Genomic DNA, 55,718 nt, shown 5'->3' with positions numbered 1-55,718 from the left:
AACCTTTCAAAAGCAAATCCTGAGTTCCGCCCTGCTTATATGGCAACTCGAGAGGTGAAGAAGGTCGGAACAATTGTTGTTACAACAGATAAAGGATTGTGCGGTGGTTTAAACACCAATATCTTGCGTTTAGTTGCGAACCAGGTGCGCGATCTGCAAGAAAAAAATATTGAGATTGCCTATACCGCAATTGGATCAAAAGGACTGCAATTTTTGAACCGCTCGAAAGCAAAGTTAATTTCTCAAACGACCCATATTGGGGATACCCCCCATATGGATGTTTTGATTGGTGCGATCGTTGCTCAATTAGAAGCGTTTGAGCGTGGCGAAATTGATGCTGTTTATTTGGCGTACACCCGTTTTGTGAACGCAATGAAACAAGAGCCAATTTTAGAAAAACTTTTACCTCTGGAGCCAGCGGCATTAACCCCAGAAGAGAAGGTTGGCAATTCTTGGGATTACATATACGAACCTGATGCTGAGTCCATTTTGAATGGCTTACTTAAGCGTTATGTCGAGGCAATGATTTATCAAGCTGTTGCTGAAAATATGGCATCTGAGCAATCTGCACGCATGGTCTCAATGAAGGCCGCATCAGATAACGCAAAGAACGTGATCGGCGAATTGCAATTGGATTACAACAAAACACGACAAGCTGCTATTACCAAAGAGTTGTCGGAGATTGTTGGCGGAGCAGCTGCTGTTTAAGCGGCCAGCGTTTAGGCATACGAAAGAATTCAGGAATTAAAAGCGGAGAAATGCGATGAGTAACGGAAATATTGTGCAGTGTATTGGTCCAGTCGTGGATATTCAGTTTCCACGTGACAAAATGCCAAACATTTATGATGCATTGACATTAGTTGATAGCGGAGAAAAATCTTTCGCTGAAAAAGGCTTGACCTTCGAAGTTCAGCAACAGATCGGCGACGGTGTAGTCCGCGCTATTGCTATGGGAGCCAGTGATGGTTTGCGCCGTGGCATGGAGGTCAAATCAACAGGCAAGCCAATTTCTGTTCCAGTTGGTCCAGCAACATTAGGCCGCATCATGGACGTTTTGGGTCGCCCAATTGATGATGCAGGTCCAATCGCTACTGAAGAGCGTCGTGCTATTCATCAGCCGGCTCCTAAGTTTGATGAACTTTCCCCTTCTGTTGACTTGCTTGAAACCGGCATTAAGGTTATTGACTTAGTTTGCCCGTTTGCTAAAGGCGGTAAGGTTGGCTTGTTCGGTGGTGCGGGTGTTGGCAAGACCGTAAACATGATGGAATTGATTAACAACATCGCTAAGCAGCACTCAGGTTTGTCTGTGTTTGCTGGTGTTGGTGAGCGTACTCGTGAAGGTAATGACTTCTACCACGAGATGAAAGAATCTAACGTTATAGATAAAGTAGCGATGGTATTCGGTCAGATGAATGAGCCCCCTGGAAACCGTTTGCGCGTTGCGTTGACTGGTTTGACTATGGCCGAAGCATTCCGTGATGAAGGCCGTGATATTTTGTTCTTCGTTGACAACATCTACCGTTACACATTGGCGGGTACTGAAGTTTCTGCTTTGCTCGGTCGTATGCCTTCTGCTGTGGGTTATCAACCTACATTGGCCGAAGAGATGGGTAAATTACAAGAGCGTATTACCTCTACTAAGACTGGCTCTGTAACTTCAATTCAGGCTGTTTACGTTCCTGCGGATGACTTAACTGATCCATCTCCAGCAACAACTTTCTTGCATTTGGACTCAACAGTTGTTTTGTCACGCGACATCGCTGCTTTGGGTATTTATCCAGCAGTTGATCCACTTGATTCAACTAGTCGTCAGCTTGACCCACAAGTGGTTGGTCAAGAGCACTATGACGTAGCCCGTGATGTACAGATGACATTGCAACGCTATAAAGAATTGCGCGACATTATTGCAATTTTGGGCATGGACGAACTGTCCCCGGAAGACAAATTGGCCGTATCGCGTGCACGTAAGATTCAACGCTTCTTGTCCCAGCCTTTCCACGTTGCCGAGGTATTTACAGGATCACCTGGTAAATATGTGACATTGAAAGAAACCATCCGCGGCTTCAAGATGATTTGTAGCGGTGAGTTGGATCACTTGCCTGAGCAAGCGTTCTATATGGTGGGTTCAATTGATGAGGCCATCGAGAAGGCTAAGAAGCTTTAATCGAATTCATCTAGGGAAATTATGTCAACCATACGCGTCGATGTAGTCAGTGCTGAGAAATCCATTTTTAGTGGCGAAGCTAAGTTTGTTGCGCTTCCTGGTGAAAGTGGCGAGCTCGGCATTTTGCGCGGTCACACACCTTTAATTACACGCATTCGTCCAGGCTCAGTTCGCATTGAAAAAGCGGACGGCGATGAAGAGTTTGTATTTGTTGCTGGTGGCTATTTAGAGGTTCAGCCAGATCACGTCACGGTTTTAGCAGACACCGCTATTCGTGGCCATGATTTGGATGAGGCTAAAGCAATTGAAGCTAAGAAGCGTGCCGAAGAAGCAATGCAAAACCGTGGAACTGATTTTGATTTGGCTTTGGCCCAGTCTGAGTTTGCAATGGCTGCAGCGCAATTGGCTGCGATTGCTCGTTTCCGTCGTAAAAAGTAAAAGCCGGCCATCTCCTTGCTGTTAAATGATCGGTTTTTAAAAGCCTGCTTGGGCGAAGCGGTTGATCAAACACCGCTTTGGCTCATGCGCCAAGCTGGGCGCTATCTCCCCGAATATAACGCCACCCGCGCTAGGGCCGGAAGCTTCCTCGGGCTTGCAAAAAACCCTGCTTATGCAACCGAAGTAACCTTGCAACCTTTAGATCGTTATCCATTGGATGCAGCAATTCTATTTTCAGATATTTTGACCATTCCAGATGCAATGGGCTTGGGTCTAAAATTTACTGCTGGCGAAGGCCCTAGCTTTGAAAATCCATTGCGCACAGAAGAGGCTGTAAAAAAATTACATGTTGCCGATATGGGGCAATTGCAATATGTTTTTGATGCCGTTACAGAAATACGTAAGGCGCTTATTCAGGATGGCAAGCAACGCGTTCCATTGATTGGTTTCTCGGGTAGTCCTTGGACATTAGCTTGTTACATGATTGATGGGTCGGGCTCTGACGACTTTCGTCATGCTAAAACAATGATGTTTACCCGGCCAGACTTATTGCAACATATTTTAGATATCAATATTGAATCAGTGGCGAGCTATTTGACGGAGCAAGTAAAGGCGGGCGCACAAGCGCTCATGATTTTTGACACTTGGGGCGGCTTACTTCCAGATGGGTGGTATCAAAGAATGTCTTTGGCAGCCATGCAAAAAGTGATTGCACTGTTGCCCCGCGAGTACGAGGGTCAAAAAATCCCCGTCATTATGTTCACTAAGGGCGGAGCAATTTGGCTCAATGATATGGCTCAAGTTGGCGCCGATGTCATTGCGCTCGATTGGACGATGTCCTTAAGTCGTGCTAGAAAGCAGTTATTAGAGATTAATAAGCCTTTGTCCCTACAGGGCAATCTTGACCCTCTTATTTTGTTTTCTGAGCCAAAGCAGATTGCCAAAGCAGCAAGCGCCATACTTGAGGATCTTGCTCAGGCGCCTGCCCTAAAAGCAGGTCTCCATCCGCTTGATGGGCATATCTTCAACTTGGGCCATGGGATATCTCAGTTCACGCCACCCGACAGTGTTAGCGCCTTGGCAGAGTCGGTTATAAACAGTTCTCGCGCGCTTAGATTAAAGCAATAAATCAAAGTAATTGCTAACTTAGTCATAAATCATCGCAAAAGTTATGCACAGTTTTGGGTATAAGACTAAATTCAGTGAGATTGCGAACAAAAGTCATCCTTAACTTCTACAAAAGATTTTAAGATATTGATTTTATTGGTTTTTATACATAATTTTTTAAAGCCGTGCGCTTATTGGGTGTCGGTAAATTAACTTAGAAACTAGAATTATCAGATGATATCCACAGACTTATCCACAGGCCCATAAGAAAATTGACGTAAATCATGACAGCCCCGATAGTTGTCCAAATAGTTGTTGATAAGCCCTTAGTCCAGGGCTTTGACTATCTGTGGGATCTTGCTAAGTTGGGTAGTTTGCCGCAGATTGGGCATATTGTTGAAATTCCATTTGGAAGATCTAAAGAGGTGGGTATCGTTACAAATGTGAGTGCTCACTCTGAATATGAATTTGATAAATTAAAACTAGTTGAAAAAATAGCCCCCCTTCCCCCATTAGATGGCGGACTGTTGAAATTAATGAATTTTGCAAGCCAGTATTACGTACACACGCTTGGTGAAACTATCATGCCTAGCATTCCAAAGATGTGGCGCAAGTCTGAAGACTGGGACAAAATCCCAAAAAAAATACAGAGCGCCGAGAAGAAACGAAATAAAGAAAAAAGTCCGAAACTGGTTGAGGGTTACATCAGCATTGATCAGTTGAATCAGGAGCAAGCAGAAGCACTGCAAGCTTTAATGGGAAACCCAAGCAAAACAGGTAACAACTTCCGCGCAATCTTGTTGCATGGGCAAACTGGCAGCGGTAAGACAGCGGTCTTTTTAAATTGGCTTGCTAGTATTTTGAAGGACGAAGCAGCACAAGTTTTACTGTTGGTACCTGAAATTAATCTAACGCCACAATTAGAACGACGAGTGCGAGCATATTTTCCAGAAGAAAACTTGGCAGTGCTTCACAGTGGGGTGACAGAGAAACAAAGAGGCATTGCGTGGCATGAAGCTATGACAGGTAAGGCGCGAATTATTTTGGGAACACGCTTGGCTGCGTTAACTTCAATACCAAATTTACGTGCAATCGTAGTTGATGAGGAGCACGACCCCTCGTATAAGCAACAAGAGGGTACTAGGTACTCGGCAAGAGATTTGGCCATCTGGCGCGCACACGACCAAAAAATTCCGATTTTGCTTTCATCAGCAACACCCTCATTAGAAACCTGGATTGCAGCTAAGGCTGGTCGTTATGAATACATGCGTCTAGATCAGCGAGCGCAGGGCGCTCTTTTGCCCAAGGTGCACCTAGTCAATTCACGAGACCCTCAGAACCAATTTAGTCCCGGAGACCAAAATAGTCCAAAGACAAAGAGCTTGATTACTAAAACTTTGGCTCATGCGATTAGTAAGAATTTAGAAGAGGGCAAACAAAGTTTGATCTTAATTAATCGCAGGGGCTATGCCCCCGTTCTCAGTTGTAATGCATGTGCTTGGATGTCAGTCTGCACCGAGTGCTCATCACACACAGTAGTGCATAAAGCAGGTGCATTGGGAACAAAGTCGGTATTGAATTGTCATCATTGTGGCCTAGTAAAGCAGATCCCTGCCTTTTGTCCGGATTGCGGCAATGCCGATCTTAAAACTTTGGGACAGGGAACCCAGAAACTGGAGGACGCCATAGGAGAGATGTGGCCAAACGCAAGAGTACTTCGTGTTGACACAGACTCGAGCAGAAAAAGCAAAGGCGCAGAAATACTTTTTCAAGAAATACACGACGGAAAAGTAGATATCGTTGTTGGCACCCAAATGATTGCTAAAGGACACGATTATCAAAATATTGGTTTAGTTGCGGTACTGGACGCTGACAGCAGGCTATATTCACCTGATTTCAGGGCGGCAGAAAGATTATTTGCGCAACTGGTGCAGGTTGCAGGGCGTGCCGGAAGATCTGGTATAGAAGGACAGGCGGGTGGGAATATCTATATTGAAACGCAGCACCCCGAAGCAGCAGTCTATCAATACCTATTGAGGCACGACGTCGACGGATTTTTGTCGCATATCGCACGAGAGCGAGAAGAAGCACAATTACCGCCCTACTCTTATCAAGGCCTAATTCATGCAGAAGGAAAAACTTTGGATAAGGCTATTCAGTTTTTGAGCGGTCTTAAGGGGCGCCTAAAAAATAAAGGGTTGCATAGTAAGGAGTTGCGAATATATGACCCGGTGCCAAAAGCCGTAATGCGGGTGGCGGGATCAGAGCGCGCACAAGTGGTCATTGAGTCTGAGAGCCGCAAGTTGTTACAAGAAGCGCTTGAAGCAATTGATGAGGATTTACGGAGCAATTCTCAGGGGCGTATTAGTAAAACATCACGCATCCGCTGGTTAATCGAGCGCGACCCAATCGCAATCTAATAGATTAGGCGCCCGCAGAAGAGTTGTATTGATCTAAGTCCATGAGCTTTTCTAGTTCAGATGTTAAGTCTGCGTCTGATAGAGGTTTTATTTTGAAGAGCCAAATAGCATAGGGCTTTTCATTGACGAGCTCTGGACTAGCGTCGACCACTTCATTTAATGCCACAACCTCACCACTCACGGGCGCATGTATATCGCTCGCAGCTTTAACTGACTCAATAACAGCAATTGCTTCGCCCTGCTGAACTTGTTGCCCAATCTTGGGCGCCTGGAAGAACATCACATCTCCCAGCGCTTCTTGAGCATGATTGCTAATTCCAACCCAGATGAGGCCGTCAGCTTCACAGTCTGCCCATTCGTGGGTTAGCGCAAATTTAAATGTGTCTTGAGAGTTCATATTTCGTCCTTTGGAGATATTCTATCTGTAGTGCAATAAACTGGGCCGTTATCAATGTAAGCTCTGTGCCCATATGCCAATTAAATTCAGAATCATTCCCGTAACCCCATTTGAGCAAAACTGTTCTATATTAGTTTGTCAAGAAACTGGAGATGCCGCTATTGTGGATCCTGGGGGTGATATAGAAAAGATACTTGATGGAGTAATGCAGCTAGGTGGAACGGTAAAGAAAATTTTACTGACGCATGGGCACCTCGATCATTGTGCTGCAGCGAAGGATTTAGCAGATCAACTCAATGTTCCAATAGAGGGACCGCAAATTGATGAGCGTTTTTGGATTGATCAATTACCAGAGCAAACGTTGCGATTTGGTTTTGGTCACGCAAAAGTATTCGAGCCAACACGCTGGCTAAACGACGGTGATCATGTGCAGGTTGGCAATGTGGACTTAGAGGTTCTGCATTGCCCTGGCCACACTCCGGGCCATGTAGTATTTTTTAATAAGCAAGATCGTTTAGCTTTAGTCGGTGATGTACTCTTCGCGGGATCCATTGGAAGAACAGATTTTCCTCGCGGCAATCAAGCGGATTTAATTGCTGCAATTAAGACAAAATTATGGCCGCTTGGTAATGATGTTCAATTTGTGCCTGGTCATGGACCAATGTCTACTTTTGGTAGAGAGCGTCAAACAAACCCCTATGTTGGTGCTGGCGCTTAAGCTAAATCACCAAGTTACAAAAAACGCAAATTAGGTTTTGGCTGAGCCAGTACGATGTGTGCGGTTGTAAAGACAGCTTGCGCAAATCCAGCGTTGCTTACGATTGCTTGTTGGTATCCAGGTGCCACCTTCTAGGCGCTTTTCGCGACTGCAAGAAGAGCAAAATTTGAGGCTCTGGGAAGTATCTTGGGTAGCAGCTGGAGTCGAGGTAGTCATGGGCAATCCGGGTAAGCCAAATCTATACAGAAGATCTATTTTACCCGTTTTGTCCTGCTGGGGCTGGGCTTAGGACAACTCTGACCGAATCAGCCGTTTTATTGCCATCAAAATCTAGCCAAGCCTTGTTTTCAAAGTCGTAAAGCTTGCACTTGCGGGCCGTATCAAAATACCAGCCCCAAGAGAACTTTTGCACAAAAATACGCTCTGGAAGGATGGTTTCCAGGGTATTTTGGGCCTCCTTAAGGCGATACAGGGGTACGCTCATGTCTACGTGATGGGCAGTATGCTCCATGATGTGGTGCATTAAAGAGCCCCAAATCCAGCTGAAAGTAAGGTGTACGGTGGTTGATACAAAGGGCTGTGCACGCAACCATTCAGATTTCTTGTCATACCAAGAAACTGAGGGGTGTGTGTGGTGAACGTAGACAACAAAGCCAATCATGCCATTCCAAAACAGGAAAGGCACAGCAAAGCCAGTGAGTAGGCCAATGCAGATGGATTGATCTGTTACCAAAGCACCCACAACTAAGCAACCAATCCAAATCAGCGCAAATGCGCTAACTAGCAGGTTGTCTTTAAGGAAGATAGGCCGATCGCCAGGTTTGTTTTTGGCGTTTGGAAAGTACTCGCGCCGCCACCAAATTTCAATCAAATAGTAGAAAACTGGCCCCCAGCCACTGCGGTAAAGACGCTCAAGGCCTCGACGCCAGGATGGCAAAGCATCAAATTCGGCCTTAGATAGCGGAGCCCAGACAAAATCAAAGCCCTTAAGGTTGGTTTGGCCATGGTGGACTACGTTATGACCTACATCCCAAAGGCTATATGGGGTTAGTGATGGTAAGAAGGCAATGCGCCCTAATACTTTATTGAGCTCACGATTCGGGGTAAAGCTCTGGTGGCAGGCATCATGACCAAGAATAAAAATGCGCCCCGTTACAAAGCCAGCAACAAGACCCAATATAACTTTAATCAGAACGCTCTGAATGAAGACGGTGCCAGCAATACAGCCGATCCATAGTGCAGCATCAATTGCTAAAAGTACTAGTGCGCGAGCGGTTTCGCCCTGGGCCATAGGAATGAGCCAGCTGCGAATGATTTTTCGATGGGGGAGCGGCGCATCTGGTGCCAGGGGGTTGGAAATAGATGGCTCGGAGAGGGTGGGATTTAGATGATTGGACACGATAAGAATCAATAATTTAGGTGCAAATGATAGCTGTTTTTATCATTTGGCGCATGATGTAGGTCAAAATCCCCTTTGTTTCTTGTGGTGCGCCCGGCAGGAATCGAACCTGCGACCCTTGGCTTCGGAGGCCAATACTCTATCCACTGAGCTACGGGCGCCAGCAACAAAAACAATCACCTGGCTATTGTAAGTGCCTAGAATGTAAGCTCTCGTTATAATCACCGCAAAGTAACCCCTAAACCCCGTCAAATGATAAAAGTCCTATGAGCAACGAGCACGGCAACCTAATTAAGTCCCCAAAGCAATTGATCATCATGGTCTTTGCAAGCTTTTTTGTACCCTTGATCATTATTTTGTTACTAATGGTGTACGTAAATAGTGGCAAACGCGAAGGCGCTGGAACCGGAGATGTAGCAAAGTCTGCAGAGCAATTGATCAAACCAGTAGCGCAATTAAATTTTAAAGATGCAAGTGCTCCGCGTGAAATTCAAACTGGAGAACAGGTTTACAAAGCCGTTTGCTCCTCTTGCCATGCTACCGGTGCTGCAGGCGCGCCAAAATTTGGTGACGTAAGCGCATGGGCCCCGCGTATTGGTAAGGGCTACGATTCTTTGATGACCTCCGTACTCAAGGGCAAGGGTGCTATGCCAGCTCGTGGCGGCTCTAATCCAGCAGATATTAGTGATTATGAATTGGCTCGCGCAGTTGTGTTTATGGCTAACGCATCCGGCGGTAAATTGCCAGAGCCTAAGGCGCCAGCAGCAAAATAAATTTTTGTCAGCGCAAATAAAAAAGCTGGCTATATGCCAGCTTTTTTATTTCTCGCCACTAGAAACTTTTGCATCTAAGGCAATTTGATAGGCTTCTTTTTTAGAAAGCCCCAAGGCTTGAGCAAGCACGGCAGCGATTTCTTTGCTACCAAGGTATGGGCTTAAGGTGTTGGCCCACAACAAGAGGGATGCATGCTCTGGAGCCTCATCAGCACTGGCTGGGCGCCCTGCAACTAAAATAATAAATTCACCCTTGAGGCTACTGGCGTCTTCAAGCCACTGTGGAATTTCACTGGCCCGCATAGAAATAATTTGCTCAAATTTTTTAGTCAGCTCACGGCCTACTACTAATTGACGATCTGCTTCTAGGGCGTCCGACAAAACTCGGAGAGTTTCCTTGATATGGTGTGGCGATTCAAAAAAGATGCTCGTATTTGCACTGGTGCGAATGTTCAGAACCAGAGCATCACGCTCTTTTGATTTGTTCGGCCAAAAACCTAAAAACTGGAAGCGTCCGTCAGAGTTAAATAAGACAGAACCGCCGATTGAGACGGCCGAAGATACGGCGCTTGCCCCCGGGATAGGCACAACCCGGAAGCCCGCCTTTTGCACCTCATCGACCAGTCTTGCTCCGGGATCTGAAACACCCGGAGTTCCTGCGTCAGAGATATAGGCCCAGCGCTCATTCTGTGCCAGATGCCGGATCACTGTTTGTGCCCCACTCATTTCATTGTGTTCATGCAAGGCGAGGCATTTCTTATGAATACCAAATTGCTGAAGTAAGGCGGCACTATGTCGCGTGTCTTCACAGGCTATGCCATCAACAGCATTGAGTATGTGCAGAGCTCGCATCGTGATGTCACCCAAATTACCAATTGGAGTGGCTACCATGTAGAGGGCCCCAGCAGGCAAATCTTGCTGCTTTAGAAAGTCAAATGAGCTCAGTTCCATGTATAGAAATCTTGCGGAGGATTAGTTAATAAGTAAGAGAATACGTCGCTTTTACTTTCGTTGGCAGCTTGCGGAAAAAGCCTCCGCTTTAGCGCATAATATTGTTATGGATAAAAATACGATTGAACGCCTGCGTAAGCGCGCATCCCAACATTTTTTAGACAGCATTGCAGTCAAGCAAGAGGCTGAGAAAGTGCTTCCAGAGTCGGTTGCAGTGGGTGTGCTGGCAATGGTTGAATGCTTGCGCGCTGGCGGTAAGGTTATGGCTTGTGGTAATGGCGGATCCGCCGCCGATGCACAACACTTTGCAGCCGAATTGATTGGGCGTTTTGAGCGCGAACGTCAGGAGCTTGCTGCAATTGCCTTAACAACAGACACTTCTATCTTGACCGCTGTTGGTAATGATTACAGTTATGACGAGGTATTTAGCAAGCAAGTCCGAGGTCTGGGCAAAAGCGGCGACATACTCTTGGGCATCTCTACATCGGGCAATTCTAAAAATGTAGTAAGGGCCATTGAAGTGGCGAAAAAAATGGGCATCAAAATTATTGCCCTTACCGGAAATGGCGGCGGAAAAATCGCAAGCCTATTGGACAAGAATGATATTCATCTTTGTGCCCCCTCTACTCGTACTGCACGAATTCAAGAAACACATTTAGTGTTGTTGCACAGTTTGTGTGATGGCGTTGATCACATACTGCTTGATTAATGGCACCCTTAAAATAGAAAGCGTTCATGATGCAAATTAAACCCGCAAGTAAATTAGTTGTCATGTTAATTCTCACCTCCTTTTTATCGGCTTGCGGTGTGCTTGCTGTAGGCGGTGTTGCTGCAAGCGCAGCGATTCTTGCAGATCGACGCAGTGCGAGTGTTCAAGCAATCGATAAAGGCATTGAGCTTGAGTCTGTTAACGCGCTAGCTAAAAGATTCGGTGATAACGCCCACATTAATGTCACTTCGTTTAACCAGAAAGTATTGCTCACTGGCGAGGTAAAGGACGCTGACATTAAAGGCGAGGCCGGGGCTTATGTAAAAGCAATGAAGAACGCTCGTAGCGTGTATAACGAGCTGGTAATAGGCCCTAATAGTAGCTATACGGCCCGCGCCAATGACTCTTACCTTGAGTCAAAGATCAAGACCCAAATGATTTTTACGGAGGAATTGCCTTCGAACTCGATGGCAATTGTTGCTGAGGGCAGCAGCGTCTATCTAATGGGAATCTTGACGCAAAAAGAAGCTGACATTGCAAAGAAAGTGGCGAGCAACTCCAGTGGTGTGAAAGAAGTTTTTGTCTATTTTGACATCATCTCCGATGCGGAGAAGGTGCGCTTAGAAAAGCAAGGCAAAGCAGATGAGACTCAACCATCAAGTCCGCCAAAATTTCAGTAAGTATTTGTAATCAACGCAACATATGACTTTGGTTGGGCACGTGAGGGCGGCTTTTATGGCTGCCCTTTTCTTTGCGGGCATGCAGATTGCGCAAGCGACTGACAGTATTGGCGGGGCACTTTCCATTGCGAAACAAAATGCCTGCTTAGGTTGTCACGCAGTCAATAAAAAAATAGTTGGTCCAAGCTTTCGCGATGTTGCTGCTAAATATAAAAGCAATCCTAGTGCAAACATTTTTTTAAAAAACAAAATTCAAAAAGGTGGAGCTGGCTCGTGGGGAGTGGTACCAATGCCTGCTAATGCCAAGTTAAGTGATGCTGAGCTTTCGCTGCTTGTATTTTGGATTTTGCAGGGTGCGCCTGACAATAATTAAGGCGCAGTTGTTGGCTGACCTAACCACCAGCTCCAAGCATGATGAGAGCGCTTCAAATTTTCCTTGAGCGCGTAGTCGAAATCAGCCCACTGCTCGTTTGCCGCTTCTTGAACAATTGTGCTGGAGTTGGCAGGCAATAGCTTCAAATAGGCATCTGCATCACCATAAGCATATTCAACACTCATACCCGCTTTTTGTGCCAAATGCATCATGGCTTTGTTATTTGCCAGGCAATGAACAAACAACGTTTCAATACGAGTATTGCGCGAGTGAACTGCTGCACGCGCTAGTAAAGCGGTTCCAAGCCCTCGTCCCCTGCCCTCCGGTAGTACCGAAACACCAAACTCAGCAGCACGCCCTTTGCTTTTAAAGACAGGAAGGTAAGCAAGGTGAGCTAACCCAACAATATTCAACTCAGTATCAAAGATGCCAAAAATAGCATCCTGATTGAAGTCTAGGCCTTCAACATACCGTTCGATAACCTCATTGGGGGTATGTGTCCCAAAACGCAGGCGGCGATCATCTTCATTTAGTTGTAAAAAGTGATGAAGTATGGTGGACCTATGGCCAGCATGAAGTTCTCGAACTGGAACGAGACCCCCACCAGCATTGGGGCGCTTGGGTGAGTGACTCTTCGCTAGTTTATTGTGCATAGCAATATATTAGCAGGAAATTGATAAAATTACAGGGTTTTCCCTAGGTTTTATCTAAGATATGCACCGTTAGAGAGGCAAAAAAAGAGGGTCTTAGTAAAGAAAAGTATATGAATACTCCAAAACCCTTAAATTTTTAAAAAAAGTTAAATATTTTTTAAATTCATATCTTATTGATTTAGCTGGTTTTATTTTTAAAATCAGAAAAAACAAGTGCTTTTTGAAGAAAAAGACTACGAAAGGTGTTGACGACCCTAAATTTGTGGGATATAGTCTCACCTCTCTGCTGAATGTTTTTTAAGAAATGCAAAACAAGTCAGCCCTCTTTAAAAATTAGTGAACCGATAATTGTGGGTACTAAGTGAAAGCATCAAGTCCTTCGGGACAGATGTAAATAAATAGTACTCATAGACAGTAAAAAGATTTGGTTTTATTACCAAGTCAATTTCTTGAATGAGTGCGACGATCCGCAAGGATCACAGGAATTAAACTGAAGAGTTTGATCCTGGCTCAGATTGAACGCTGGCGGCATGCCTTACACATGCAAGTCGAACGGCAGCACGGGTGCTTGCACCTGGTGGCGAGTGGCGAACGGGTGAGTAATACATCGGAACGTACCTTATCGTGGGGGATAACGCAGCGAAAGCTGTGCTAATACCGCATACGCCCTGAGGGGGAAAGCGGGGGATCGAAAGACCTCGCGCGATTAGAGCGGCCGATGCCTGATTAGCTTGTTGGTGGGGTAAAAGCCCACCAAGGCGACGATCAGTAGCTGGTCTGAGAGGACGATCAGCCACACTGGGACTGAGACACGGCCCAGACTCCTACGGGAGGCAGCAGTGGGGAATTTTGGACAATGGGGGCAACCCTGATCCAGCAATGCCGCGTGAGTGAAGAAGGCCTTCGGGTTGTAAAGCTCTTTTGTCAGGGAAGAAACACCGGCTCTAACACAGTCCGGGAATGACGGTACCTGAAGAATAAGCACCGGCTAACTACGTGCCAGCAGCCGCGGTAATACGTAGGGTGCAAGCGTTAATCGGAATTACTGGGCGTAAAGCGTGCGCAGGCGGTTATACAAGACAGGCGTGAAATCCCCGGGCTTAACCTGGGAATGGCGCCTGTGACTGTATAGCTAGAGTGTGTCAGAGGGGGGTAGAATTCCACGTGTAGCAGTGAAATGCGTAGATATGTGGAGGAATACCAATGGCGAAGGCAGCCCCCTGGGATAACACTGACGCTCATGCACGAAAGCGTGGGGAGCAAACAGGATTAGATACCCTGGTAGTCCACGCCCTAAACGATGCTGACTAGTTGTTCGGGATTTACATCCTGAGTAACGTAGCTAACGCGTGAAGTCAGCCGCCTGGGGAGTACGGTCGCAAGATTAAAACTCAAAGGAATTGACGGGGACCCGCACAAGCGGTGGATGATGTGGATTAATTCGATGCAACGCGAAAAACCTTACCTACCCTTGACATGTGACTAACGAAGTAGAGATACATTAGGTGCTCGTAAGAGAAAGTCAACACAGGTGCTGCATGGCTGTCGTCAGCTCGTGTCGTGAGATGTTGGGTTAAGTCCCGCAACGAGCGCAACCCTTGTCTTTAGTTGCTACGCAAGAGCACTCTAAAGAGACTGCCGGTGACAAACCGGAGGAAGGTGGGGATGACGTCAAGTCCTCATGGCCCTTATGGGTAGGGCTTCACACGTCATACAATGGTGCATACAGAGGGTTGCCAACCCGCGAGGGGGAGCTAATCTCAGAAAATGCATCGTAGTCCGGATCGTAGTCTGCAACTCGACTACGTGAAGCTGGAATCGCTAGTAATCGCGGATCAGAATGTCGCGGTGAATACGTTCCCGGGTCTTGTACACACCGCCCGTCATACCATGGGAGTGGGTTTTGCCAGAAGCCGTTAGCCTAACCGCAAGGGGGGCGACTGCCACGGCAGGGTTCATGACTGGGGTAAAGTCGTAACAAGGTAGCCGTATCGGAAGGTGCGGCTGGATCACCTCCTTTCTAGAGAAAGATGCTGGAGCTTTAGTGCCCACACTTATCGGTTCACAATAAAAGCCACGGGTCTGTAGCTCAGCTGGTTAGAGCACTGTGTTGATAACGCAGGGGTCGTAGGTTCAAGTCCTACCAGACCCACCAAATCAGAAGTGATATGGACTATGTGGAACGTTGGGGGATTAGCTCAGCTGGGAGAGCACCTGCTTTGCAAGCAGGGGGTCGTCGGTTCGATCCCGTCATCCTCCACCAACTATCTAAATGTCAAAACTAAGCGATTATTAGATTGTTTAGTTTTGCCATTTATGGCTGTTCTTTAAAAATTTGAGTAAGCAAAGTGTCTAATGTTTCTTTGAGAGAACATTAGACAATGTAATAAGGGTAAAGATTGAATCATCAATCAGTAATACAAACGAGTTTTACAAAGTTCTTAAAAAGTACTTATAGTTTGGATTACGGCAAACATGTCAGAAGTAGAAGTAAAACCTGTAACGGTTACTAGCAATGGTGCTCGTTATAGGATCAAGTGAATAAGTGCACATGATGGATGCCTTGGCGATTACAGGCGACGAAAGACGTTATAACCTGCGATAAGCCCCGGGGAGCTGGTAAATAAGCTTTGATCCGGGGATTTCTGAATGGGGAAACCCACCACTTTTGTGGTATCCATACCTGAATACATAGGGTATGAGAAGCGAACCTCGTGAACTGAAACATCTAAGTAGCGAGAGGAAAAGACATCAACCGAGATTCCCAAAGTAGTGGCGAGCGAAATGGGAACAGCCTTCTAGTGATAGCTCAGTAATTAACAGAACGGAATGGAAAGTCCGACAATAAAGGGTGATAGTCCCGTATGTGAAAATTATTGGGTGGTACTAGGCTAGAGACAAGTAGGGCGGGACACGTGAAATCCTGTCTGAATATGGGGGGACCATCCTCCAAGGCTAAATACTCGTAATCGACCGATAGTGAACAAGTACCGTGAGGGAAAGGCGAAAAGAACCCCGGGAGGGGAGTGAAATAGATCCTGAAATTGTGTGCATACAAACAGTAGGAGCCTCGTAAGGGGTGACTGCGTACCTTTTGTATAATGGGTCAGCGACTTACATTCAGTAGCAAGCTTAACCGAATAGGGAAGGCGTAGCGAAAGCGAGTCCGAATAGGGCGCTAGTTGCTGGGTGTAGACCCGAAACCAGTTGATCTATCCATGGCCAGGTTGAAGGTGCGGTAACACGTACTGGAGGACCGAACCCACTAACGTTGAAAAGTTAGGGGATGAGCTGTGGATAGGGGTGAAAGGCTAAACAAAACTGGAAATAGCTGGTTCTCTCCGAAAACTATTTAGGTAGTGCCTCGTGTATCACTGTAGGGGGTAGAGCACTGTCATGGTAGTGGGGTCCATTGCGGATTACTGCGCCATAGCAAACTCCGAATACCTACAAGTGCAAGCACGGGAGACAGACATCGGGTGCTAACGTCCGGTGTCAAGAGGGAAACAACCCAGACCGCCAGCTAAGGTCCCTAATATATGCTAAGTGGGAAACGAAGTGGGAAGGCTAAAACAGTCAGGAGGTTGGCTTAGAAGCAGCCATCCTTTAAAGAAAGCGTAATAGCTCACTGATCGAGTCGTCCTGCGCGGAAGATGTAACGGGGCTAAGCATATAACCGAAGCTGCGGATCACAGCAATGTGATGGTAGGAGAGCGTTCTGTAAGCCTGTGAAGGTGTCTTGTAAAGGATGCTGGAGGTATCAGAAGTGCGAATGCTGACATGAGTAGCGATAAAGGGGGTGAAAAGCCCCCTCGCCGTAAGCCCAAGGTTTCCTGTTCAACGTTCATCGGAACAGGGTGAGTCGGCCCCTAAGGCGAGGCAGAGATGCGTAGCTGATGGGAACAAGGTTAATATTCCTTGACCATTGTTAGATGCGATGGGGGGACGGATCGCGGAAAGTTGTCCGGGTGTTGGATGTCCCGGTTCTTGCGTTGGAGATGGCTATTAGGTAAATCCGGTAGCGTAATTCAAGGGCGTGAGACGAGTGAATTTATTCACGAAGCAATTGGAAGTGGTTCCAAGAAAAGCCTCTAAGCTTCAGTCTAACAAGACCGTACCGCAAACCGACACAGGTGGGCGAGATGAGTATTCTAAGGCGCTTGAGAGAACTCAGGAGAAGGAACTCGGCAAATTTGCACCGTAACTTCGGGATAAGGTGCGCCCTGGTAGTTTGACCCTGTACAAGGGGAGGACGAAAGGGTTGCAATAAAAAGGTGGCTGCGACTGTTTAATAAAAACACAGCACTCTGCAAACACGAAAGTGGACGTATAGGGTGTGACGCCTGCCCGGTGCTGGAAGATTAAATGATGGGGTGCAAGCTCTTGATTGAAGTCCCAGTAAACGGCGGCCGTAACTATAACGGTCCTAAGGTAGCGAAATTCCTTGTCGGGTAAGTTCCGACCTGCACGAATGGCGTAACGATGGCCACACTGTCTCCTCCTGAGACTCAGCGAAGTTGAAATGTTTGTGATGATGCAATCTACCCGTGGCTAGACGGAAAGACCCCATGAACCTTTACTGTAGCTTTGCATTGAATTTTGAACCGGTCTGTGTAGGATAGGTGGGAGGCGTTGAAAGCGGGATGCTAGTTTCGCTGGAGCCAACCTTGAAATACCACCCTGGTTTGTTTGAGATTCTAACCTTGGCCCATTATCTGGGTCGGGAACAGTGCATGGTAGGCAGTTTGACTGGGGCGGTCTCCTCCCAAAGTGTAACGGAGGAGTACGAAGGTACGCTTGGTACGGTCGGACATCGTACCTAAAGTGCAATGGCAAAAGCGTGCTTAACTGCGAGACCGACAAGTCGAGCAGGTGCGAAAGCAGGTCATAGTGATCCGGTGGTTCTGTATGGAAGGGCCATCGCTCAACGGATAAAAGGTACTCTGGGGATAACAGGCTGATACCGCCCAAGAGTTCATATCGACGGCGGTGTTTGGCACCTCGATGTCGGCTCATCTCATCCTGGGGCTGTAGCCGGTCCCAAGGGTATGGCTGTTCGCCATTTAAAGAGGTACGTGAGCTGGGTTTAAAACGTCGTGAGACAGTTTGGTCCCTATCTGCCATGGGCGTTGGAGATTTGACGGGGGCTGCTCCTAGTACGAGAGGACCGGAGTGGACGTACCGCTGGTGTACCTGTTGTTTCGCCAGAAGCATCGCAGGGTAGCTATGTACGGAAGAGATAACCGCTGAAAGCATCTAAGCGGGAAACTTGCCTGAAGATGAGATCTCCCGTAGGTTTAACCTACATAAAGGGTCGTTGAAGACCACAACGTTGATAGGTCGGGTGTGGAAGCGCAGTAATGCGTTAAGCTAACCGATACTAATTGCCCGTTAGGCTTGATCCTATAACCAGCACTATTGTGTTGGATGTTTGCCAGATTTAATCTGCATCCTTATTACATGCTTACTCAAATAGAGTTGTTGATAAATCAACAACTCAACCCTCTACGCCCGGTGACCATAGCAAGTTGGAACCACTCCTTCCCATCCCGAACAGGACAGTGAAACGACTTTACGCCGATGATAGTGCGGATTACCCGTGTGAAAGTAGGTAACTGCCGGGCACCAATGCGACGCCCAGACCCTCTTAGGTCTGGGCGTTTTTACTTGTGAAAACGTTTAGAGAGATTGACACAAACTCCATTTGGAGTCAGAATATTGGGTTCGCGGAGGGGTGTCCGAGCGGCTAAAGGAGGCAGACTGTAAATCTGTTGGCTATGCCTACGTAGGTTCGAATCCTACCCCCTCCACCAGATGTGCGGGATTAGTTTAATGGTAAAACAGCAGATTTCCAATCTTCGGTCAAGAGTTCGATTCTCTTATCCCGCTCCAAGATTGCAGTAGTAGATTGGCCCATGTGGCTCAGTGGTAGAGCACTCCCTTGGTAAGGGAGAGGTCGGCAGTTCGATCCTGCCCATGGGCACCAGGCTTTATGCATTAAAAATTGTGTAGTACATGTTTATTACATTTGTGTAACCGAGTTGGTTTATTGAGTTAACTAAAGGCAGACAAAAAATGGCAAAAGAAAAGTTTGAGCGGACAAAACCGCACGTAAACGTAGGCACCATTGGTCACGTTGACCACGGTAAGACCACATTAACAGCAGCGATTGCAACCGTGCTCTCAAAAGCATTTGGTGGCGAAGCAAAAGCATACGATCAGATCGATGCTGCTCCTGAAGAAAAAGCACGTGGTATTACGATTAATACAGCGCACGTTGAGTATGAGACAGCAAATCGTCACTACGCTCACGTTGATTGCCCAGGACATGCTGACTACGTTAAGAACATGATTACTGGTGCTGCCCAAATGGACGGCGCTATCTTGGTGGTGTCTGCTGCTGACGGCCCAATGCCACAAACTCGTGAGCACATCCTCTTGGCGCGCCAAGTAGGCGTTCCATACATCATCGTTTTCTTGAACAAATGCGACATGGTTGATGACGCTGAATTGTTAGAACTCGTTGAAATGGAAGTTCGTGAGCTTCTAACTAAATATGAATTTCCTGGTGATGACACACCAATCATCCATGGTTCTGCTAAGTTAGCCCTTGACGGCGACAAAGGCGAATTGGGTGAGCAAGCCATTATGAAATTGGCTGAAGCTTTAGATACTTTTATTCCTACTCCAGATCGCGCTGTTGACGGTGCCTTCTTGATGCCAGTAGAAGATGTGTTCTCTATCTCTGGTCGCGGTACTGTAGTGACTGGTCGTATCGAGCGCGGTATTGTTAAGGTTGGCGAAGAGATTGAAATCATTGGTATCAAACCAACCCTTAAGACAACTTGTACTGGCGTTGAAATGTTCCGCAAATTGCTCGACCAAGGTCAAGCAGGCGATAACGTTGGTATCTTATTGCGCGGTACAAAACGTGAAGAAGTTGAACGTGGTCAAGTATTGGCTAAGCCAGGCTCAATCACTCCACATACTCACTTTACAGCTCAAGTTTATATCTTGGGTAAAGATGAAGGTGGTCGTCACACTCCATTCTTTAACAACTATCGTCCACAGTTCTACTTCCGTACAACGGACGTAACCGGTTCGATCGAGTTGCCAAAAGATAAAGAAATGGTTATGCCAGGCGATAACGTAGAAATTACCGTCAAACTCATCGCACCAATCGCGATGGATGAAGGTTTGCGTTTTGCGATCCGTGAAGGTGGCCGCACTGTTGGCTCCGGAGTGGTTAGCAAGGTTTTGGCTTAAGTAGTTAGTAATAAAGGGGTGTAGCTCAATTGGCAGAGCGTTGGTCTCCAAAACCAAAGGTTGGGGGTTCGATGCCCTCCGCCCCTGCCACGATTTGAACAGAAAGTAATATGTCTCAACAAACGGTAAGTCACTCTGAAGAAAAGAGCAGCTGGGTCTCAGGACTCGCTGCTTTAATTGTCGTTGCAGCGCTAGTCTTGTACTACACGCTCATTGACCAGTCTTTATTGGTGCGCGTAGCAGTTTTGTTTGGCGGTATTACTGTAGCAGTTTTAATTGTGGCTGTTTCACCCGATGGGCGCCGTTTCATTGCCTATGCAAAAGATTCTTGGTACGAAGTAAAAAAAGTTGTTTGGCCGACTCGAAAAGAGACTACCCAAATGACGATGGTCGTATTTGGTTTTGTTCTGATCATGTCCCTATTTCTGTGGATGGCAGACAAATTAATTGAATGGCTAGTTTTTTCAGTCTTTCTTGGCTGGAAGTGAGTTATAAAAAATGATCGATTCTGAATTAGCCGCAAATCCACAAGCAACTGGCAATATGCGCTGGTATGTTATTCATGCTTATTCCGGCATGGAAAAAAGCGTCAAAAGAGGCCTTGAGGAGCGCATTGGACGTTCCGGCATGGCAGACAAATTTGGTCGAATTTTAGTTCCGTCTGAAGAGGTCGTTGAGATCAAATCAGGTGCTAAGTCAGTATCTGAGCGCCGCTTCTTTCCAGGCTACGTTCTGATTGAAATGGAAATGACGGATGAAAGCTGGCATTTGGTAAAAAATACACCAAAAGTGACTGGATTCGTTGGTGGCGTCAGAAATCGCCCAAGCCCGATTTCTACCGCAGAAGTAGCCAAAATCATGGATCAAATGCAGGCTGGGGTTGATAAACCTAAGCCAAAGACCTTGTTTGAGGTTGGCGAGATTGTGCGCGTTAAAGAGGGGCCATTTATTGATTTCAACGGCAATATTGAAGAAGTCAATTATGAGAAGTCAAGATTGCGCGTTTCTGTTACAATTTTTGGCCGCGGTACCCCAGTTGAGCTGGAGTTCGGCCAAGTAGAAAAGATGTAAAAACAGGGCTTTAGCCGTGTTTTGCAGTAGTTGTAAGTGGTTAGTAATAACCGAGGAGCGGAGCTAGAAAGCCAAAAACTAGCGAAGCGTTTACTCAACAGCGGTCTTTCCTAAAGAGGCAAGACGCGCTTTTAGGAGCAACAAATGGCAAAGAAGATTATTGGCTTTATTAAGCTGCAGATTCCTGCAGGTAAAGCAAATCCATCACCACCCGTAGGTCCTGCATTGGGTCAGCGCGGTCTGAACATTATGGAATTTTGTAAGGCGTTCAATGCTCAAACTCAGAGCATGGAGCCAGGCCTTCCGATTCCAGTCGTGATTACAGCGTTCGCTGATAAGAGCTTCACATTCATCATGAAGACTCCGCCAGCAACCATCATGATTAAGAAGGCTGCCAAGATCGAAAAAGGATCACCACGTCCCCATACCGACAAGGTAGGAAAAATTACTCGTGCTCAAGCGGAAGAAATCGCTAAAGCAAAAATGCCAGATTTGACAGCAGCCGATATGGATGCAGCTGTAAGAACAATCGCTGGTAGCGCCCGCTCTATGGGCATCACAGTGGAAGGTCTCTAATCATGACTAAGTTATCTAAACGCGTAAAAGCAATTCAATCTAAAGTCGATCGCAATAAATTCTATTCACTTGAAGATGCGTTGAACCTCGTTAAGGAGTGTGCAACCGCTAAGTTTGATGAGTCTATCGACGTTGCTGTTCAGTTGGGCATTGATGCAAAGAAATCTGACCAAGTTGTGCGTGGCGCTGTTGTGCTCCCAGCTGGTACAGGTAAACATGTTCGTGTTGCTGTTTTTGCACAGGGCGAGAAGGCTGAACAAGCTAAAGCTGCTGGTGCAGAAATTGTTGGCATGGAAGAGCTTGCTGAACAAATTAAAGGCGGCAAAATCGATTTCGATATTTTGATTGCATCCCCAGACACAATGAAAATTGTTGGTACTTTAGGTCAAGTATTGGGCCCACGTGGTTTGATGCCAAATCCAAAAGTTGGAACGGTAACTCCTGATGTAGCGACTGCAGTTAAAAATGCAAAAGCTGGTCAAGTTCAGTTCCGTGTGGACAAAGCCGGTATTGTGCACGCAAGCATTGGCCGTCGTTCATTCGAGCCAACTGCATTGAAATCTAACTTACTTGCATTGCTTGAGGCTTTGAATAAGGCGAAGCCACCTGCATCAAAAGGTATTTATTTAAAGAAGGTTGCCGTAAGCAGCACCATGGGTGCAGGCGTACGTGTAGACCAAGCATCGTTACAGGCAGCTCAGTAATACGCTTGTAGCAAAAAAGAACTTTGGGTCGACTCTTGCTCTTTGAGTGTGAGTCGAACATCAAAGACCGTTGGTGAATTGGTTGCTTGTAAAGAGTTAATTCTTAATCGTTACGAAAGTAATAGCCAGCGCAGATGGCGACCCTGAAAAGATTTCACAAGACTCACTTGTGACAAATGATCAGACGCTGGTGTGTAACCCCAACTGGAAACAGTTGGTTTTTATGGAGTTAAACCGTGCCTTTGAATGTAGAAGACAAAAAAGCGATTGTTGCTGATGTCGGCGCTCAATTAGCGGGAGCTCAAACAGTCGTGCTTGCTGAATACCGTGGTATTCCAGTTGAGCAGTTGACAAAGCTGCGTGCTAGCGCACGTGACCAAGGTGTATATCTTCGCGTTCTGAAGAACACATTGGCACGCCGTGCTGCACAAGGCACACAGTTTGAGCCTCTTGCTGATTCGATGGTTGGCCCCTTGATCTATGGCATTTCTGCTGATCCGATTGCTTCGGCAAAAGTATTGCAGAACTTTGCTAAGACTCAAGACAAACTAGTCATCACTGCTGGCTTATATAACGGCAAGTTGTTAGACGTGGCGGGTGTTAAATCCCTTGCGTCAATTCCAAGCCGCGACGAGTTGTTATCTCAGTTGTTGGGTGTCATGTTGGCCCCAGTATCTGCAATGGCTCGCGTATTGGGCGCAGTAGCAGCGCAAAAAGCAGCAGGAGCACCAGCTCCAGTTGCAGCACCTGTAGTTGAAGTAGTAGCCGCAGCAGAAGTAGTTGCTGAAGCCACCGCTCCAGAAGCAAGTGCAGAGCCTGCAGCTGTAAGTCCAGAAGCTGGAACCGAAGCAAACGAAACCCCTGCCGCTGAATAAGCGACACATTAACTATTTAAGTATTAGGAGCTAAAAATGGCGATTACTAAAGAAGAAATCATTGATGCAGTAGGTAGCATGTCTGTAATGGATCTTAACGATCTCGTTAAAGCATTCGAAGAGAAGTTTGGCGTTTCAGCTGCAGCTATGGCTGTTGCTGGTCCTGCTGGTGCCGGCGGTGGCGGTGCTGCTGCGGAAGAGCAAACAGAATTTACTGTGAACTTGCTCGAAGCAGGCGCTAACAAAGTTTCAGTAATTAAGGCTGTTCGCGAAATTACTGGCCTTGGTCTCAAAGAAGCAAAAGACTTGGTTGATGGCGCACCGAAGCCAATCAAAGAAGCTGTTGATAAGAAGACAGCTGAAGAAGCCAAGAAGAAGCTTGACGAAGCAGGCGCTAAGTCAGAAATCAAGTAATACGAACCGCGCTAACGCTACTCAAAAAGAAGCGTTAGCACTGTTGGGTTTGACCATTAGTGGTCAAACCCGATTTCATTTCAGATTGAAATCGGGTTTGCCTTCTGATACGACTGCAGAATGCAAGTTTGGTCGGACACTGGATCTAAAGCATCTAGTGTTGTCCGCCAGTGATTGGTAGTGGCCAATCGCCAAATCTTTGTACAGTCGCTGAATTCGGAGATGAAATGAACTACAGCTTCACCGAACGCAAGCGAGTCCGTAAAAGCTTTGCTAAGCGAGTAAACAACCACCAGGTTCCATACCTGATCGCAACGCAGCTGGAATCCTACGCTAAATTTTTACAGGCTGAAAAGCCAGCCATGTCTCGTCTAACAGAGGGACTTCAAGCTGCCTTTACTTCAGCGTTCCCAATTGTGTCTAACAATGGCTATGCACGTATGGAATACGTGTCTTACCAGTTATCACAGCCGCCGTTTGACGTTAAAGAATGTCAACAACGTGGCTACACATACCACTCAGCCTTGCGCGCCAAAGTTCGCTTGATTATTTATGATCGCGAAGCGCCTACAAAGGTTAAAGAGGTAAAAGAGAGCGAAGTCTACATGGGTGAAATTCCACTCATGACAGAAAATGGTTCATTTGTTATCAACGGCACTGAGCGCGTTATTGTTTCTCAGTTGCACCGTTCCCCTGGCGTGTTTTTCGAGCATGACAAGGGTAAGACCCACAGTTCTGGTAAGTTGCTGTTCTCAGCACGCATTATTCCTTACCGTGGTTCATGGCTAGATTTTGAGTTTGACCCAAAAGATATTCTTTATTTCCGCGTTGACCGTCGTCGCAAGATGCCCGTCACCATTTTGCTTAAAGCAATTGGTTTAAACAACGAACAAATTCTTGCAAACTTCTTTAACTTTGATCATTTCTCATTGAGCGCAAATGGCGCAGCAATGGAATTTGTTCCAGAGCGTTTGCGTGGCCAGTTAGCAAGCTTTGATGTGCTTGATAAGAATGGTGTTGTTGTCATTCAAAAAGATAAGCGCATTAATGCAAAACATATTCGTGAGCTCGAAGCTGCTAAAACAAAGAACATCATCGTTCCAGATGACTACTTAGTTGGTCGCGTAGTTGCGCGCAATATCATTGATCCAGACTCGGGTGAAATCTTGGCTTACGCTAATGACGAAATCACTGAGGAGTTATTGGCTACATTGCGCGATGCTGGCATCAAGCAGTTGGAAACTATCTATACCAATGATTTAGATTCTGGCGCATATATTTCACAAACATTGCGCACAGATGAAACTGCCGATCAGATGGCTGCACGTATTGCCATATATCGCATGATGCGTCCTGGCGAGCCTCCAACAGAGGACGCTGTTGAGGCTTTGTTCCAGCGCTTGTTCTACAACGAAGATAGCTATGACTTATCTCGCGTTGGTCGTATGAAGGTCAACAGCCGTCTTGGTCGCGCTGAGATGGAAGGCCTCATGGTCTTGTCAAATGAAGATATTCTTGACACCATTAAGCTGCTTGTTGACTTGCGCAACGGCAAGGGCGAAGTAGATGATATCGATCACTTAGGTAATCGTCGTGTGCGTTGCGTTGGTGAGTTGGCGGAGAATCAATTCCGCGCAGGCTTGTCACGTGTTGAGCGCGCAGTGAAAGAACGTCTCGGCCAAGCCGAAACAGAAAATCTCATGCCGCATGACTTGATTAACAGCAAGCCAATTTCTTCTGCAATTCGTGAGTTCTTCGGTTCTTCACAGCTCTCGCAGTTTATGGACCAAACAAACCCATTGTCAGAGATCACGCACAAGCGTCGCATTTCTGCATTGGGACCTGGTGGCTTGACACGCGAGCGCGCAGGCTTCGAAGTGCGCGACGTGCATCCAACCCACTACGGACGTGTTTGCCCAATCGAAACTCCAGAAGGACCAAACATCGGTCTGATCAATTCACTTGCGCTCTTCGCGCGTTTGAATGAGCATGGCTTCTTAGAAACGCCATATCGCAAAGTTGCTAATAGCAAAGTAAGCGATGAAGTAATGTATCTCTCTGCTATTGAGGAGGCAAAATACATCATTGCTCAGGCGAATGCCACAATCGACAAGAGCGGTAAATTGGCTGATGAGCTGGTTTCAGCGCGTCAGGCTGGCGAAACCTTAATGGTGAGTCCAGAGCGCGTGGATTTCATTGACGTTGCTCCTAGCCAAATCGTTTCTGCTGCTGCCTCACTCGTGCCCTTCTTGGAGCATGATGATGCGAACCGTGCATTGATGGGCGCGAATATGCAGCGTCAAGCAGTGCCTTGCTTGCGTCCGGATAAGCCATTGGTTGGTACTGGCTTAGAGCGCATTGTTGCGGTTGACTCTGGTACGGTTGTTTTGGCAAGTCGTGGCGGTATTGTTGACTACGTTGATGCAAACCGCGTGGTGATTCGTGTAAACGATGATGAAACGGCAGCTGGTGAAGTTGGTGTGGATATTTATAACCTCATCAAGTACACCCGTTCAAACCAAAATACCAATATCAATCAACGTCCAATCGTTCAGGTTGGCGATCGTGTTGCTCGTGGTGACGTGGTTGGTGACGGCGCTTCAACAGATTTAGGTGAATTGGCTTTGGGTCAAAACATGACTGTGGCATTTATGCCATGGAATGGTTATAACTTCGAAGATTCCATCTTGATCTCTGAGAAGGTTGTTGCTGACGATCGTTATACCTCTATTCATATTGAAGAATTATCGGTTGTTGCTCGTGACACTAAGCTTGGTTCAGAAGAAATCACGCGTGATATTTCTAACTTGGCGGAGTCACAACTCTCTCGTTTAGATGAGAGCGGTATTGTGTATATCGGTGCTGAAGTTGAGGCTGGCGACGTATTGGTTGGTAAGGTAACTCCAAAGGGCGAGACTACTCTCACTCCTGAAGAGAAACTCCTCCGTGCGATTTTTGGTGAAAAAGCATCTGATGTAAAAGATACTTCTTTGCGCGTTCCTTCAGGAATGATTGGTACCGTAATTGATGTTCAAGTCTTCACCCGTGAAGGTATTGAGCGCGATGCACGTGCGCAGTCGATTATTCAAGAAGAGTTACAACGCTATCGCTTGGACTTAAATGACCAATTGCGTATTGTTGAAGGCGATGCCTTCATCCGCTTAGAAAAGATGTTGATTGGCAAGGTTGCTAACGGTGGCCCTAAGAAGTTAGCTAAAGGCACCAAGATCGACAAGGATTATCTTGCTGATTTAGAGAAATACCATTGGTTCGACATTCGTACAGCAGATGATGATGTTGCTTCTCAAGTTGAGGCCATTAAGTCTTCAATCGAAGCTAAGCGTAAGCAGTTTGATGAGGCCTTCGAAGAGAAGCGCACCAAGCTTACCCAAGGCGATGATTTGCAGCCTGGTGTAACAAAGATGGTTAAGGTCTACTTAGCTGTTAAGCGTCGCTTGCAGCCTGGTGACAAGATGGCTGGTCGTCACGGTAACAAAGGCGTGGTTTCTAAAATCGCTCCTGCTGAAGATATGCCATTTATGGCTGATGGACGCCCAGTTGATATCGTCCTGAACCCATTAGGCGTTCCTTCCCGTATGAACGTTGGCCAGATCTTAGAAACTCACTTAGGTTGGGCGGCTCAAGGTATCGGTAAGCGTATTGATGAGATGGTTCGTCAACAAGCCAAACAAGCCGAACTTCGTAAGTTTTTGAAGCAGCTGTACAACGAGACAGGTCGTGTCGAAGATATCGACAATTTCACTGATGAGCAAATTACCGTTTTGGCTGAAAATTTACGCCAAGGCTTGCCATTTGCAACCCCAGTGTTTGACGGTGCTACTGAGGCAGAAATCAGCCGCATGCTCGAGTTGGCCTATCCAGAAGAGGTTGCTACTTCTTTGAAGATGACGCCTTCGCGCCAGCAGATGATTTTGTGCGACGGCCGAACGGGCGATCAGTTTGAGCGTCCTGTAACTGTTGGCGTAATGCATGTGTTGAAACTCCATCATTTGGTAGATGACAAGATGCATGCACGCTCAACTGGACCTTACTCGTTAGTAACGCAACAGCCATTGGGCGGTAAAGCTCAGTTCGGTGGTCAGCGCTTTGGTGAGATGGAAGTCTGGGCCCTCGAAGCATACGGTGCTTCATATGTCTTGCAGGAAATGCTGACAGTGAAGTCCGATGACGTCGCAGGCCGTACCAAGGTTTACGAAAATATCGTCAAGGGCGAGCACACGATTGATGCTGGCATGCCCGAATCCTTCAACGTGCTGGTAAAAGAAATCCGCTCGTTGGGTATTGACATTGACATGGAGCGCAACTGATATGAAAGCATTGCTCGATTTATTTAAGCAAACACAGGGCGAAGAGCAGTTTGATGTCATCAAAATTGGTCTCGCATCACCTGAGAAAATTCGCTCATGGTCTTTTGGTGAAGTACGCAAACCAGAAACCATCAACTACCGGACTTTTAAGCCCGAGCGTGATGGTTTGTTCTGCGCCAAGATTTTTGGACCAACTAAAGACTACGAGTGCTTATGCGGCAAGTACAAGCGCTTAAAGTTCCGTGGCGTAATCTGCGAGAAGTGCGGCGTTGAAGTTACTCTTGCTAAGGTACGTCGTGAGCGCATGGGCCACATTGAGCTGGCGGCCCCTGTAGCGCACATCTGGTTCTTGAAGTCCCTACCATCCCGCCTGGGGATGGTTCTCGATATGACATTGCGTGATATCGAGCGCGTTCTCTACTTTGAAGCATATGTAGTGGTTGATCCTGGTATGACTCCTGAAGGCGCAATGAAGCGCGGTCAGATCATGTCTGAAGATGAATACATTGCGAAGACTGAAGAATATGGTGACGGTGCGTTTACTGCCATCATGGGCGCTGAAGGTATTCGTGACCTCTTGCGTTCGATTGACATCGATCGCGAAGTAGAGACTATTCGTGCTGACTTAAAAGCTACTGGTAGCGATGCCAAGATCAAGAAATACGCTAAGCGCTTAAAAGTGCTCGAGGCGTTCCAGACTTCAGGTATTAAGCCTGACTGGATGATCATGGAAGTATTGCCAGTATTGCCACCTGAATTGCGCCCATTGGTGCCGTTGGATGGCGGTCGCTTTGCTACCTCCGATTTGAACGACCTCTATCGTCGCGTGATTAACCGTAACAACCGTTTAAAGCGTTTGTTAGAGTTGCGCGCACCAGAGATCATCGTTCGCAACGAAAAACGTATGTTGCAAGAAGCGGTTGACTCATTGCTCGACAACGGTCGTCGCGGTAAGGCTATGACTGGCGCTAACAAGCGTCCTCTCAAGTCCTTGGCTGAGATGATTAAAGGTAAGAGCGGTCGTTTCCGTCAAAACTTGTTGGGTAAACGCGTTGACTACTCAGGTCGTTCAGTCATCGTGGTTGGCCCTACACTGAAATTGCATCAGTGCGGCTTACCAAAATTAATGGCTTTAGAATTGTTTAAGCCATTTATTTTCAACAAGCTTGAGACTTTAGGAATTGCAACCACTATTAAGGCTGCAAAGAAAGAAGTTGAAAGCCAGACTCCAATTGTTTGGGACATTCTCGAAGAAGTGATTCGTGAACATCCAATCATGTTGAACCGTGCGCCTACATTGCACCGTCTTGGCATTCAGGCTTTCGAGCCAATGCTGATTGAAGGCAAAGCAATCCAATTGCACCCATTAGTTTGCGCTGCATTTAACGCGGACTTTGACGGCGACCAAATGGCGGTTCACGTTCCTTTGTCGCTCGAAGCGCAAATGGAAGCACGTACATTGATGTTGGCTTCGAACAACGTATTGTTCCCAGCCAACGGCGAACCATCTATTGTTCCTTCGCAGGACGTGGTGTTGGGTCTGTACTACGCTACACGTGACAAGATCAACGGTAAGGGTGAAGGCATGGTCTTCGCTAACATTACTGAAGTAGTACGCGCATACGAAGCAGGCCAAGTTGAATTGGCTTCTCGAGTGGCTGTCCGTATTACTGAGTTTGAGATTGTGGACAAGAAGGCAGAGGGCGACGCCCGTTTTGCTGAAAAGACCAAAATCTATCAAACATCAGTTGGCCGTGCAATCTTGTCTGAGATTTTGCCTAAAGGCATGTCTTTCGAGGAAATCAATAAGCCTTTGAAGAAAAAAGAAATCTCACGTTTGATCAACACATCATTCCGTAAATGCGGATTGCGTGAAACAGTAATTTTTGCTGACCGCCTCTTGCAGTCTGGTTTCCGTTTGGCAACGAATGCTGGTATTTCTGTTGCGATTGACGATATGTTGATCCCAAGCTCTAAAGAGCGCATCATCACCGAAGCTTCTGCTAAGGTTAAAGAGTATGACAAGCAGTTCATGTCTGGTCTCGTAACCAATCAAGAACGTTATAACAACGTGGTTGATATTTGGGGTGCCGCAGGCGACCAAGTTGGTAAGGCGATGATGGATGAGTTGTCACACGTTGACGTACTCGACCGTAACGGTAAGACTGTGCGTCAAGAATCCTTTAATTCCATCTACATGATGGCGGACTCAGGCGCGCGTGGATCTGCAGCGCAGATTCGTCAGTTGGCTGGTATGCGTGGTTTGATGGCTAAGCCTGATGGCTCTATCATTGAAACCCCAATTACTGCGAACTTCCGTGAAGGTTTGAACGTATTGCAGTACTTCATCTCAACCCACGGTGCTCGTAAAGGCTTGGCCGATACTGCGTTGAAGACAGCAAACTCAGGGTACTTAACACGTCGTTTATGCGACGTAACGCAAGACCTCGTTGTGATCGAAGATGATTGCGGCGCAACTAATGGTGTAACCATGAAGGCGCTGGTTGAGGGCGGCGAAATTATCGAAGCATTGCGTGACCGTATTTTGGGTCGTGTATGTATCGGTGACATCGTTCACCCTGACACGCAAGAAGTCATTGTTCCGAATGACACATTGCTCGATGAAGATCACGTTGATCAAATCGTTGCATTGGGTATCGACGAAGTTAAAGTTCGCACAGTGTTGTCTTGCTTAACTCGCTTTGGTTTGTGCGCGAAGTGCTACGGACGTGATCTAGGTCGCGGTGGTTTGGTAAACGTTGGTGAGGCAGTTGGCGTGATCGCTGCTCAGTCTATCGGCGAGCCAGGTACACAGTTGACAATGCGTACCTTCCACATTGGTGGCGCAGCGTCGCGTGCATTGGTTGCAAGCAACATCGAAGCTAAATCTAACGGCGCTTTGAAATTCTCTGCCACGATGCGTGTCGTCAAGAACGCGAAGGGCGAGCAGATTGTGATTTCACGTTCTGGCGAAGCCTTGATCGTTGATGAGAACGGTCGTGAGCGCGAGCGTCATAAGGTGCCTTATGGTGCAACTCTCTTGTTAAAAGAAGATGCTGCAGTAAAGGCCGGCGCAAGCTTGGCAACATGGGATCCATTAACACGCCCGATTATTTCTGAGTACGCTGGTATCGCCCGCTTTGATAACGTTGAAGAAGGTGTAACCGTTGCTAAGCAGGTAGACGAAGTTACCGGTCTTTCCACCTTGGTGGTAATTGACGGTAAGCGTCGTTCTGCAGCAAGCAAAGGCGTTCGCCCAATGATCAACTTAGTTGATGACAAGGGTAACGAAGTCATGATCGCTGGTACTGATCACCCAGTAAACATTGGCCTCCAAGTGGGTGCTTTGATTACGGTTAAGGATGGTCAGAAAGTCGAAGTTGGTGAAGTATTGGCGCGTATTCCAATCGAATCACAGAAGACACGCGATATTACCGGCGGTTTGCCACGTGTTGCCGAATTGTTCGAAGCGCGTTCGCCAAAAGATGCGGCTGTATTGGCAAAAGTAACAGGAACAGTTTCCTTCGGTAAAGAAACCAAAGGCAAACAACGTTTGGTTATCACCGATATGGACGGCGAAGCGAATGAATTCTTGATTCCTAAAGAGAAGCAAGTTCTCGTTCATGACGGTCAAGTTGTGAACAAGGGCGAGATGATTGTGGAAGGCCCAGCTGATCCACATGACATCTTGACGCTCAGAGGCATCGAAGAATTGGCCATCTACATCGTTGATGAAGTTCAAGACGTTTACCGTTTGCAGGGCGTGAAGATTAATGACAAGCACATTGAAGTGATCGTGCGTCAAATGTTGCGTCGCGTGCAAATTACTGATGGTGGCGATACTGCTTACATCACTGGCGAACAAGTTGAGCGTTCAAAACTCTACGATGCAAATGATTTGGTGATTGCTGCAGGTAAGCGCCCAGCTCAGTTCGAGAATGTATTGCTGGGTATTACTAAGGCATCCTTGTCGACAGACAGCTTTATTTCAGCAGCGTCTTTCCAAGAAACCACCCGTGTGTTGACCGAAGCCGCCATTATGGGCAAGACCGATACACTCCGTGGCCTCAAGGAAAACGTCATTATTGGTCGTCTGATTCCTGCTGGTACTGGCCTGGCTTATCGCCGTGCACGCAAGGTCAGGGAGCAATTTGAGCGTGATCGCGCTCAAATGATTGCCGCTGAAGAGGAGGCAATGGCTGATATGCCTGTAGAAATAGAGGCTGAAGTGATTGCTCCTGCTGGGGAGGCTGATCCAAGCTAATTTGGTGTTTTTGGCTAGAAATGGCCAGCTTTTTCCCCATTAGGTTGACGGAAAAGGCTGGCCAAGCTAGAATGCTGAGTTCTACTGATTCAGAAGAGGGTCTTTTTGACCTAGAAATTATCTAAGTCATTGATTTTCTTGAAGAAAGCAACAAAGAAGTACTAACCGAGCTATTTTATGCCAACAATTAATCAATTATTACGCAAGCCAAGAAGTCGGCTGACCGTTAAAAGCAAGAGCCCTGCGCTGCAAAACAGCCCGCAGCGTCGTGGTGTATGCACACGTGTATACACAACAACTCCTAAAAAGCCTAACTCTGCGCTGCGTAAGGTAGCAAAAGTTCGCTTAACCAATGGTTTTGAAGTTATTTCATACATTGGCGGTGAAGGCCATAACCTCCAGGAACACTCGGTAGTATTGATCCGCGGTGGTCGTGTAAAGGATTTGCCAGGTGTTCGTTACCACATCGTACGTGGCTCACTTGACTTGCAAGGTGTTAAAGACCGCAAGCAATCACGTTCTAAGTACGGTGCTAAGCGCGCTAAGAAAGCTGCTTAATTCGTAGCTAGAGTTTTTGTAGTAAGTCATTGTTTGTCAGACTAAAAAGACAAGTAAGTGGTTGTTCCGTCTAAGAAACTTTCTTAGATAGTAGGGCAACCGGAGCGGGTGATCCATGTGGGCCACCCCTAACTGAACTGAAGGAGTAGCTATGCCACGTCGTCGCGAAGTTCCCAAACGGGAAATCCTGCCTGATCCAAAATTCGGCAATGTAGAAGTAGCAAAATTCATGAACGTCCTCATGTTGGACGGCAAAAAATCGGTTGCAGAGCGTATCGTTTATGGTGCCTTTGATCATATCGAGAAAAAAGCAAACAAAGAGCCGCTCGAAGTTTTCTCAACAGCCATGGGCAACGTTAAACCAATGGTTGAGGTGAAGAGTCGTCGTGTTGGTGGTGCTAACTATCAGGTTCCTGTTGAGGTTCGCCCATCACGCCGCTCTGCTTTGGCAATGCGCTGGGTGCGCGAAGCCGCTAAAAAGCGTGGCGAAAAATCTATGGCCCAACGTTTAGCCAACGAATTATTAGAAGCTGCTGAAGGTCGTGGCGGCGCAATGAAGAAGCGTGAAGAAGTTCACCGTATGGCGGAAGCTAATAAAGCTTTCTCACATTTCCGCTTCTAATCAAATAGCAAAGAAAAGGCACCAACAGTGGCACGTAAAACCCCAATCGACAGATATCGCAATATTGGTATCTCTGCGCATATTGACGCAGGCAAAACAACAACTACAGAACGCGTTTTGTTCTACACCGGTGTTAATCACAAAATTGGTGAAGTGCATGATGGCGCAGCTACCATGGACTGGATGGAGCAAGAGCAAGAGCGTGGTATCACGATTACTTCTGCCGCTACTACCACCTTCTGGAAGGGTATGGCCGGTAATTTTGCCGAACATCGTATCAATATTATTGACACCCCAGGACACGTAGACTTCACTATTGAAGTTGAACGTTCAATGCGCGTTCTCGATGGTGCTTGCATGGTTTACTGTGCAGTAGGTGGTGTGCAGCCACAGTCTGAGACTGTTTGGCGTCAAGCAAATAAGTACCAAGTGCCCCGTTTAGCTTTCGTAAACAAGATGGACCGCACAGGCGCTAATTTCTTCAAGGTCTATGACCAGATGAAGTTACGTTTAAAAGCAAATCCTATCTTGATTCAAATTCCGATTGGCGCAGAAGAAAATTTCAAAGGCGTTGTGGATTTGGTCAAAATGAAAGCCATCTACTGGGATGAGGCTTCACAAGGTACTAAATTTAGCTACGAAGAAATTCCTGCTGAATTGCAGGCGTCAGCAGAAGAGTGGCGCGAGAAGATGGTTGAAGCAGCCGCCGAAAGCTCTGAAGAGTTGATGGAAAAGTATCTTGGTGGCGAAGCTCTGACCGAAGAAGAAATTAAGGCTGCTTTGCGTCAACGTACGATTGCTAACGAAATCATTCCAATGATGTGCGGAACCGCTTTCAAAAACAAGGGTGTTCAGGCGATGTTGGATGCGGTGGTTGAGTTGTTGCCATCACCTTTAGATGTTCCACCAGTTCCTTGTGAATTGGAAGATGGCACACCTACAACACGTAAAGCCGATGACGCTGAGAAGTTTTCAGCATTGGCATTCAAAATTATGACTGACCCATTTGTCGGTCAACTGATCTTCTTCCGCGTTTACTCTGGCGTAATGAAATCAGGCGACACTATCTATAACCCTATCAAGGGTAAGAAAGAACGCGTTGGTCGTTTGTTGCAGATGCATGCAAACCAACGTGAAGAAATTAAAGAAGTTTATGCAGGCGATATCGCAGCGGCAGTTGGACTGAAGGATGCAACTACTGGCGAAACTTTATGTGATCCAGATAGCATCGTGATTTTAGAGCGCATGGTATTCCCAGAGCCAGTAATCTCACAGGCAGTAGAGCCAAAAACAAAAGCTGACCAAGAAAAAATGGGCCTTGCTTTGAATCGTTTGGCACAAGAAGATCCTTCTTTCCGCGTTAAGACTGATGAAGAATCAGGCCAAACTATTATTTCTGGTATGGGCGAGCTCCATTTGGAAATTTTGGTTGACCGTATGAAGCGTGAGTTTAGCGTCGAAGCTACTGTTGGTAAGCCACAGGTTGCGTACCGCGAAACTATTCGTAAAGTATGCGAAGAGATTGAGGGTAAGTTTGTTAAGCAATCTGGTGGACGTGGTCAATATGGTCACGTAGTCTTGAAGCTTGAGCCACAAGCTCCCGGTAAGGGCTTTGAATTTATCGACGCGATCAAAGGCGGTGTGGTTCCTCGTGAATACATCCCTGCTGTAGAAAAAGGTATTCGCGAAACTTTGAACTCAGGTGTTTTGGCAGGCTATCCAGTGGTGGATATTAAGGCGACACTGTTCTTTGGTTCATACCATGATGTTGACTCCAACGAAAACGCATTTAAGATGGCTGGTTCGATGGCATTCAAAGACGGAATGCGCAAAGCATCTCCAGTATTGCTTGAGCCAATGATGGCTGTTGAAGTAGAAACGCCTGAAGATTTCATGGGTAACGTAATGGGTGACCTCTCATCACGTCGCGGTATTTTGCAAGGTATGGATGACATTCCAGGCGGCGGCAAGATCGTTCGTGCTGAAGTGCCATTGGCAGAGATGTTTGGTTACTCAACTGGCTTGCGCTCGTTGACCCAAGGTCGTGCTACCTACACCATGGAGTTTAAGCATTATTCCGAAGCACCTAAGAACGTTGCTGAAGCAGTTATGGCTGCTAAAGCGAAGTAATTTATCCACATTATTTTGAATATTGACTAGCTAAAGAAGGCAGACAAAAAATGGCAAAAGAAAAGTTTGAGCGGACAAAACCGCACGTAAACGTAGGCACCATTGGTCACGTTGACCACGGTAAGACCACATTAACAGCAGCGATTGCAACCGTGCTCTCAAAAGCATTTGGTGGCGAAGCAAAAGCATACGATCAGATCGATGCTGCTCCTGAAGAAAAAGCACGTGGTATTACGATTAATACAGCGCACGTTGAGTATGAGACAGCAAATCGTCACTACGCTCACGTTGATTGCCCAGGACATGCTGACTACGTTAAGAACATGATTACTGGTGCTGCCCAAATGGACGGCGCTATCTTGGTGGTGTCTGCTGCTGACGGCCCAATGCCACAAACTCGTGAGCACATCCTCTTGGCGCGCCAAGTAGGCGTTCCATACATCATCGTTTTCTTGAACAAATGCGACATGGTTGATGACGCTGAATTGTTAGAACTCGTTGAAATGGAAGTTCGTGAGCTTCTAACTAAATATGAATTTCCTGGTGATGACACACCAATCATCCATGGTTCTGCTAAGTTAGCCCTTGACGGCGACAAAGGCGAATTGGGTGAGCAAGCCATTATGAAATTGGCTGAAGCTTTAGATACTTTTATTCCTACTCCAGATCGCGCTGTTGACGGTGCCTTCTTGATGCCAGTAGAAGATGTGTTCTCTATCTCTGGTCGCGGTACTGTAGTGACTGGTCGTATCGAGCGCGGTATTGTTAAGGTTGGCGAAGAGATTGAAATCATTGGTATCAAACCAACCCTTAAGACAACTTGTACTGGCGTTGAAATGTTCCGCAAATTGCTCGACCAAGGTCAAGCAGGCGATAACGTTGGTATCTTATTGCGCGGTACAAAACGTGAAGAAGTTGAACGTGGTCAAGTATTGGCTAAGCCAGGCTCAATCACTCCACATACTCACTTTACAGCTCAAGTTTATATCTTGGGTAAAGATGAAGGTGGTCGTCACACTCCATTCTTTAACAACTATCGTCCACAGTTCTACTTCCGTACAACGGACGTAACCGGTTCGATCGAGTTGCCAAAAGATAAAGAAATGGTTATGCCAGGCGATAACGTAGAAATTACCGTCAAACTCATCGCACCAATCGCGATGGATGAAGGTTTGCGTTTTGCGATCCGTGAAGGTGGCCGCACTGTTGGCTCCGGAGTGGTTAGCAAGGTTTTGGCTTAAGTAGTTTTAGTAATAATATTTAGCGGTTTGCTAACCGATGACATCTGTGCTGCAGATGTCATCGTGCTCTTTAGATGTATAACGTGGCAGCACCACAACGCTCTTTGGAATTAATATGCAAAACCAAAAAATTCGTATTCGCCTTAAAGCATTTGATTACCGCTTGATCGACCAGTCCGCTGCTGAAATCGTAGATACAGCTAAGCGTACTGGCGCAGTTGTTAAGGGTCCAGTGCCTTTGCCAACTCGTATTGAGCGCTTTGATATCTTGCGCTCACCGCACGTGAATAAGACATCTCGTGATCAGTTAGAGATCCGCACCCATCTCCGTTTGATGGATATTGTTGATCCTACGGAAAAAACAGTAGATGCCTTGATGAAGTTAGATCTTCCAGCTGGTGTGGATGTAGAAATTAAGTTGCAGTAATCTGGAATACCCAGTCTTAGCGCTTGCCAAGACTGATTTTTCGGGATAGAATCTAAGGCTTCGCTCAATTATTTGAACGAAATTTGGGTTTTATTAGCACTAAAAACGTTGTAAGTTATTGATTTAGAAGTATTTTTACTTGTAAATCACTTAAATTAAATTTTGCCGACCAATCGAAGTCGGCGTGGAGCATGAATATGAGCTTAGGCTTAATCGGTCGCAAGATCGGCATGACCCGTCTTTTTACGGATGAAGGGGAAGCAATTCCTGTAACCGTAATCGACGTGAGCGATAACAGGGTTGCTCAAATCAAGACCCAGGCTACTGATGGCTATAACGCTATCCAGTTGGCACATGGCACCCGTAGAGCTACACGCGTTACCAAATCAATGGCTGGGCACTTTGCTAAAGCGGGTGTTATGGCTGGTAACGGTCTCAATGAATTCCAATTAGACGCAGCAAAAATTGCAGAAATGACACCAGGACAAGTAATTCCTGCGGAAACTGCATTTACTGCTGGTCAAAAAGTGGATGTACAAGGCGTAACAATTGGTAAAGGCTACGCCGGTACTATTAAACGTCACCACTTCAAATCTGGCCGTGCATCTCACGGTAACTCACGTTCACATAACGTGCCAGGTTCGATCGGTATGGCACAAGATCCAGGACGTGTTTTCCCAGGTAAGCGCATGACTGGCCACCTTGGTGACGATACACGTACTGTACAAAATTTAGTCATCGCACGCATTGATGCAGAACGTAATCTCATCATGGTTAAAGGCGCTATTCCAGGCGCCCCAGGCGGTAAAGTTATTGTTACTCCAGCGGTGAAGACACCGCTGAAGAAGAAATAAGGAGAGCGAATATGGAACTTAAGCTTCTCCAGGACAACGGAACTTTAGGCGCTGGCATTCAAGCCTCGCCAGAAGTATTCGAACGCGAATATAACGAGGCATTGATACACCAAGTTGTGGTGGCGTATCAAGCAAATGCGCGTAGCGGTAACCGTGCACAAAAAGACCGTGAGCAAGTTAAGCACACAACCAAAAAACCTTGGCGTCAAAAAGGTACTGGTCGTGCTCGTGCTGGTATGAGTTCATCTCCGCTGTGGCGTGGAGGCGGTCGTATATTCCCAAATTCTCCGGAAGAGAATTTCAGCCAAAAAGTTAACAAGAAAATGTACCGCGCTGGTATGAGATCAATTTTGTCTCAGTTAGCACGCGAAGGTCGTTTAAATGTTGTTGATCAATTTAATCTCGAAGCTCCTAAGACTAAAGAATTAGCTGACAAAGTTAAAGCTATGGGCTTAGATTCAGTCTTGATCATTGTTGATCAGGTTAGTGAGAATTTGTACTTGGCATCACGCAACTTACATAAAGTTGCAGTTTGTGAGCCACAGCACGCCGATCCATTGGCATTGGTTCAATACAAAAAAGTATTGGTCAGCAAATCAGCGATTGCAAAAATTGAGGAGTTGCTTAAATGAGCCAAGTCCGTAAAAACGATCACAACTTGATGAAGGTTCTGCTTGGACCGGTGATCTCTGAAAAAGCCACTATGGTTGCGGAGAAAAACGAACAAGTAGTTTTCCAGGTAACTCGCGACGCCAATAAGAGCGATGTAAAACAAGCAGTTGAATTGCTCTTCAAAGTGCAAGTTGACTCTGTTCAAATCGTAAATCAAAAAGGTAAGCCAAAGCGCTATGGCCGTTTTGAAGGTCGTCGTGACCATACTAAGAAGGCCTACGTAAGCTTGAAACCAGGTCAAGAAATTAACTTTGAAGCGGAGGCGAATTAATCATGCCTTTGATGAAAACAAAACCGACCTCACCAGGTCGTCGCTCAATGGTCAAGGTGGTAAATCCTGATCTGCACAAAGGTAAACCTTTCGCAGCTTTGGTAGAGCCACAGTTCCAAAAAGCTGGGCGTAATAATAATGGTCATATCACAACCCGTCATAAGGGTGGTGGTCATAAGCATCACTATCGTGTTGTTGATTTCAAACGCAACGATAAAGATGGTATTCCAGCAAAAGTTGAACGCTTGGAATACGATCCAAACCGCAGTGCAAATATTGCATTAATTGTATTTGCTGATGGTGAGCGCCGCTATATTCTTGCCGCAAAAGGCATGACTGTTGGCCAGCAATTAATGAGTGGTTCGGAAGCGCCAATCAAATCCGGAAACAATTTGCCAATTCGTAACATTCCAGTTGGTAGCACGATTCACTGCGTAGAGATGTTGCCTGGTAAGGGTGCGCAAATTGCTCGTTCTGCTGGTGGTTCAGCAGTGCTGTTGGCTCGTGAGGGTGTATACGCTCAGGTTCGTTTGCGCTCAGGTGAAGTTCGCCGTATTTTGATCGACTGCCGTGCAACGATCGGTGAAGTAGGAAACGAAGAGCATAGCTTACGTGTTATTGGTAAGGCTGGTGCAAATCGCTGGCGTGGTATTCGCCCAACCGTTCGCGGTGTGGCAATGAACCCAGTAGATCACCCACACGGTGGTGGTGAAGGTAAGACTGGCGAAGGCCGCGTACCTGTATCTCCATGGGGCACACCAACCAAAGGTTATCGTACACGTCGTAACAAACGTACAACATCGATGATCGTTCAACGCCGTCAGAAGCGCTAAGCGATTAAGGAAAAATAGATATGACACGTTCAGCTAAAAAAGGCCCATTTTGCGAAGCCAGCTTGGTAAATAAAGTTGAAGTCGCACAAGCCAACAAAGACAAAAAGCCGATTAAAACTTGGTCACGCCGTTCAACAATTCTTCCGGACTTTATTGGTCTGACAATTGCAGTGCACAACGGTCGTCAACACGTTCCGGTATATGTATCAGAAAACATGGTGGGTCATAAGTTAGGCGAATTTGCCTTGACCCGTACTTTCAAAGGTCACGCTGCTGACAAGAAAGTAACGAAGAAGTAAGGGGATGATGATGGAAGTTAAAGCTATTCACAAAGGCGCCCGCATTTCAGCGCAAAAGACACGTTTGGTCGCAGACCAAATTCGTGGTTTGCCGATTGCTCGCGCATTAAACATTTTGAATTTCAGCCCCAAAAAAGCTGCCTTCATTGTGAAAAAAGTAGTTGAATCAGCGATCGCAAATGCTGAGCACAATAAAGGCGCTGACATTGATGAACTCAAGGTATCGGCCGTAATCGTTGATAAGGGTACATCTTTGAAGCGCTTCACAGCGCGCGCTAAAGGTCGCGGCAATCAAATTGAAAAACAAACTTGTCACATTAGCGTGACCTTGAGTAACTAAGGAAAGATATGGGCCAAAAGATAAACCCCACCGGATTCCGACTCTCGGTAACGAAGAACTGGACATCACGTTGGTATGCAAACAATACTGATTTTGCGAAGATGTTAAAAGAGGACGTAGATGTCCGCATCTATCTCAAGAAGAAGTTGAAGAATGCATCCGTAAGTAAAGTCATTATTGAGCGTCCTGCTAAGAACGCACGCATCACAATTTATAGCTCGCGTCCAGGTGTTGTGATCGGCAAAAAAGGCGAAGACATTGAAGTTCTCCGTCGCGAACTGCAAAAGCGTATGGGCGTTCCCGTCCACGTAAATATCGAAGAAATTCGTAAACCAGAGGTAGATGCTCAATTGATTGCTGACTCTATTACTCAGCAACTAGAAAAGCGCATTATGTTCCGTCGTGCGATGAAGCGCGCAATGCAAAATGCAATGCGCTTGGGCGCTCAAGGTATCAAGATTATGTCTTCAGGTCGCTTGAATGGCGCTGAGATTGCTCGGCGCGAATGGTACCGTGAAGGTCGCGTTCCTCTTCATACATTGAAGGCTGATATTGATTACGCAACATCAGAAGCGGAAACAACATACGGCATCATCGGTGTAAAAGTTTGGGTATACAAAGGCGATACATTGGGTCGTGGTGCTGATGCTCCAGCAGTAGTTGCAGAGCCAGCAGCAGATGATAAAAAACCACGTCGCGCACCGGGAAAAACAACTGCACGTAAACCAGCGGCTGATAGCAAGCCATTGGTTGCTGTTAAACCAACAGTAAAGCGCGCACCTAAAGCCGTTGAAGCCGCTAGTGCTGAAACGCAGAAGTCAGGAGAGTAAGCATGCTACAACCAAAGCGTCGCAAGTATCGTAAGGAACAAAAAGGACGAAATACTGGCGTGGCAACACGCGGTAGCTCTGTAGCTTTTGGTGACTTTGGATTGAAGGCCGTTGGCCGTGGTCGTTTGACTGCTCGTCAGATTGAGTCAGCACGTCGTGCAATGACTCGCCATATTAAGCGTGGTGGTCGTATCTGGATCCGTATTTTCCCAGATAAGCCAATTTCACAAAAGCCAGCTGAAGTCCGTATGGGTAACGGTAAAGGTAATCCAGAGTACTACGTAGCTGAAATTCAACCAGGTAAGATTTTGTACGAGATGGATGGTGTTGATGAAACTTTGGCTCGCGAGGCTTTTAAGCTTGCCGCAGCTAAATTGCCATTGCAAACCACTTTCGTGATTCGCCACTTGGGTTGATCGGAATAGATATTATGAAAAATACAGAATTAGCATCAAAAGATCTGAATGCTTTGAATACAGAGTTGACCGAGCTCCTCAAGACCGGTTTTAAGCTCCGTATGCAAAAAGGCACTCAGCAACTCACAAATACCAGCCAATTGGGTAAGAATAAGCGCGACATCGCTCGCGTTAAAACTTTTATTGCCCAAAAAACTGCACAGAAATAAGGAAAAAGGGATATGACAGAATTAGCCAAACCCTTGCGCCGCACCCTAGTGGGCCGTGTTGTTAGCGACAAAATGCAAAAAACTGTGACTGTGCTAGTTGAGCGCCAAGTTAAGCACGCGCTTTATGGCAAATATGTTGGCCAGTCCAAAAAGTACCATGCTCATGATGAGGCTGGCACATACAAGATGGGTGACACCGTTGAAATTGCTGAATCAAAGCCAATTTCACGTACTAAATCTTGGGTTGTGACCCGTTTAGTTGAGGCTTCAAAAGGTATTTAAGTAAATATTAAGGATTTTGGCGAACTTTCTTGCCAAAATCCTGTTTTACGTAGTATGATAGAAGGCTTCTCTAGTTTTATTGAGAGAAGCAGTGTTTTTTCATTAATTCCGGGTTCTAGCTTTCGCTAGCACCCATTGACGGAACCAAGACTGTTTGCCTTTGGCAAATAAGTTGGGAATTAAAAAATGATTCAGACCGAAAGTAGATTACAGGTCGCCGATAACACAGGCGCCAGTGAAGTTTTGTGCATCAAGGTATTGGGCGGCTCTAAGCGTCGGTATGCCAGTATCGGTGATGTCATAAAAGTAACAGTGAAGTCCGCTGCTCCACGTGGCCGTGTGAAAAAAGGTGATATTTATAACGCCGTAGTAGTGAGAACTGCTAAGGGTGTTCGCCGTCCAGACGGTTCATTGATTAAGTTCGATGCAAACGCTGCGGTATTGCTCAACGCTAAGTTAGAGCCAATTGGCACACGTATCTTTGGACCAGTAACGCGCGAATTGCGTACTGAAAAGTTCATGAAGATCGTTTCTCTCGCCCCCGAAGTTATTTAAGAGGCTGATATGAAAAAGATTCGTAAAGGTGATTCCGTTGTTTTATTGACTGGCCGCGATAAGGGCAAGCAAGGAACTGTAACGGCTGTTCTCGAGAACAAGTTAGTAATCGAGGGCGTCAATATTTATAAAAAGAGCGTCAAGCCAAACCCAGCAGCTGGTGTGACCGGCGGCATGATTGACAAGACTATGCCTGTTCACATTTCTAATGTGGCAGTGGTAGACGGTAACGGCAAGCCATCACGTGTTGGTATCAAACTCGTTGACGGTAAAAAGCAGCGTTTCCTGAAAACTACTGGCGCTACTTTAAGCGCATAAGGGGCACGGAGAAATTATGAGCACACGTTTTCAAGAACATTACAAAGACAAAGTCGTGGCTGACCTGATTACCAAATTTGGTTACAAGTCAGTTATGGAAGTGCCACGCATCACCAAGGTTACCCTGAATATGGGCTTGGGTGAGGCAGTTAACGACAAGAAAATTATCGAAAATGCAGTTGGTGATTTAACTAAAGTAGCAGGCCAAAAGCCAGTAGTTACCAAAGCTAAAAAAGCAATTGCTGGTTTCAAAATTCGTCAAGGCTACCCAATTGGTGCAATGGTGACATTGCGCGGTCAGCGCATGTACGAATTTTTAGATCGCTTCGTTACGGTTGCATTGCCACGCGTACGAGACTTCCGTGGAATCTCCGGCAAAGCATTTGATGGCCGTGGTAACTACAACATCGGCGTTAAAGAGCAAATTATTTTCCCAGAAATCGAATACGACAAAATTGATGCCCTTCGTGGTCTCAATATTAGTATTACGACGACCGCTAAAACTGACGAAGAAGCAAAAGCTTTGTTAGCAGCGTTCAAATTCCCTTTCCGCAATTAAGAGGCTAACGTGGCAAAACTATCCCTAATTGAGCGCGAGAATAAGCGCGCAAAAACTGTAGAGAAGTACGCTGTTAAGCGTGCGGAACTCAAGGCAATCATTGCTGATCAATCACGCAGCGATGAAGAGCGCTATGAAGCTCGCTTGAAGCTACAGGCACTCCCACGTAACGCAAGTCCGATTCGTCAAAGAAATCGTTGTTCATTAACCGGTCGTCCACGTGGCACATTCCGTAAGTTTGGTTTGGCCCGTAGCAAGATTCGCGAAATCGCCTTCCGAGGCGAAATCCCCGGTTTAACCAAGGCCAGCTGGTAAGCGGCGAAAGAATTAGGAGAACTCATGAGTATCAGCGATCCAATCGCCGACATGTTGACCCGGATTCGCAATGCGCAAGCAGTGCAGAAACCTGTAGTCATGATGCCGTCGTCAAAAGTTAAAGTAGCTATTGCAAAAGTATTGCAGGATGAAGGCTATATCGATAGTTTTGAAATCAAGGGCGAAGCAGCTAAGCCAGTTTTGCACATTGAACTCAAATACTATGCTGGCCGTCCTGTGATCGAGCGCATTGACCGTGTTTCAACACCAAGTCTGCGTATCTATAAGGGCCGTCACGACATTCCTGAGGTAATGAATGGCTTGGGCATTGCAATTATTTCAACCCCTCAAGGCGTAATGACAGACCGCAAAGCACGTGCAACAGGCGTGGGCGGCGAAGTTATTTGCTACGTAGCTTAAGGAGCGAAATATGTCCCGCGTAGGTAAATCACCAATTACAGTTCCTAAAGGCGCTGAGATCAGCATCAACGGCGCAAACATTACTGTTAAGGGGCCATTGGGCACTTTGACTCATAATTTGCATCCTTCTGTTGGTTTGAAACAAGAAGATGGCGTATTGACGGTTGTTTTAAATAATGACTCACCAGAAGCTGGTGCACAGTCAGGTACGGCACGTGCTTTGGTTAACAACATGGTTGTTGGCGTAACTACTGGCTTTGAGCGCAAGCTTAGCTTGGTAGGCGTTGGTTACCGTGCTGCAGCTCAAGGCGAAACATTGAAATTGCAGTTGGGTTTCTCACATGACATTATTTACAACCTGCCAAAGGGTGTGAAGGCTGAGACTCCAACTCAAACTGAAATCATTATCAAAGGTTCCAACAAGCAACAAGTTGGCCAGGTCGCAGCTGAAGTTCGCGCTTACCGTTCACCAGAGCCATACAAAGGCAAGGGTGTTCGCTACGTGGATGAGGTTGTGCATCTGAAAGAAACTAAGAAGAAGTAAGCGAGATTAGAAAATGAATAAAGACGAATCCAGACAAAGACGTGCTCGGCAGACTCGCATTCGCATTGCCGAAGCACTGGCAAATCGCTTAACAGTTATCCGTAGCAATACTCATATTTCTGCACAGGTTTATAGCCCATGTGGAACCAAAGTTGTGGCAGCCGCTTCAACAATGGAAAAAGAATTGCGCCAAGCGATCAAAAACGGCGGGAACGCTGATGCAGCTAAACAAATCGGCAAATTAGTTGCTGAGCGTGCTGTTAAAGCAGGCATTGTTGATGTTGCTTTTGATCGTTCCGGTCATCGTTACCACGGCCGCATTAAGGCCTTAGCTGAAGCTGCGCGTGAAGCCGGCCTGAAGTTCTAATAGGGTTTAGGAAAAAACATGGCAAAAATGCAAACCAAGATGCAAAACGAAGAGCGTGATGATGGTCTTCGCGAGAAGATGATCGCTGTTAATCGTGTAACTAAAGTGGTAAAGGGTGGTCGTATTCTCGGCTTCGCTGCACTGACTGTAGTTGGCGATGGTGATGGCCGCATCGGCATGGGTAAAGGTAAATCAAAAGAAGTTCCGGTTGCCGTTCAAAAAGCAATGGATGAAGCTCGTCGCAAGATGATCAAGGTTTCCTTACGCAAAGGAACTTTGCAACATACTGTTACTGGTCAACACGGCGCATCACGTGTGCTGATTTCACCAGCTAAAGATGGTACGGGAATTATTGCTGGCGGCCCAATGCGCGCTATTTTCGATGTAATGGGTGTAACTAACGTAGTTGCCAAGTCACTCGGCTCTACTAACCCATACAACCTGGTTCGTGCAACGATAAATGGTTTAAGCAAGATGAGTACTCCTGCTGAAATTGCTGCTAAGCGCGGCAAGTCAGTTGAAGAGATTCTCGGCTAAGACCAAAAGATTAGGAATCAAAAAATGACAACTGCATCCAACTCCAAAGTCAAACTGCAACTAGTGCGCAGTTTGATCGGCACACGCGAAAGCCATCGTGGCACAGTTCGTGGCTTAGGCCTACGACGCATCAATTCTGTTTCAGAATTGGAAGACACGCCAGCTGTACGCGGAATGATTAATAAAGTTTCTTACTTAGTTAAAGTCATCAGCTAATTAACTAGCAAGCAAATAGGCGAATAATATGCAACTCAATACAATTAAACCCGCAGAGGGCTCCAAGAAAAACCGTCGTCGCGTAGGTCGTGGCATTGGTTCTGGTCTTGGTAAAACTGCTGGCCGTGGTCACAAAGGTCAAAAATCACGTTCCGGTGGATTCCATAAAGTGGGATTCGAAGGTGGACAGATGCCTATGTATCGTCGTTTGCCAAAACGTGGTTTCGTGTCTTTGACTCGTCGCCATGTTGGTCAAATTACTTTGAATGACTTAGCGAAAATCAATTTGCCAGAAGTTGATTTATTGGTTCTGAAAGCTCACGGGTTTGCGGGTGAGCAAATCAATGCAGTTAAGGTGATCAAGACTGGTGAACTCAAGATTGCTGTAACCCTCAAAGGTATTACAGCTACTGCTGGTGCAAAAGCAGCTATTGAAGCAGCTGGCGGCAAACTCCTTGAGCAGGCTTAATAGGTAATTCATCTAGATCATGGCATTAGCACCCACCAATACAGCAAGCACTGCACAATCAGGAGGCAAGTTTGGCGAATTACGTCAACGCTTGGTATTCCTGGTTTTGGCATTGCTCGTATTCCGTTTGGGTGCCCACATTCCAGTTCCTGGAATCGATCCAGATCAATTGGCACAATTGTTCTCCGGTCAAAAAGACGGAATTTTGGGTATGTTTAACCTGTTCTCAGGCGGCGCATTATCGCGCTTCACCGTATTCGCCTTGGGAATAATGCCTTACATATCGGCATCGATCATCATGCAGTTAATGACCATTGTTCTTCCTTCGCTCGAGTCTTTAAAAAAGGAAGGCCAGGCAGGACAGCGAAAGATTACTCAGTACACCCGATACGGCACCGTCTTTTTGGCAACATTTCAGGCTTTGGGTATTTCTGTTGCATTACAAGCGCAACCCGGTTTGGTGATTAACCCAGGCTTGATGTTCGAATTGAATACGGTAGTGACTTTGGTAACCGGCACAATGTTTCTGATGTGGCTCGGTGAGCAAATTACAGAGCGTGGTTTAGGTAATGGTATTTCTATCATCATTTTTGGCGGGATTGTCTCTGGTTTACCAAATGCCTTGGCAAGTCTGCTTGAATTAGTACGCACTGGATCAATGAATGTTTTATCAGCATTGTTGATTGTTGTGATCGTCATAGCTGTTACTTATTTTGTTGTGTTTGTAGAGCGTGGACAGCGTCGCATTTTGGTGAACTATGCAAAGCGTCAAGTCGGCAACAAGATATATGGTGGCCAATCTTCTTACTTTCCTCTGAAATTAAATATGGCGGGCGTTATCCCTCCAATTTTTGCTTCTTCAATTATTTTGTTTCCAGCAACAATTGCCGGGTGGTTTACATCAGGTGAATCTACCAACATGATCAGCAGAATTATTAAAGATCTAGCTGCAACATTGGCACCGGGCCAACCTGTTTACACAATTTTGTATGCTGCAGCGATTATTTTCTTTTGTTTCTTCTATACAGCATTGGTGTTTAACAGTCGCGAGACTGCAGAGAATTTGAAGAAAAGCGGTGCATTTGTTCCAGGTATTCGTCCTGGCGATCAAACTGGTCGTTATATCGATAAGATCTTGGTTCGCCTGACATTGGCTGGTGCTATTTATATGGTTCTAGTTTGTTTATTGCCAGAATTTTTGGTGCTGAAGTACAACGTGCCATTTTATTTTGGCGGTACTTCATTGTTAATTATTGTTGTTGTTGCAATGGATTTCATGGCTCAAGTTCAGTCATTTGTAATGCAACAGCAATATGGCTCTTTGATGAAAAAAGCCAACTTTAAGATGGGCGCTTAACTGAATGTCTAAAGACGATGTAATTCAGATGGCAGGAGAAATTATTGAGAATTTGCCGAACGCAATGTTTCGCGTGAAGCTTGAAAATGGACATGTAGTTTTAGGGCACATTTCTGGAAAGATGAGGATGCATTACATCCGAATTTTGCCAGGAGATAAGGTGACGGTGGAGATGACTCCTTACGACCTGACGCGCGCAAGAATTATTTTCCGTGCGAAGTAACAGTTAAGTAGTACATATTTTTAAGAGGTGATTTATGAAAGTTTTGGCATCCGTTAAGTGTATTTGCAGAAATTGCAAGATCATTAAGCGCAAGCGCGTTGTGCGTGTGATCTGTTCTTCAGACGCACGTCATAAGCAGCGTCAAGGCTGATCTGGTTAATTAAGAGGAAATCTCATGGCACGTATCGCTGGGGTAAATATCCCAAATCATCAACACACTGTCATCGGTTTGACAGCAATTTTTGGCATCGGCACAACTCGTGCTCGCAAAATTTGCCAAACCACAGGTGTTGCAATTGATAAAAAGATTAAAGATCTTACTGACGCTGACTTGGAAAAGTTACGCGATGAAGTAGGTAAGTTTGTTACCGAAGGTGACCTTCGTCGTGAAGTAACGATGAGCATCAAGCGTTTAATGGACTTAGGCTGCTATCGTGGCGTTCGTCATCGTAAAGGCTTGCCTGTGCGTGGTCAACGCACGAAGACTAATGCGCGCACCCGCAAGGGCCCACGTAAGTCTGGCGTGCAACTGAAGAAATAATCAAGAAAGTTTATTGACATGGCAAAACAACAATCCGCTTCCGCTGCTTCACAGCGCGCACGCAAGAAGGTTAAAAAGAACGTTGCTGACGGTATCGCACACGTTCATGCTTCTTTTAATAACACTATTATTACGATCACTGATCGTCAGGGAAATGCGCTTTCATGGGCAACTTCTGGCGGCCAGGGTTTCAAAGGTTCACGCAAGTCAACACCATTTGCAGCTCAGGTAGCGGCAGAAGTTGCAGGTAAAGCAGCTGTTGAATGTGGCATCAAGAACTTAGAAGTCCAGATCAAGGGCCCAGGCCCAGGTCGTGAATCTGCAGTTCGCGCATTGAATTCTTTAGGTATCAAAATTACCGAGATTCAAGACGTAACTCCAGTTCCTCACAATGGTTGCCGTCCTCCTAAGCGTCGTCGTATTTAAGCTTAGAAGTTGGCAGTACAAGTTTAGTAGTTTTTTATAAAGCCCACTGTTCATCTGAATTAAAGGGTGAACTCACCGCCGGTCGTAAGGCTGCGGCAAAGAAAGGAAAGCATCGTGGCACGTTACTTAGGGCCTAAGGCCAAATTAGCACGTCGGGAAGGTACCGACTTATTTTTAAAGAGCGCACGTCGCGCCCTGTCAGACAAGTGCAAGTTAGATACTAAGCCTGGTCAGCATGGTCGTACATCTGGCTCAAGAACATCAGACTACGGCAATCAGTTGCGTGAAAAGCAAAAGGTGAAGCGTATGTACGGAATATTAGAGCGTCAATTCCGTCGTTATTTCGCTGAAGCTGAGCGTCGTAAGGGCAACACTGGTTCTACATTACTTCAGTTGTTAGAGTCACGTCTTGATAACGTTGTATATCGCATGGGCTTTGGCTCTACTCGTGCTGAAGCGCGTCAATTGGTTTCCCACTGCGCAATTTTGCTCAATGGTAGCCCAGTGAACATTCCATCAATTCAGGTTAAGCCTGGTGATGTTATTGCGATTCGTGAAAAGGCGAAGAAGCAAGCCCGTATTACAGAATCACTCAATTTGGTTCAGCAGATGTCTGCTGTCGGCTGGGTTTCAGTTGATGCAGCCAAGCTGGAGGGAACATTTAAGCAAGTGCCTGACCGTGAAGATATCAGCGGTGAAATTAATGAAAGTTTGATCGTCGAATTGTATTCACGCTAATTAGGCACTCTCAAGGAAAAAATATGCAAACAAATTTGCTCAAGCCCAAAATTATTTCTGTTGAAGCGCTTACTGCCAACCAAGCTAAGGTTGTTATGGAGCCGTTCGAGCGTGGCTATGGCCACACACTCGGAAATGCATTACGTCGTGTGTTGTTGTCCTCGATGGTTGGTTATGCACCAACTGAAGTAGCTATTGCAGGTGTTGTACATGAGTACTCCACCTTGGATGGTGTTCAAGAAGATGTAGTTAACCTCTTGTTGAACCTCAAGGGTATCGTATTCAAATTGCAGTCACGTGACGAAGTCACTATCAATTTGCGCAAAGAAGGTCCAGGCGTTGTTACCGCAAAAGATATTGATTTGCCACATGACGTAGAAATCATTAATCCTGATCATGTCATTGCTCACTTGTCAGCTGGTGGCAAGTTGGACATGCAGATCAAGGTTGAAAAAGGCCGCGGATATGTTCCAGGCAATATGCGTCAATACCACGATGAAGCTACCAAAATTATTGGTCGTATTGTTTTGGATGCCTCATTTAGCCCAGTAAGCCGTGTTAGCTATGCTGTTGAATCTGCTCGTGTTGAGCAACGTACTGACTTAGATCGTCTTGTAATGACAATCGAAACCAATGGTGTGTTGTCTCCTGAGGAGGCGATTCGTCAAGCTGCTACTATTTTAGTTGATCAGTTGGTTGTATTTGCAGCACTTGAAAGCAGCGAAGTTTCTGGTGATCTCGCACCAAGTCGCTCTTCAATGGTTGATCCAATGTTGATGCGCCCAGTCGATGATCTTGAGTTGACAGTTCGCTCTGCAAACTGCTTGAAAGCTGAAAATATTTACTACATCGGTGACTTGATTCAACGTACAGAAAATGAATTGTTGAAGACGCCTAATTTAGGTCGTAAGTCCTTGAATGAAATTAAGGATGTATTGGCGGCTCGTGGCTTAAGTCTTGGCATGAAACTCGAAAGCTGGCCTCCAGCTAACCTCGAGAAATAATTAGAAAGGAAGCATCATGCGTCACGGAAACGGCTTACGCAAACTAAACAGAACATCATCACATCGCTTGGCGATGCTGCGCAATATGTCCAATTCTCTTTTGGAGCACGAAGTGATTAAAACCACTTTGCCAAAAGCAAAAGAATTGCGCATGGTTGTAGAGCCTTTAATTACCTTGGGTAAAAAAGATAACTTAGCAAATCGTCGCTTGGCATTTAATCGCACTCGTGATCGCGATATCGTAGCTAAACTCTTTACAGAGCTCGGCCCACGTTATGCAACACGACCAGGTGGCTACCTTCGTATTTTGAAATTTGGCTTCCGTCATGGCGATAATGCGCCAATGGCATTGGTTGAATTGGTAGACCGTCCAGAGATTGATGAAACAGCTGTAGTTGAAGAGGCTTAAGCTCTTCAGCAAGATGAAAAGCCAGGCTTCGGTCTGGCTTTTTTCATTTATACAGGTATAAATACACCATGGCTGCAATTAAATCCACTGAACTCCTGATCGTCCTGACGAGTTTTGCAAACCTTGGCGATGCACAGTTGATGGCCCGCTCATTGATTGAGCGGCGCTTAGCTGCATGCGTGCAGATTAATGAAGGTGTACATTCGGTATACCATTGGAATGGAAAAATTTGCGAAGAGCAGGAAGTAACCCTCTCAGCCAAAACCGCTCTAGTGAAGTGGAATGAGATTAGTGCTTTTATTAAAAGCAACCATCCTTATGATTTACCTGAGCTTGTAGGGCTTACGCCAGCCGAATATGATCAGGCTTATGGTCAGTGGGTTTGGGCCGAGGTAAATTCAGGATTATGAAATTGATGCACAAACTCTTTAAGATAATTGCGCCCTTCTTATTGTTGGCAGGGCAAGCATTTGCCGCTACCGACTTTTTGCAACCAGAAAAAGCTTTTCGTGTTGATGCTACATGGCTCGAAAACTCAAGCCAGATAGAAATTCAGATCTCACCAGCTAGGGGTTATTACATCTATCAAGAGTCTTTGCATTTTCAGGCTGGCTCAGATTTTAATAAGCTCCTTACATACAAACCCTCTTTGCCTGTTGGCGTGGAAAAGTTTGATCAGACCTTTCAGAAAACATTGCTGATATATAAACAGCCGTTTACGATATCTTTTGATGCAAAGGTTGCGCTAGGCAAGCCACTTTATTTAGAGCTTGGATTGCAGGGATGTGCGGAGGCTGGCATTTGCTATCCGCCCATGACATTGAAGTTTTTATTAACTGCTCCAGGTGTTAAGGCCTCACCCATTCCAGAGGATCTCGAAGATGCTAGTAGCTCCTCTGCACCGAAAGAATTGGGCCTACTGGATTTATGGCGTGAGCGCGATGACATCAATGCCATCAACGGTTTTCTTGCAAATACATCCACTACTTACCTATTCTTGGCTTTCTTTATCTTGGGGTTGGCTCTAGCCTTCACCCCGTGTGTATTACCCATGTTGCCGATTTTGTCGAGTGTAATTTTTGGAACGCAGAATGGGCGAGCTATATCTAAACCTCGCGCAAGCATGTTGGCAATTGCTTATGTCCTGGGAATGGCACTCATGTATGCTCTGGCGGGCGTATTAATGGCTGCTCTAGGCGGAAGCGTGCAGAGGGCTATGCAGAGCCCTCTTGCATTAGCAGGCTTTGCCTTGCTTCTTATGGCTTTATCAGGCAGTCTATTTGGTTTGTATGACCTCAGATTGCCCCAATCATGGCACCAGCATATTGATCGCATTGCGGGGCGCCAAAAGGGGGGTAGTTTGCTTGGTGCATTTGCTTTAGGCGGAATTTCCACCTTAGTTGCTAGCCCTTGTATTACAGCCCCATTGGCAGGCGTATTGGCATTTATAGCGCAAACGGGATCAATGTCCCTAGGCGCCAGCTTACTCTTTGTCATGGCGCTGGGGATGGGGCTACCACTTTTATTTATAGCCATTGAAGCGCGCATCTTGATTCCCTCTACGGGAATCTGGATGATCTATTTGCAACGTACTTTAGGTGTTTTATTGCTTGCAACAGCCCTTTGGATTGCCATGCCCCTTTTCCAAAAGACTGGAAAGCTAGAACTTAATCAGGGGGATAATAATCAGTTAAGCCGTCAAATAGGCAGCGATCTACGTTTTACTATTATTCAGTCGCCAGATGATCTAAATCGTGAGCTTATAAAAGCGCATGGACAGAACAAATCAGTATTACTTGATTTTTATGCTGACTGGTGTATCAGTTGCAAAGAAATGGAAGTAAATACCTTTCAAAATCCCGATGTCGCAAAGCAATTAAAAGAATTCGTTTTATTGCAGGCTGATGTCACAAAAAATAGTGCAGATAACCAGGCCCTGCTAAAACATTTCGGCTTATTTGGCCCGCCTGGAATTTTGATATTTGATCTAAATTCAGAAGAGCAAAAAGATCGGCGTGTGATTGGTTATATGCCGCCACAACGTTTTCTCGAGCGCCTCAAAAAGGCGTCTGAGAAATAATGCTTACTTATTTCCTTTAATAAGTTGAGCTGCTTCGATCGCGAAGTAAGTCAATATGCCATCTGCCCCAGCGCGTTTAAACGCTAGTAAGGATTCCATCATGACAGCATCGTGATCTAGCCAGCCATTTTGTGCCGCAGCTTTGAGCATGGCGTATTCACCACTGACTTGGTATGCATAAGTCGGATACTCAAAAGCATCCTTAACTCTTCGAACAATATCTAAATAAGGCATACCTGGTTTAATCATCACCATATCGGCACCTTCGCTGATATCAAGCGCAACCTCATGAATGGCCTCATTGCTATTTGCAGAATCCATTTGATATGTTTTTTTATCAGCCTTACCTAAATTTTTTGCAGAACCAACGGCATCACGAAATGGGCCATAAAAAGCTGAAGCATATTTGGCTGAGTAAGCCATGATGCGAGTATGAATTAAATTCTGCTTTTCGAGCGCCTCACGAATTTTCCCGATGCGACCATCCATCATGTCAGACGGGGCAACAATATCAACACCTGCTTCAGCCTGTGCCACTGCTTGCTGTACCAAAATGGCAGTAGTTTCATCATTGAGAAGGCGACCTTCAGAATCTAAAACACCATCTTGCCCATGGCTGGTATATGGATCTAGGGCAACGTCAGTCATGATGCCTAATGTGGGAAAGCGTTTTTTTAGCTCCCTTACCGCCGTTGGTATTAAGCCATTGGGATTGAAAGCCTCTTTGCCGTCCGGTGTTTTTAAGGTGGAATTAATTACGGGAAATAAGGCCATTACAGGGATGCCTAATGCAACGCACTCCTGAGCTACGGGTAAAAGCAAATCTAATGACATGCGATTTACACCTGGCATAGAGGCAACGGCTTGCGATTGATTGGCGCCCTCCAGCAAAAATACTGGGTAAATGAGATCGCTGACACTTACACTGTGTTCTTGCATTAAACGACGCGACCAATCATCACGCCTCATGCGACGTGGGCGATGGGCTGGAAAGTGTAATAAAGATTTAGAGTGTGGTTTCATTTTCTTGGGCCTCTGCTTCAAATAACCATTTAATCACTAAATTATCTGCCTCTTCAAGTCCAATACGTTTTGTACTGGAGAATAGTTGTGCCGTAAGTTGCTTAGACTCTCCTGTTCCCCCTGGGAGGGCTGGATCGTATTGCTGTAATTGTTTTGTTACTGCCTCAAGAGCATGTTTGCATTCACTCTTATTGAGCTTATCGCACTTACTGAGCAAAATATGGATGGGTTTGCCAGTTGGCACGAACCATTGAATCATTTGTTCGTCTAAATCGGTAATGCCGCGACGGGAGTCAACAATAAGCACCATTCCAACCAGCTGCTGACGTTCTTGTAAGTAATCACTCAGGAGCGTATTCCAGTGGTATTTGGTTTCACGATTGACTGCAGCGTAACCGTAGCCAGGTAAATCCACTAAATAGGCTAAAAGATCATCCTTGGCGAAAAGACCAAAATAATTGATATGTTGGGTGCGTCCAGGCGTTTTACTGGCAAAAGCCAATCTTTTTTGGTTGCAAAGGACATTAATAGCGCTGGATTTGCCCGCATTTGAGCGACCGGCAAAGGCTACTTCACGCAAAGGAGTCCCAGGCAGGCAATGGGTGTCATTGACTGTGGTTGCAAAGCGGGCTTGAAAGAGTTTAGACATGTCCTGAAGCTATTGTAAAATCACGCAAAATCATGAAATATCTCATGGTGTTGGGTAAAAGGTTATAAATGTAGGGCCCAAACACTTTTAGGAATTTTTGCCAAGGTAAACATAATGCGTCAAAGCTCTCAAATCTCCAAATTAACTAGCTTACGTGCTGGTTTTGTCGCTCTATCCATTTTCGCTCTGATTGGGGTTTCAGGCCCAATCTTTGCTGCAGATGCCGCTCCCATGGCTCCAGCTGCAGAAGCTAAAGCTCCAGTGGTCCCAGGCAAGCCTGCAAGTGATCCAGCCGCTGGCGAGGCCCTGTATAACGTTGGCGACTCCACTCGCGGGGTTGTAGCTTGTATTACTTGCCATGGTCCTAAGGGCCAGAGCGCTGTTGGTACATGGCCTAAGTTGGCTGGCCAGCATGCAGCTTATGTCACCAAGCAATTAAAAAACTTTAAAGAGGGTAGTCGTGCAAACCCAATCATGATGGGTATGGCCGCAACCCTGACAGAGCAAGATATGTTCAACATTTCTGCCTACCTCTCTAAGCAGGCTCCATCACAAGGTGTTGCGCAAAATAAAGACACTATTGAACTGGGTCAGAGTATTTACCGTGGTGGCATTGCATCGAAGGGTGTTCCAGCCTGTGCTGCCTGCCATAGTCCAAATGGTGCCGGTATTCCTGCGCAATATCCACGCCAAGGCGGGCAGTG

At 46.2% G+C, this 55,718-nt stretch carries 61 protein-coding genes, 7 tRNA genes, 3 rRNA genes and 1 pseudogene (2 of these 72 only partly in view); 64 read left to right on the top strand and 8 right to left on the bottom strand.

The features are described from left to right. The 5 genes from atpG to priA form a co-directional block, all read left to right on the top strand. A protein-coding gene (gene atpG / locus ICN46_RS03625) for a F0F1 ATP synthase subunit gamma (protein ID WP_216204564.1) crosses the window boundary here: on the top strand, positions 1–708 show its 3' portion. Its footprint begins 162 nt before the window's first position; the window shows 708 of its 870 coding nt (coding positions 163–870); the start codon falls outside the window, past its left edge; it ends in the stop codon at positions 706–708. A 55-nt stretch (positions 709–763) separates the two neighbouring features. Continuing rightward, a complete protein-coding gene (atpD, locus tag ICN46_RS03620; protein ID WP_216204562.1) occupies positions 764–2,164 on the top strand; it encodes a F0F1 ATP synthase subunit beta in 1,401 nt (466 codons plus the stop codon). A 21-nt stretch (positions 2,165–2,185) separates the two neighbouring features. Next, positions 2,186–2,602: a F0F1 ATP synthase subunit epsilon gene (locus ICN46_RS03615; protein ID WP_216204559.1), complete on the top strand. Its 417-nt coding sequence runs from the start codon at positions 2,186–2,188 to the stop codon at positions 2,600–2,602. A gap of 9 nt (positions 2,603–2,611) precedes the next feature. Then, complete coding sequence (gene hemE, locus ICN46_RS03610; protein WP_216204705.1) at positions 2,612–3,730, top strand: uroporphyrinogen decarboxylase; 1,119 nt, start codon at positions 2,612–2,614, stop codon at positions 3,728–3,730. Between the two features lie 263 nt (positions 3,731–3,993). Beyond that, entirely contained in the window at positions 3,994–6,129 is a 2,136-nt protein-coding gene (priA, locus tag ICN46_RS03605) for a replication restart helicase PriA (RefSeq protein ID WP_216204556.1), read from the top strand. A gap of 4 nt (positions 6,130–6,133) precedes the next feature. On the opposite strand, the gene gcvH is transcribed toward priA, so the two are convergent. Beyond that, entirely contained in the window at positions 6,134–6,526 is a 393-nt protein-coding gene (gcvH, locus tag ICN46_RS03600; RefSeq protein WP_216204552.1) for a glycine cleavage system protein GcvH, read from the bottom strand. A 79-nt stretch (positions 6,527–6,605) separates the two neighbouring features. On the opposite strand from gcvH, the gene ICN46_RS03595 reads away from it, so the two are divergent. After that, positions 6,606–7,244: an MBL fold metallo-hydrolase gene (locus ICN46_RS03595; RefSeq protein WP_216204702.1), complete on the top strand. Its 639-nt coding sequence runs from the start codon at positions 6,606–6,608 to the stop codon at positions 7,242–7,244. Between the two features lie 30 nt (positions 7,245–7,274). Here the strand turns inward: ICN46_RS03595 and ICN46_RS03590 are convergent, their stop codons facing one another. The 3 genes from ICN46_RS03590 to ICN46_RS03580 all read right to left on the bottom strand — a co-directional run bounded on the left by ICN46_RS03590 (position 7,275) and on the right by ICN46_RS03580 (position 8,804). Continuing rightward, the gene (locus tag ICN46_RS03590) at positions 7,275–7,460 is read right to left on the bottom strand and encodes a hypothetical protein (RefSeq protein WP_129560400.1); all 186 of its coding nucleotides are present in this window, start codon (positions 7,458–7,460) and stop codon (positions 7,275–7,277) included. A 40-nt stretch (positions 7,461–7,500) separates the two neighbouring features. Then, positions 7,501–8,655, bottom strand: coding sequence for a fatty acid desaturase (locus ICN46_RS03585; RefSeq protein WP_216204549.1), 1,155 nt, complete (start codon positions 8,653–8,655; stop codon positions 7,501–7,503). Between the two features lie 73 nt (positions 8,656–8,728). Further along, a tRNA-Arg gene (locus ICN46_RS03580) sits at positions 8,729–8,804 on the bottom strand. 105 nt (positions 8,805–8,909) lie between these two features. Here ICN46_RS03580 and ICN46_RS03575 point away from each other — a divergent pair. Next, positions 8,910–9,416 (top strand): c-type cytochrome, encoded by a 507-nt coding sequence (locus ICN46_RS03575; protein WP_216204546.1) that lies wholly within the window; start codon positions 8,910–8,912, stop codon positions 9,414–9,416. A gap of 45 nt (positions 9,417–9,461) precedes the next feature. On the opposite strand, the gene rsmI is transcribed toward ICN46_RS03575, so the two are convergent. Continuing rightward, positions 9,462–10,367, bottom strand: a complete 906-nt coding sequence (gene rsmI, locus ICN46_RS03570) for a 16S rRNA (cytidine(1402)-2'-O)-methyltransferase (RefSeq protein ID WP_216204543.1) — start codon at positions 10,365–10,367, stop codon at positions 9,462–9,464. 106 nt (positions 10,368–10,473) lie between these two features. Between rsmI and ICN46_RS03565 the strand changes: the two genes are divergently transcribed. The 3 genes from ICN46_RS03565 to ICN46_RS03555 are packed head-to-tail and all read left to right on the top strand — an operon-like array spanning position 10,474 to position 12,129. Beyond that, on the top strand, positions 10,474–11,076 hold the full coding sequence (locus ICN46_RS03565; protein ID WP_216204541.1) for a phosphoheptose isomerase: 603 nt from the start codon (positions 10,474–10,476) through the stop codon (positions 11,074–11,076). A gap of 26 nt (positions 11,077–11,102) precedes the next feature. After that, the gene (locus ICN46_RS03560; RefSeq protein ID WP_255538725.1) at positions 11,103–11,756 is read left to right on the top strand and encodes a BON domain-containing protein; all 654 of its coding nucleotides are present in this window, start codon (positions 11,103–11,105) and stop codon (positions 11,754–11,756) included. A 55-nt stretch (positions 11,757–11,811) separates the two neighbouring features. Next, on the top strand, positions 11,812–12,129 hold the full coding sequence (locus ICN46_RS03555) for a c-type cytochrome (RefSeq protein WP_216204538.1): 318 nt from the start codon (positions 11,812–11,814) through the stop codon (positions 12,127–12,129). Here the strand turns inward: ICN46_RS03555 and ICN46_RS03550 are convergent. Next, entirely contained in the window at positions 12,126–12,782 is a 657-nt protein-coding gene (locus ICN46_RS03550; protein WP_216204535.1) for a GNAT family N-acetyltransferase, read from the bottom strand. The two genes, ICN46_RS03555 and ICN46_RS03550, sit on opposite strands and share 4 nt — an antisense overlap. Before the next feature lie 487 nt (positions 12,783–13,269). Between ICN46_RS03550 and ICN46_RS03545 the strand changes: the two genes are divergently transcribed. From ICN46_RS03545 to ICN46_RS03285, 53 genes and pseudogenes are all read left to right on the top strand, one after another. Beyond that, positions 13,270–14,802: ribosomal RNA gene (locus ICN46_RS03545) — 16S ribosomal RNA — on the top strand. 58 nt (positions 14,803–14,860) lie between these two features. Further along, positions 14,861–14,937: transfer RNA gene (locus tag ICN46_RS03540), tRNA-Ile, on the top strand. A gap of 32 nt (positions 14,938–14,969) precedes the next feature. After that, positions 14,970–15,045 (top strand) — tRNA-Ala (locus ICN46_RS03535). Positions 15,046–15,313: 268 nt separating this feature from the next. Continuing rightward, positions 15,314–18,187: ribosomal RNA gene (locus ICN46_RS03530) — 23S ribosomal RNA — on the top strand. Positions 18,188–18,292: 105 nt separating this feature from the next. Then, a 5S ribosomal RNA gene (rrf, locus tag ICN46_RS03525) occupies positions 18,293–18,406 on the top strand. The 16S, 23S and 5S rRNA genes sit together here with 5 tRNA genes alongside, the layout of an rRNA operon. Before the next feature lie 104 nt (positions 18,407–18,510). Beyond that, a tRNA-Tyr gene (locus ICN46_RS03520) sits at positions 18,511–18,595 on the top strand. A gap of 5 nt (positions 18,596–18,600) precedes the next feature. Then, positions 18,601–18,674, top strand: a tRNA-Gly gene (locus ICN46_RS03515). 19 nt (positions 18,675–18,693) lie between these two features. Further along, a tRNA-Thr gene (locus tag ICN46_RS03510) sits at positions 18,694–18,768 on the top strand. 89 nt (positions 18,769–18,857) lie between these two features. Continuing rightward, complete coding sequence (tuf, locus tag ICN46_RS03505) at positions 18,858–20,048, top strand: elongation factor Tu (RefSeq protein WP_216204512.1); 1,191 nt, start codon at positions 18,858–18,860, stop codon at positions 20,046–20,048. Between the two features lie 14 nt (positions 20,049–20,062). Next, a tRNA-Trp gene (locus ICN46_RS03500) sits at positions 20,063–20,138 on the top strand. A 20-nt stretch (positions 20,139–20,158) separates the two neighbouring features. Continuing rightward, entirely contained in the window at positions 20,159–20,536 is a 378-nt protein-coding gene (gene secE / locus ICN46_RS03495; RefSeq protein ID WP_216204532.1) for a preprotein translocase subunit SecE, read from the top strand. A gap of 10 nt (positions 20,537–20,546) precedes the next feature. Next, positions 20,547–21,119: a transcription termination/antitermination protein NusG gene (nusG, locus tag ICN46_RS03490; protein WP_216204527.1), complete on the top strand. Its 573-nt coding sequence runs from the start codon at positions 20,547–20,549 to the stop codon at positions 21,117–21,119. A gap of 144 nt (positions 21,120–21,263) precedes the next feature. Further along, positions 21,264–21,695 carry a 50S ribosomal protein L11 gene (gene rplK, locus ICN46_RS03485; RefSeq protein ID WP_011901890.1) on the top strand — a complete coding sequence of 144 codons (432 nt, stop codon included), beginning with the start codon at positions 21,264–21,266 and terminating at the stop codon, positions 21,693–21,695. A gap of 2 nt (positions 21,696–21,697) precedes the next feature. Then, positions 21,698–22,399 carry a 50S ribosomal protein L1 gene (gene rplA, locus ICN46_RS03480; protein ID WP_216164202.1) on the top strand — a complete coding sequence of 234 codons (702 nt, stop codon included), beginning with the start codon at positions 21,698–21,700 and terminating at the stop codon, positions 22,397–22,399. 236 nt (positions 22,400–22,635) lie between these two features. Beyond that, positions 22,636–23,148: pseudogene (gene rplJ, locus ICN46_RS03475) on the top strand (50S ribosomal protein L10); the annotation flags it as partial. Positions 23,149–23,310: 162 nt separating this feature from the next. Next, a complete protein-coding gene (rplL, locus tag ICN46_RS03470; protein WP_216164209.1) occupies positions 23,311–23,688 on the top strand; it encodes a 50S ribosomal protein L7/L12 in 378 nt (125 codons plus the stop codon). A gap of 227 nt (positions 23,689–23,915) precedes the next feature. Beyond that, complete coding sequence (rpoB, locus tag ICN46_RS03465; protein ID WP_216204521.1) at positions 23,916–28,016, top strand: DNA-directed RNA polymerase subunit beta; 4,101 nt, start codon at positions 23,916–23,918, stop codon at positions 28,014–28,016. A 1-nt stretch (position 28,017) separates the two neighbouring features. Further along, on the top strand, positions 28,018–32,280 hold the full coding sequence (gene rpoC / locus ICN46_RS03460; protein WP_216204518.1) for a DNA-directed RNA polymerase subunit beta': 4,263 nt from the start codon (positions 28,018–28,020) through the stop codon (positions 32,278–32,280). Positions 32,281–32,457: 177 nt separating this feature from the next. After that, a complete protein-coding gene (gene rpsL / locus ICN46_RS03455) occupies positions 32,458–32,838 on the top strand; it encodes a 30S ribosomal protein S12 (protein WP_062307031.1) in 381 nt (126 codons plus the stop codon). A gap of 151 nt (positions 32,839–32,989) precedes the next feature. Next, the gene (gene rpsG, locus ICN46_RS03450) at positions 32,990–33,460 is read left to right on the top strand and encodes a 30S ribosomal protein S7 (protein ID WP_015420229.1); all 471 of its coding nucleotides are present in this window, start codon (positions 32,990–32,992) and stop codon (positions 33,458–33,460) included. A gap of 27 nt (positions 33,461–33,487) precedes the next feature. Then, the gene (gene fusA, locus ICN46_RS03445; protein WP_216204515.1) at positions 33,488–35,590 is read left to right on the top strand and encodes an elongation factor G; all 2,103 of its coding nucleotides are present in this window, start codon (positions 33,488–33,490) and stop codon (positions 35,588–35,590) included. 50 nt (positions 35,591–35,640) lie between these two features. Continuing rightward, positions 35,641–36,831, top strand: a complete 1,191-nt coding sequence (tuf, locus tag ICN46_RS03440; protein ID WP_216204512.1) for an elongation factor Tu — start codon at positions 35,641–35,643, stop codon at positions 36,829–36,831. A 115-nt stretch (positions 36,832–36,946) separates the two neighbouring features. Continuing rightward, complete coding sequence (gene rpsJ, locus ICN46_RS03435; RefSeq protein WP_011901899.1) at positions 36,947–37,258, top strand: 30S ribosomal protein S10; 312 nt, start codon at positions 36,947–36,949, stop codon at positions 37,256–37,258. A 197-nt stretch (positions 37,259–37,455) separates the two neighbouring features. Beyond that, a complete protein-coding gene (gene rplC / locus ICN46_RS03430) occupies positions 37,456–38,112 on the top strand; it encodes a 50S ribosomal protein L3 (RefSeq protein ID WP_216204696.1) in 657 nt (218 codons plus the stop codon). A gap of 11 nt (positions 38,113–38,123) precedes the next feature. Further along, positions 38,124–38,744, top strand: a complete 621-nt coding sequence (gene rplD, locus ICN46_RS03425; RefSeq protein WP_216204509.1) for a 50S ribosomal protein L4 — start codon at positions 38,124–38,126, stop codon at positions 38,742–38,744. Next, complete coding sequence (gene rplW, locus ICN46_RS03420) at positions 38,741–39,055, top strand: 50S ribosomal protein L23 (protein ID WP_046329378.1); 315 nt, start codon at positions 38,741–38,743, stop codon at positions 39,053–39,055. The genes rplD and rplW overlap by 4 nt, the downstream gene beginning before the upstream one ends. Before the next feature lie 2 nt (positions 39,056–39,057). Beyond that, the gene (gene rplB, locus ICN46_RS03415; protein ID WP_216164228.1) at positions 39,058–39,888 is read left to right on the top strand and encodes a 50S ribosomal protein L2; all 831 of its coding nucleotides are present in this window, start codon (positions 39,058–39,060) and stop codon (positions 39,886–39,888) included. Between the two features lie 20 nt (positions 39,889–39,908). Further along, positions 39,909–40,187 (top strand): 30S ribosomal protein S19, encoded by a 279-nt coding sequence (gene rpsS / locus ICN46_RS03410; protein ID WP_046329379.1) that lies wholly within the window; start codon positions 39,909–39,911, stop codon positions 40,185–40,187. Between the two features lie 7 nt (positions 40,188–40,194). After that, on the top strand, positions 40,195–40,527 hold the full coding sequence (gene rplV, locus ICN46_RS03405; RefSeq protein WP_197712017.1) for a 50S ribosomal protein L22: 333 nt from the start codon (positions 40,195–40,197) through the stop codon (positions 40,525–40,527). An 8-nt stretch (positions 40,528–40,535) separates the two neighbouring features. After that, positions 40,536–41,357 carry a 30S ribosomal protein S3 gene (gene rpsC, locus ICN46_RS03400; protein ID WP_216204506.1) on the top strand — a complete coding sequence of 274 codons (822 nt, stop codon included), beginning with the start codon at positions 40,536–40,538 and terminating at the stop codon, positions 41,355–41,357. 2 nt (positions 41,358–41,359) lie between these two features. Beyond that, positions 41,360–41,773, top strand: coding sequence for a 50S ribosomal protein L16 (gene rplP / locus ICN46_RS03395; protein ID WP_100379479.1), 414 nt, complete (start codon positions 41,360–41,362; stop codon positions 41,771–41,773). A gap of 14 nt (positions 41,774–41,787) precedes the next feature. Then, positions 41,788–41,982: a 50S ribosomal protein L29 gene (gene rpmC / locus ICN46_RS03390; protein WP_071464444.1), complete on the top strand. Its 195-nt coding sequence runs from the start codon at positions 41,788–41,790 to the stop codon at positions 41,980–41,982. 12 nt (positions 41,983–41,994) lie between these two features. Beyond that, complete coding sequence (gene rpsQ, locus ICN46_RS03385) at positions 41,995–42,264, top strand: 30S ribosomal protein S17 (protein ID WP_216204502.1); 270 nt, start codon at positions 41,995–41,997, stop codon at positions 42,262–42,264. 186 nt (positions 42,265–42,450) lie between these two features. Continuing rightward, complete coding sequence (gene rplN / locus ICN46_RS03380; RefSeq protein ID WP_087908804.1) at positions 42,451–42,819, top strand: 50S ribosomal protein L14; 369 nt, start codon at positions 42,451–42,453, stop codon at positions 42,817–42,819. 9 nt (positions 42,820–42,828) lie between these two features. Then, entirely contained in the window at positions 42,829–43,137 is a 309-nt protein-coding gene (gene rplX / locus ICN46_RS03375; protein WP_011901911.1) for a 50S ribosomal protein L24, read from the top strand. A 16-nt stretch (positions 43,138–43,153) separates the two neighbouring features. Next, positions 43,154–43,696 carry a 50S ribosomal protein L5 gene (gene rplE, locus ICN46_RS03370; RefSeq protein ID WP_216204499.1) on the top strand — a complete coding sequence of 181 codons (543 nt, stop codon included), beginning with the start codon at positions 43,154–43,156 and terminating at the stop codon, positions 43,694–43,696. A gap of 9 nt (positions 43,697–43,705) precedes the next feature. Beyond that, entirely contained in the window at positions 43,706–44,011 is a 306-nt protein-coding gene (gene rpsN / locus ICN46_RS03365; RefSeq protein ID WP_011901913.1) for a 30S ribosomal protein S14, read from the top strand. Between the two features lie 24 nt (positions 44,012–44,035). Then, on the top strand, positions 44,036–44,431 hold the full coding sequence (gene rpsH, locus ICN46_RS03360) for a 30S ribosomal protein S8 (protein WP_216204496.1): 396 nt from the start codon (positions 44,036–44,038) through the stop codon (positions 44,429–44,431). 10 nt (positions 44,432–44,441) lie between these two features. Further along, positions 44,442–44,975 carry a 50S ribosomal protein L6 gene (rplF, locus tag ICN46_RS03355; RefSeq protein WP_068320122.1) on the top strand — a complete coding sequence of 178 codons (534 nt, stop codon included), beginning with the start codon at positions 44,442–44,444 and terminating at the stop codon, positions 44,973–44,975. 13 nt (positions 44,976–44,988) lie between these two features. Continuing rightward, positions 44,989–45,342: a 50S ribosomal protein L18 gene (gene rplR, locus ICN46_RS03350; protein WP_216204493.1), complete on the top strand. Its 354-nt coding sequence runs from the start codon at positions 44,989–44,991 to the stop codon at positions 45,340–45,342. 18 nt (positions 45,343–45,360) lie between these two features. Further along, positions 45,361–45,879, top strand: coding sequence for a 30S ribosomal protein S5 (rpsE, locus tag ICN46_RS03345; protein WP_215328357.1), 519 nt, complete (start codon positions 45,361–45,363; stop codon positions 45,877–45,879). Between the two features lie 24 nt (positions 45,880–45,903). Beyond that, entirely contained in the window at positions 45,904–46,095 is a 192-nt protein-coding gene (gene rpmD, locus ICN46_RS03340; protein ID WP_216164259.1) for a 50S ribosomal protein L30, read from the top strand. 28 nt (positions 46,096–46,123) lie between these two features. Next, complete coding sequence (rplO, locus tag ICN46_RS03335; protein WP_216204490.1) at positions 46,124–46,564, top strand: 50S ribosomal protein L15; 441 nt, start codon at positions 46,124–46,126, stop codon at positions 46,562–46,564. 19 nt (positions 46,565–46,583) lie between these two features. Next, positions 46,584–47,921: a preprotein translocase subunit SecY gene (gene secY, locus ICN46_RS03330; RefSeq protein ID WP_216204485.1), complete on the top strand. Its 1,338-nt coding sequence runs from the start codon at positions 46,584–46,586 to the stop codon at positions 47,919–47,921. A 4-nt stretch (positions 47,922–47,925) separates the two neighbouring features. After that, positions 47,926–48,144 (top strand): translation initiation factor IF-1, encoded by a 219-nt coding sequence (gene infA / locus ICN46_RS03325; RefSeq protein WP_015420252.1) that lies wholly within the window; start codon positions 47,926–47,928, stop codon positions 48,142–48,144. Positions 48,145–48,178: 34 nt separating this feature from the next. Further along, positions 48,179–48,295 carry a 50S ribosomal protein L36 gene (rpmJ, locus tag ICN46_RS03320; RefSeq protein WP_012357167.1) on the top strand — a complete coding sequence of 39 codons (117 nt, stop codon included), beginning with the start codon at positions 48,179–48,181 and terminating at the stop codon, positions 48,293–48,295. Between the two features lie 24 nt (positions 48,296–48,319). Next, positions 48,320–48,685 carry a 30S ribosomal protein S13 gene (gene rpsM, locus ICN46_RS03315; RefSeq protein WP_216204482.1) on the top strand — a complete coding sequence of 122 codons (366 nt, stop codon included), beginning with the start codon at positions 48,320–48,322 and terminating at the stop codon, positions 48,683–48,685. 18 nt (positions 48,686–48,703) lie between these two features. Then, positions 48,704–49,111: a 30S ribosomal protein S11 gene (rpsK, locus tag ICN46_RS03310; protein WP_011901923.1), complete on the top strand. Its 408-nt coding sequence runs from the start codon at positions 48,704–48,706 to the stop codon at positions 49,109–49,111. Positions 49,112–49,225: 114 nt separating this feature from the next. Then, positions 49,226–49,849 (top strand): 30S ribosomal protein S4, encoded by a 624-nt coding sequence (gene rpsD, locus ICN46_RS03305; RefSeq protein WP_216204479.1) that lies wholly within the window; start codon positions 49,226–49,228, stop codon positions 49,847–49,849. A 23-nt stretch (positions 49,850–49,872) separates the two neighbouring features. Beyond that, entirely contained in the window at positions 49,873–50,853 is a 981-nt protein-coding gene (locus tag ICN46_RS03300; RefSeq protein ID WP_015420255.1) for a DNA-directed RNA polymerase subunit alpha, read from the top strand. Between the two features lie 16 nt (positions 50,854–50,869). Continuing rightward, positions 50,870–51,262, top strand: a complete 393-nt coding sequence (gene rplQ / locus ICN46_RS03295; RefSeq protein WP_216204476.1) for a 50S ribosomal protein L17 — start codon at positions 50,870–50,872, stop codon at positions 51,260–51,262. 68 nt (positions 51,263–51,330) lie between these two features. After that, complete coding sequence (gene cutA, locus ICN46_RS03290; protein WP_216204473.1) at positions 51,331–51,672, top strand: divalent-cation tolerance protein CutA; 342 nt, start codon at positions 51,331–51,333, stop codon at positions 51,670–51,672. Between the two features lie 5 nt (positions 51,673–51,677). Continuing rightward, positions 51,678–53,342: a protein-disulfide reductase DsbD gene (locus ICN46_RS03285; protein WP_255538724.1), complete on the top strand. Its 1,665-nt coding sequence runs from the start codon at positions 51,678–51,680 to the stop codon at positions 53,340–53,342. A gap of 3 nt (positions 53,343–53,345) precedes the next feature. On the opposite strand, the gene hemB is transcribed toward ICN46_RS03285, so the two are convergent. Together hemB and yihA are read right to left on the bottom strand one after the other, a co-directional pair. After that, a complete protein-coding gene (gene hemB, locus ICN46_RS03280; RefSeq protein WP_216204467.1) occupies positions 53,346–54,365 on the bottom strand; it encodes a porphobilinogen synthase in 1,020 nt (339 codons plus the stop codon). Next, positions 54,349–55,014 (bottom strand): ribosome biogenesis GTP-binding protein YihA/YsxC, encoded by a 666-nt coding sequence (gene yihA, locus ICN46_RS03275; protein WP_216204463.1) that lies wholly within the window; start codon positions 55,012–55,014, stop codon positions 54,349–54,351. Before yihA ends, hemB begins: the two co-directional genes overlap by 17 nt. Positions 55,015–55,128: 114 nt before the next feature. Here yihA and ICN46_RS03270 point away from each other — a divergent pair, with 114 nt between their 5' ends. Next, on the top strand, positions 55,129–55,718 hold the 5' portion of the coding sequence (locus ICN46_RS03270) for a c-type cytochrome (protein WP_216204461.1). 139 nt of this gene lie beyond the right edge of the window; the window shows 590 of its 729 coding nt (coding positions 1–590); its start codon is at positions 55,129–55,131; its stop codon lies beyond the right edge, outside the window.

It is taken from the genome of Polynucleobacter sp. Latsch14-2 (genome assembly GCF_018881925.1).
GTDB lineage: Bacteria > Pseudomonadota > Gammaproteobacteria > Burkholderiales > Burkholderiaceae > Polynucleobacter.
The sequence above is the reverse complement of the archived record's forward strand: the minus strand, read 5'-3'. Positions and strand labels throughout refer to the sequence as shown.

What these genes read in the sequence shown, in the direction of transcription:
- atpD (WP_216204562.1), top strand. Translation starts at nt 764, where the DNA reads ATGAGTAACGGAAATATTGTGCAGTGTATTGGTCCAGTCGTGGATATT.
- ICN46_RS03615 (WP_216204559.1), top strand. Translation starts at nt 2,186, where the DNA reads ATGTCAACCATACGCGTCGATGTAGTCAGTGCTGAGAAATCCATTTTT.
- priA (WP_216204556.1), top strand. Translation starts at nt 3,994, where the DNA reads ATGACAGCCCCGATAGTTGTCCAAATAGTTGTTGATAAGCCCTTAGTC.
- gcvH (WP_216204552.1), bottom strand. Translation starts at nt 6,526, where the DNA reads ATGAACTCTCAAGACACATTTAAATTTGCGCTAACCCACGAATGGGCA.
- ICN46_RS03590 (WP_129560400.1), bottom strand. Translation starts at nt 7,460, where the DNA reads ATGACTACCTCGACTCCAGCTGCTACCCAAGATACTTCCCAGAGCCTC.
- ICN46_RS03575 (WP_216204546.1), top strand. Translation starts at nt 8,910, where the DNA reads ATGAGCAACGAGCACGGCAACCTAATTAAGTCCCCAAAGCAATTGATC.
- rsmI (WP_216204543.1), bottom strand. Translation starts at nt 10,367, where the DNA reads ATGGAACTGAGCTCATTTGACTTTCTAAAGCAGCAAGATTTGCCTGCT.
- ICN46_RS03565 (WP_216204541.1), top strand. Translation starts at nt 10,474, where the DNA reads ATGGATAAAAATACGATTGAACGCCTGCGTAAGCGCGCATCCCAACAT.
- ICN46_RS03560 (WP_255538725.1), top strand. Translation starts at nt 11,103, where the DNA reads ATGATGCAAATTAAACCCGCAAGTAAATTAGTTGTCATGTTAATTCTC.
- ICN46_RS03555 (WP_216204538.1), top strand. Translation starts at nt 11,812, where the DNA reads ATGGCTGCCCTTTTCTTTGCGGGCATGCAGATTGCGCAAGCGACTGAC.
- ICN46_RS03550 (WP_216204535.1), bottom strand. Translation starts at nt 12,782, where the DNA reads ATGCACAATAAACTAGCGAAGAGTCACTCACCCAAGCGCCCCAATGCT.
- tuf (WP_216204512.1), top strand. Translation starts at nt 18,858, where the DNA reads ATGGCAAAAGAAAAGTTTGAGCGGACAAAACCGCACGTAAACGTAGGC.
- secE (WP_216204532.1), top strand. Translation starts at nt 20,159, where the DNA reads ATGTCTCAACAAACGGTAAGTCACTCTGAAGAAAAGAGCAGCTGGGTC.
- nusG (WP_216204527.1), top strand. Translation starts at nt 20,547, where the DNA reads ATGATCGATTCTGAATTAGCCGCAAATCCACAAGCAACTGGCAATATG.
- rplK (WP_011901890.1), top strand. Translation starts at nt 21,264, where the DNA reads ATGGCAAAGAAGATTATTGGCTTTATTAAGCTGCAGATTCCTGCAGGT.
- rplA (WP_216164202.1), top strand. Translation starts at nt 21,698, where the DNA reads ATGACTAAGTTATCTAAACGCGTAAAAGCAATTCAATCTAAAGTCGAT.
- rplL (WP_216164209.1), top strand. Translation starts at nt 23,311, where the DNA reads ATGGCGATTACTAAAGAAGAAATCATTGATGCAGTAGGTAGCATGTCT.
- rpoB (WP_216204521.1), top strand. Translation starts at nt 23,916, where the DNA reads ATGAACTACAGCTTCACCGAACGCAAGCGAGTCCGTAAAAGCTTTGCT.
- rpoC (WP_216204518.1), top strand. Translation starts at nt 28,018, where the DNA reads ATGAAAGCATTGCTCGATTTATTTAAGCAAACACAGGGCGAAGAGCAG.
- rpsL (WP_062307031.1), top strand. Translation starts at nt 32,458, where the DNA reads ATGCCAACAATTAATCAATTATTACGCAAGCCAAGAAGTCGGCTGACC.
- rpsG (WP_015420229.1), top strand. Translation starts at nt 32,990, where the DNA reads ATGCCACGTCGTCGCGAAGTTCCCAAACGGGAAATCCTGCCTGATCCA.
- tuf (WP_216204512.1), top strand. Translation starts at nt 35,641, where the DNA reads ATGGCAAAAGAAAAGTTTGAGCGGACAAAACCGCACGTAAACGTAGGC.
- rpsJ (WP_011901899.1), top strand. Translation starts at nt 36,947, where the DNA reads ATGCAAAACCAAAAAATTCGTATTCGCCTTAAAGCATTTGATTACCGC.
- rplC (WP_216204696.1), top strand. Translation starts at nt 37,456, where the DNA reads ATGAGCTTAGGCTTAATCGGTCGCAAGATCGGCATGACCCGTCTTTTT.
- rplD (WP_216204509.1), top strand. Translation starts at nt 38,124, where the DNA reads ATGGAACTTAAGCTTCTCCAGGACAACGGAACTTTAGGCGCTGGCATT.
- rplW (WP_046329378.1), top strand. Translation starts at nt 38,741, where the DNA reads ATGAGCCAAGTCCGTAAAAACGATCACAACTTGATGAAGGTTCTGCTT.
- rplB (WP_216164228.1), top strand. Translation starts at nt 39,058, where the DNA reads ATGCCTTTGATGAAAACAAAACCGACCTCACCAGGTCGTCGCTCAATG.
- rpsS (WP_046329379.1), top strand. Translation starts at nt 39,909, where the DNA reads ATGACACGTTCAGCTAAAAAAGGCCCATTTTGCGAAGCCAGCTTGGTA.
- rplV (WP_197712017.1), top strand. Translation starts at nt 40,195, where the DNA reads ATGATGGAAGTTAAAGCTATTCACAAAGGCGCCCGCATTTCAGCGCAA.
- rpsC (WP_216204506.1), top strand. Translation starts at nt 40,536, where the DNA reads ATGGGCCAAAAGATAAACCCCACCGGATTCCGACTCTCGGTAACGAAG.
- rplP (WP_100379479.1), top strand. Translation starts at nt 41,360, where the DNA reads ATGCTACAACCAAAGCGTCGCAAGTATCGTAAGGAACAAAAAGGACGA.
- rpmC (WP_071464444.1), top strand. Translation starts at nt 41,788, where the DNA reads ATGAAAAATACAGAATTAGCATCAAAAGATCTGAATGCTTTGAATACA.
- rpsQ (WP_216204502.1), top strand. Translation starts at nt 41,995, where the DNA reads ATGACAGAATTAGCCAAACCCTTGCGCCGCACCCTAGTGGGCCGTGTT.
- rplN (WP_087908804.1), top strand. Translation starts at nt 42,451, where the DNA reads ATGATTCAGACCGAAAGTAGATTACAGGTCGCCGATAACACAGGCGCC.
- rplX (WP_011901911.1), top strand. Translation starts at nt 42,829, where the DNA reads ATGAAAAAGATTCGTAAAGGTGATTCCGTTGTTTTATTGACTGGCCGC.
- rplE (WP_216204499.1), top strand. Translation starts at nt 43,154, where the DNA reads ATGAGCACACGTTTTCAAGAACATTACAAAGACAAAGTCGTGGCTGAC.
- rpsH (WP_216204496.1), top strand. Translation starts at nt 44,036, where the DNA reads ATGAGTATCAGCGATCCAATCGCCGACATGTTGACCCGGATTCGCAAT.
- rplF (WP_068320122.1), top strand. Translation starts at nt 44,442, where the DNA reads ATGTCCCGCGTAGGTAAATCACCAATTACAGTTCCTAAAGGCGCTGAG.
- rplR (WP_216204493.1), top strand. Translation starts at nt 44,989, where the DNA reads ATGAATAAAGACGAATCCAGACAAAGACGTGCTCGGCAGACTCGCATT.
- rpsE (WP_215328357.1), top strand. Translation starts at nt 45,361, where the DNA reads ATGGCAAAAATGCAAACCAAGATGCAAAACGAAGAGCGTGATGATGGT.
- rpmD (WP_216164259.1), top strand. Translation starts at nt 45,904, where the DNA reads ATGACAACTGCATCCAACTCCAAAGTCAAACTGCAACTAGTGCGCAGT.
- rplO (WP_216204490.1), top strand. Translation starts at nt 46,124, where the DNA reads ATGCAACTCAATACAATTAAACCCGCAGAGGGCTCCAAGAAAAACCGT.
- secY (WP_216204485.1), top strand. Translation starts at nt 46,584, where the DNA reads ATGGCATTAGCACCCACCAATACAGCAAGCACTGCACAATCAGGAGGC.
- infA (WP_015420252.1), top strand. Translation starts at nt 47,926, where the DNA reads ATGTCTAAAGACGATGTAATTCAGATGGCAGGAGAAATTATTGAGAAT.
- rpmJ (WP_012357167.1), top strand. Translation starts at nt 48,179, where the DNA reads ATGAAAGTTTTGGCATCCGTTAAGTGTATTTGCAGAAATTGCAAGATC.
- rpsM (WP_216204482.1), top strand. Translation starts at nt 48,320, where the DNA reads ATGGCACGTATCGCTGGGGTAAATATCCCAAATCATCAACACACTGTC.
- rpsK (WP_011901923.1), top strand. Translation starts at nt 48,704, where the DNA reads ATGGCAAAACAACAATCCGCTTCCGCTGCTTCACAGCGCGCACGCAAG.
- ICN46_RS03300 (WP_015420255.1), top strand. Translation starts at nt 49,873, where the DNA reads ATGCAAACAAATTTGCTCAAGCCCAAAATTATTTCTGTTGAAGCGCTT.
- rplQ (WP_216204476.1), top strand. Translation starts at nt 50,870, where the DNA reads ATGCGTCACGGAAACGGCTTACGCAAACTAAACAGAACATCATCACAT.
- cutA (WP_216204473.1), top strand. Translation starts at nt 51,331, where the DNA reads ATGGCTGCAATTAAATCCACTGAACTCCTGATCGTCCTGACGAGTTTT.
- ICN46_RS03285 (WP_255538724.1), top strand. Translation starts at nt 51,678, where the DNA reads ATGCACAAACTCTTTAAGATAATTGCGCCCTTCTTATTGTTGGCAGGG.
- hemB (WP_216204467.1), bottom strand. Translation starts at nt 54,365, where the DNA reads ATGAAACCACACTCTAAATCTTTATTACACTTTCCAGCCCATCGCCCA.
- yihA (WP_216204463.1), bottom strand. Translation starts at nt 55,014, where the DNA reads ATGTCTAAACTCTTTCAAGCCCGCTTTGCAACCACAGTCAATGACACC.